53 protein-coding genes and 4 pseudogenes (2 of these 57 only partly in view) are annotated in these 55,182 nt (G+C 71.4%); 23 read left to right on the top strand and 34 right to left on the bottom strand.

Going from position 1 to position 55,182, the window contains the following annotated elements:
* From ACFXI4_RS05180 to ACFXI4_RS05170, 3 genes are all read left to right on the top strand, one after another.
* Nucleotides 1–284, top strand: partial view of an SDR family NAD(P)-dependent oxidoreductase gene (locus tag ACFXI4_RS05180; RefSeq protein ID WP_384988297.1) — the final stretch only. The gene continues 412 nt to the left of window position 1, outside the view; only the last 284 of its 696 coding nucleotides appear in the window; its start codon lies beyond the left edge, outside the window; the stop codon is at nucleotides 282–284.
* Nucleotides 281–1,363, top strand: coding sequence for an S-adenosylmethionine:tRNA ribosyltransferase-isomerase (locus ACFXI4_RS05175; RefSeq protein WP_384988296.1), 1,083 nt, complete (start codon nucleotides 281–283; stop codon nucleotides 1,361–1,363). Before ACFXI4_RS05180 ends, ACFXI4_RS05175 begins: the two co-directional genes overlap by 4 nt.
* A gap of 297 nt (nucleotides 1,364–1,660) precedes the next feature.
* Nucleotides 1,661–2,509 carry a transglycosylase SLT domain-containing protein gene (locus ACFXI4_RS05170; RefSeq protein WP_384988295.1) on the top strand — a complete coding sequence of 283 codons (849 nt, stop codon included), beginning with the start codon at nucleotides 1,661–1,663 and terminating at the stop codon, nucleotides 2,507–2,509.
* 80 nt (nucleotides 2,510–2,589) lie between these two features.
* Here ACFXI4_RS05170 and ACFXI4_RS05165 read toward each other — a convergent pair whose 3' ends face one another.
* Nucleotides 2,590–5,118: an FHA domain-containing protein gene (locus tag ACFXI4_RS05165; protein ID WP_384988294.1), complete on the bottom strand. Its 2,529-nt coding sequence runs from the start codon at nucleotides 5,116–5,118 to the stop codon at nucleotides 2,590–2,592.
* A 232-nt stretch (nucleotides 5,119–5,350) separates the two neighbouring features.
* On the opposite strand from ACFXI4_RS05165, the gene ACFXI4_RS05160 reads away from it, so the two are divergent.
* Nucleotides 5,351–7,519 (top strand): streptophobe family protein, encoded by a 2,169-nt coding sequence (locus ACFXI4_RS05160; protein WP_384988293.1) that lies wholly within the window; start codon nucleotides 5,351–5,353, stop codon nucleotides 7,517–7,519.
* Between the two features lie 285 nt (nucleotides 7,520–7,804).
* On the top strand, nucleotides 7,805–9,013 hold the full coding sequence (gene serB, locus ACFXI4_RS05155; RefSeq protein ID WP_384988292.1) for a phosphoserine phosphatase SerB: 1,209 nt from the start codon (nucleotides 7,805–7,807) through the stop codon (nucleotides 9,011–9,013).
* Nucleotides 9,014–9,113: 100 nt separating this feature from the next.
* On the opposite strand, the gene ACFXI4_RS05150 is transcribed toward serB, so the two are convergent.
* The 4 genes from ACFXI4_RS05150 to ACFXI4_RS05135 form a co-directional block, all read right to left on the bottom strand.
* Nucleotides 9,114–9,632 carry a SixA phosphatase family protein gene (locus tag ACFXI4_RS05150; protein WP_384988291.1) on the bottom strand — a complete coding sequence of 173 codons (519 nt, stop codon included), beginning with the start codon at nucleotides 9,630–9,632 and terminating at the stop codon, nucleotides 9,114–9,116.
* Between the two features lie 79 nt (nucleotides 9,633–9,711).
* Nucleotides 9,712–9,918: a hypothetical protein gene (locus ACFXI4_RS05145; RefSeq protein ID WP_384988290.1), complete on the bottom strand. Its 207-nt coding sequence runs from the start codon at nucleotides 9,916–9,918 to the stop codon at nucleotides 9,712–9,714.
* A 168-nt stretch (nucleotides 9,919–10,086) separates the two neighbouring features.
* On the bottom strand, nucleotides 10,087–10,203 hold the full coding sequence (locus ACFXI4_RS05140; RefSeq protein ID WP_089107830.1) for an SGM_5486 family transporter-associated protein: 117 nt from the start codon (nucleotides 10,201–10,203) through the stop codon (nucleotides 10,087–10,089).
* A 410-nt stretch (nucleotides 10,204–10,613) separates the two neighbouring features.
* Nucleotides 10,614–11,909 (bottom strand): CynX/NimT family MFS transporter, encoded by a 1,296-nt coding sequence (locus ACFXI4_RS05135; RefSeq protein WP_384988289.1) that lies wholly within the window; start codon nucleotides 11,907–11,909, stop codon nucleotides 10,614–10,616.
* Nucleotides 11,910–12,000: 91 nt separating this feature from the next.
* On the opposite strand from ACFXI4_RS05135, the gene ACFXI4_RS05130 reads away from it, so the two are divergent.
* Nucleotides 12,001–12,693 carry a FadR/GntR family transcriptional regulator gene (locus ACFXI4_RS05130; protein WP_362724407.1) on the top strand — a complete coding sequence of 231 codons (693 nt, stop codon included), beginning with the start codon at nucleotides 12,001–12,003 and terminating at the stop codon, nucleotides 12,691–12,693.
* On the opposite strand, the gene ACFXI4_RS05125 is transcribed toward ACFXI4_RS05130, so the two are convergent.
* From ACFXI4_RS05125 to fabG, 3 genes are all read right to left on the bottom strand, one after another.
* Entirely contained in the window at nucleotides 12,671–13,021 is a 351-nt protein-coding gene (locus tag ACFXI4_RS05125) for a hypothetical protein (RefSeq protein ID WP_384988288.1), read from the bottom strand. The two genes, ACFXI4_RS05130 and ACFXI4_RS05125, sit on opposite strands and share 23 nt — an antisense overlap.
* Before the next feature lie 178 nt (nucleotides 13,022–13,199).
* On the bottom strand, nucleotides 13,200–13,967 hold the full coding sequence (gene fabI / locus ACFXI4_RS05120; RefSeq protein ID WP_351326067.1) for an enoyl-ACP reductase FabI: 768 nt from the start codon (nucleotides 13,965–13,967) through the stop codon (nucleotides 13,200–13,202).
* 5 nt (nucleotides 13,968–13,972) lie between these two features.
* Complete coding sequence (gene fabG, locus ACFXI4_RS05115) at nucleotides 13,973–14,692, bottom strand: 3-oxoacyl-[acyl-carrier-protein] reductase (protein WP_384988286.1); 720 nt, start codon at nucleotides 14,690–14,692, stop codon at nucleotides 13,973–13,975.
* 236 nt (nucleotides 14,693–14,928) lie between these two features.
* Here fabG and ACFXI4_RS05110 point away from each other — a divergent pair, with 236 nt between their 5' ends.
* Entirely contained in the window at nucleotides 14,929–16,455 is a 1,527-nt protein-coding gene (locus ACFXI4_RS05110; RefSeq protein ID WP_384988285.1) for a TldD/PmbA family protein, read from the top strand.
* 60 nt (nucleotides 16,456–16,515) lie between these two features.
* Here the strand turns inward: ACFXI4_RS05110 and ACFXI4_RS05105 are convergent, their stop codons facing one another.
* From ACFXI4_RS05105 to ACFXI4_RS05080, 6 genes are all read right to left on the bottom strand, one after another.
* Nucleotides 16,516–17,643 carry a tyrosine-type recombinase/integrase gene (locus ACFXI4_RS05105; protein WP_384988284.1) on the bottom strand — a complete coding sequence of 376 codons (1,128 nt, stop codon included), beginning with the start codon at nucleotides 17,641–17,643 and terminating at the stop codon, nucleotides 16,516–16,518.
* Between the two features lie 167 nt (nucleotides 17,644–17,810).
* Nucleotides 17,811–17,972 carry a helix-turn-helix domain-containing protein gene (locus ACFXI4_RS05100; RefSeq protein WP_384988282.1) on the bottom strand — a complete coding sequence of 54 codons (162 nt, stop codon included), beginning with the start codon at nucleotides 17,970–17,972 and terminating at the stop codon, nucleotides 17,811–17,813.
* Nucleotides 17,973–17,992: 20 nt separating this feature from the next.
* Nucleotides 17,993–19,405: a replication initiator gene (locus ACFXI4_RS05095; RefSeq protein WP_384988280.1), complete on the bottom strand. Its 1,413-nt coding sequence runs from the start codon at nucleotides 19,403–19,405 to the stop codon at nucleotides 17,993–17,995.
* Nucleotides 19,406–20,641: 1,236 nt separating this feature from the next.
* Entirely contained in the window at nucleotides 20,642–20,803 is a 162-nt protein-coding gene (locus ACFXI4_RS05090) for a hypothetical protein (RefSeq protein WP_384988279.1), read from the bottom strand.
* A gap of 71 nt (nucleotides 20,804–20,874) precedes the next feature.
* Nucleotides 20,875–21,117, bottom strand: coding sequence for a hypothetical protein (locus tag ACFXI4_RS05085; RefSeq protein ID WP_384988277.1), 243 nt, complete (start codon nucleotides 21,115–21,117; stop codon nucleotides 20,875–20,877).
* A gap of 78 nt (nucleotides 21,118–21,195) precedes the next feature.
* Nucleotides 21,196–22,377: a helix-turn-helix domain-containing protein gene (locus tag ACFXI4_RS05080; RefSeq protein ID WP_384988276.1), complete on the bottom strand. Its 1,182-nt coding sequence runs from the start codon at nucleotides 22,375–22,377 to the stop codon at nucleotides 21,196–21,198.
* Between the two features lie 900 nt (nucleotides 22,378–23,277).
* Between ACFXI4_RS05080 and ACFXI4_RS05075 the strand changes: the two are divergent.
* The 3 genes and pseudogenes from ACFXI4_RS05075 to tyrS all read left to right on the top strand — a co-directional run.
* A pseudogene (locus ACFXI4_RS05075) lies at nucleotides 23,278–23,544 on the top strand (metallopeptidase TldD-related protein); the annotation flags it as partial.
* Nucleotides 23,541–24,935, top strand: a complete 1,395-nt coding sequence (locus ACFXI4_RS05070; RefSeq protein WP_384988275.1) for a metallopeptidase TldD-related protein — start codon at nucleotides 23,541–23,543, stop codon at nucleotides 24,933–24,935. The pseudogene ACFXI4_RS05075 and the gene ACFXI4_RS05070, both read left to right, overlap by 4 nt.
* An 80-nt stretch (nucleotides 24,936–25,015) precedes the next feature.
* Nucleotides 25,016–26,284, top strand: a complete 1,269-nt coding sequence (gene tyrS / locus ACFXI4_RS05065) for a tyrosine--tRNA ligase (RefSeq protein WP_384988274.1) — start codon at nucleotides 25,016–25,018, stop codon at nucleotides 26,282–26,284.
* Between the two features lie 77 nt (nucleotides 26,285–26,361).
* Here the strand turns inward: tyrS and ACFXI4_RS05060 are convergent, their stop codons facing one another.
* Nucleotides 26,362–26,640, bottom strand: coding sequence for a GlsB/YeaQ/YmgE family stress response membrane protein (locus ACFXI4_RS05060; RefSeq protein WP_362719552.1), 279 nt, complete (start codon nucleotides 26,638–26,640; stop codon nucleotides 26,362–26,364).
* 246 nt (nucleotides 26,641–26,886) lie between these two features.
* On the opposite strand from ACFXI4_RS05060, the gene ACFXI4_RS05055 reads away from it, so the two are divergent.
* On the top strand, nucleotides 26,887–27,285 hold the full coding sequence (locus tag ACFXI4_RS05055; protein ID WP_384988272.1) for a DUF3099 domain-containing protein: 399 nt from the start codon (nucleotides 26,887–26,889) through the stop codon (nucleotides 27,283–27,285).
* Nucleotides 27,286–27,501: 216 nt separating this feature from the next.
* Nucleotides 27,502–27,723, top strand: a complete 222-nt coding sequence (locus tag ACFXI4_RS05050; RefSeq protein WP_384988271.1) for a hypothetical protein — start codon at nucleotides 27,502–27,504, stop codon at nucleotides 27,721–27,723.
* On the opposite strand, the gene moaA is transcribed toward ACFXI4_RS05050, so the two are convergent.
* The 3 genes from moaA to ACFXI4_RS05035 form a co-directional block, all read right to left on the bottom strand.
* Entirely contained in the window at nucleotides 27,720–28,709 is a 990-nt protein-coding gene (gene moaA, locus ACFXI4_RS05045) for a GTP 3',8-cyclase MoaA (protein WP_384988270.1), read from the bottom strand. The two genes, ACFXI4_RS05050 and moaA, sit on opposite strands and share 4 nt — an antisense overlap.
* A 155-nt stretch (nucleotides 28,710–28,864) precedes the next feature.
* Entirely contained in the window at nucleotides 28,865–30,484 is a 1,620-nt protein-coding gene (locus ACFXI4_RS05040; RefSeq protein WP_362719562.1) for a cation acetate symporter, read from the bottom strand.
* A complete protein-coding gene (locus ACFXI4_RS05035; RefSeq protein ID WP_362719565.1) occupies nucleotides 30,481–30,837 on the bottom strand; it encodes a DUF485 domain-containing protein in 357 nt (118 codons plus the stop codon). The genes ACFXI4_RS05040 and ACFXI4_RS05035 overlap by 4 nt, the downstream gene beginning before the upstream one ends.
* Before the next feature lie 337 nt (nucleotides 30,838–31,174).
* Between ACFXI4_RS05035 and ACFXI4_RS05030 the strand changes: the two genes are divergently transcribed.
* The 4 genes from ACFXI4_RS05030 to ACFXI4_RS05015 all read left to right on the top strand — a co-directional run bounded on the left by ACFXI4_RS05030 (nucleotide 31,175) and on the right by ACFXI4_RS05015 (nucleotide 36,853).
* On the top strand, nucleotides 31,175–32,701 hold the full coding sequence (locus ACFXI4_RS05030; RefSeq protein WP_384988268.1) for a S8 family serine peptidase: 1,527 nt from the start codon (nucleotides 31,175–31,177) through the stop codon (nucleotides 32,699–32,701).
* Nucleotides 32,702–32,766: 65 nt separating this feature from the next.
* The gene (locus ACFXI4_RS05025; RefSeq protein ID WP_384988267.1) at nucleotides 32,767–34,323 is read left to right on the top strand and encodes a S8 family serine peptidase; all 1,557 of its coding nucleotides are present in this window, start codon (nucleotides 32,767–32,769) and stop codon (nucleotides 34,321–34,323) included.
* A gap of 37 nt (nucleotides 34,324–34,360) precedes the next feature.
* Nucleotides 34,361–35,737, top strand: coding sequence for a CoA transferase (locus ACFXI4_RS05020; RefSeq protein ID WP_384988266.1), 1,377 nt, complete (start codon nucleotides 34,361–34,363; stop codon nucleotides 35,735–35,737).
* A gap of 105 nt (nucleotides 35,738–35,842) precedes the next feature.
* Nucleotides 35,843–36,853, top strand: a complete 1,011-nt coding sequence (locus ACFXI4_RS05015; RefSeq protein ID WP_384988265.1) for a CopD family protein — start codon at nucleotides 35,843–35,845, stop codon at nucleotides 36,851–36,853.
* A 13-nt stretch (nucleotides 36,854–36,866) separates the two neighbouring features.
* Here ACFXI4_RS05015 and ACFXI4_RS05010 read toward each other — a convergent pair whose 3' ends face one another.
* From ACFXI4_RS05010 to ACFXI4_RS04980, 7 genes and pseudogenes are all read right to left on the bottom strand, one after another.
* The gene (locus tag ACFXI4_RS05010) at nucleotides 36,867–37,913 is read right to left on the bottom strand and encodes a zinc-dependent alcohol dehydrogenase family protein (protein WP_384988264.1); all 1,047 of its coding nucleotides are present in this window, start codon (nucleotides 37,911–37,913) and stop codon (nucleotides 36,867–36,869) included.
* A gap of 36 nt (nucleotides 37,914–37,949) precedes the next feature.
* Nucleotides 37,950–38,615 (bottom strand): lysoplasmalogenase, encoded by a 666-nt coding sequence (locus tag ACFXI4_RS05005; protein WP_384988262.1) that lies wholly within the window; start codon nucleotides 38,613–38,615, stop codon nucleotides 37,950–37,952.
* Entirely contained in the window at nucleotides 38,612–39,478 is an 867-nt protein-coding gene (locus ACFXI4_RS05000; protein WP_362730125.1) for a sterol desaturase family protein, read from the bottom strand. Before ACFXI4_RS05000 ends, ACFXI4_RS05005 begins: the two co-directional genes overlap by 4 nt.
* A gap of 126 nt (nucleotides 39,479–39,604) precedes the next feature.
* A complete protein-coding gene (locus ACFXI4_RS04995; protein WP_384988260.1) occupies nucleotides 39,605–40,318 on the bottom strand; it encodes a VIT family protein in 714 nt (237 codons plus the stop codon).
* Nucleotides 40,319–40,467: 149 nt separating this feature from the next.
* A pseudogene (locus ACFXI4_RS04990) lies at nucleotides 40,468–40,968 on the bottom strand (amidohydrolase); the annotation flags it as partial.
* 25 nt (nucleotides 40,969–40,993) lie between these two features.
* Nucleotides 40,994–41,821: pseudogene (locus ACFXI4_RS04985) on the bottom strand (SDR family NAD(P)-dependent oxidoreductase); the annotation flags it as partial.
* Nucleotides 41,811–42,518 (bottom strand): annotated as a pseudogene (locus ACFXI4_RS04980) (acetoacetate decarboxylase family protein); the annotation flags it as partial. The pseudogenes ACFXI4_RS04985 and ACFXI4_RS04980, both read right to left, overlap by 11 nt.
* A 213-nt stretch (nucleotides 42,519–42,731) precedes the next feature.
* Here ACFXI4_RS04980 and ACFXI4_RS04975 point away from each other — a divergent pair.
* The 5 genes from ACFXI4_RS04975 (at nucleotide 42,732) to ACFXI4_RS04955 (ending at nucleotide 47,516) form a co-directional block, all read left to right on the top strand.
* Complete coding sequence (locus tag ACFXI4_RS04975) at nucleotides 42,732–43,733, top strand: DEDDh family exonuclease (RefSeq protein WP_384988258.1); 1,002 nt, start codon at nucleotides 42,732–42,734, stop codon at nucleotides 43,731–43,733.
* Between the two features lie 92 nt (nucleotides 43,734–43,825).
* Entirely contained in the window at nucleotides 43,826–44,059 is a 234-nt protein-coding gene (locus ACFXI4_RS04970) for a hypothetical protein (RefSeq protein WP_384988256.1), read from the top strand.
* 48 nt (nucleotides 44,060–44,107) lie between these two features.
* Nucleotides 44,108–44,905, top strand: coding sequence for an SURF1 family protein (locus ACFXI4_RS04965; RefSeq protein WP_384988254.1), 798 nt, complete (start codon nucleotides 44,108–44,110; stop codon nucleotides 44,903–44,905).
* Between the two features lie 65 nt (nucleotides 44,906–44,970).
* Entirely contained in the window at nucleotides 44,971–46,755 is a 1,785-nt protein-coding gene (locus tag ACFXI4_RS04960) for a glycoside hydrolase family 15 protein (protein WP_384988252.1), read from the top strand.
* A 5-nt stretch (nucleotides 46,756–46,760) separates the two neighbouring features.
* The gene (locus ACFXI4_RS04955; RefSeq protein WP_384988250.1) at nucleotides 46,761–47,516 is read left to right on the top strand and encodes an SDR family oxidoreductase; all 756 of its coding nucleotides are present in this window, start codon (nucleotides 46,761–46,763) and stop codon (nucleotides 47,514–47,516) included.
* Nucleotides 47,517–47,561: 45 nt separating this feature from the next.
* Here the strand turns inward: ACFXI4_RS04955 and amaP are convergent, their stop codons facing one another.
* The 5 genes from amaP to ACFXI4_RS04930 are packed head-to-tail and all read right to left on the bottom strand — an operon-like array spanning nucleotide 47,562 to nucleotide 49,796.
* Entirely contained in the window at nucleotides 47,562–48,140 is a 579-nt protein-coding gene (gene amaP, locus ACFXI4_RS04950; RefSeq protein WP_384988248.1) for an alkaline shock response membrane anchor protein AmaP, read from the bottom strand.
* Nucleotides 48,141–48,144: 4 nt separating this feature from the next.
* Nucleotides 48,145–48,750 carry a DUF6286 domain-containing protein gene (locus tag ACFXI4_RS04945; RefSeq protein WP_384988246.1) on the bottom strand — a complete coding sequence of 202 codons (606 nt, stop codon included), beginning with the start codon at nucleotides 48,748–48,750 and terminating at the stop codon, nucleotides 48,145–48,147.
* Nucleotides 48,750–49,109: a hypothetical protein gene (locus ACFXI4_RS04940; RefSeq protein ID WP_384988244.1), complete on the bottom strand. Its 360-nt coding sequence runs from the start codon at nucleotides 49,107–49,109 to the stop codon at nucleotides 48,750–48,752. The genes ACFXI4_RS04945 and ACFXI4_RS04940 overlap by 1 nt, the downstream gene beginning before the upstream one ends.
* Nucleotides 49,106–49,300, bottom strand: a complete 195-nt coding sequence (locus tag ACFXI4_RS04935; protein ID WP_384988242.1) for a hypothetical protein — start codon at nucleotides 49,298–49,300, stop codon at nucleotides 49,106–49,108. Before ACFXI4_RS04935 ends, ACFXI4_RS04940 begins: the two co-directional genes overlap by 4 nt.
* A 19-nt stretch (nucleotides 49,301–49,319) precedes the next feature.
* Entirely contained in the window at nucleotides 49,320–49,796 is a 477-nt protein-coding gene (locus tag ACFXI4_RS04930; RefSeq protein ID WP_384988240.1) for an Asp23/Gls24 family envelope stress response protein, read from the bottom strand.
* 87 nt (nucleotides 49,797–49,883) lie between these two features.
* Here ACFXI4_RS04930 and ACFXI4_RS04925 point away from each other — a divergent pair, with 87 nt between their 5' ends.
* Nucleotides 49,884–50,582, top strand: coding sequence for a nucleopolyhedrovirus P10 family protein (locus ACFXI4_RS04925; protein ID WP_384988238.1), 699 nt, complete (start codon nucleotides 49,884–49,886; stop codon nucleotides 50,580–50,582).
* Between the two features lie 78 nt (nucleotides 50,583–50,660).
* On the opposite strand, the gene ACFXI4_RS04920 is transcribed toward ACFXI4_RS04925, so the two are convergent.
* The 4 genes from ACFXI4_RS04920 to ACFXI4_RS04905 form a co-directional block, all read right to left on the bottom strand.
* A complete protein-coding gene (locus ACFXI4_RS04920) occupies nucleotides 50,661–51,464 on the bottom strand; it encodes an enoyl-CoA hydratase/isomerase family protein (RefSeq protein WP_384988236.1) in 804 nt (267 codons plus the stop codon).
* A gap of 128 nt (nucleotides 51,465–51,592) precedes the next feature.
* Nucleotides 51,593–51,811 carry a helix-turn-helix domain-containing protein gene (locus tag ACFXI4_RS04915; RefSeq protein WP_046727957.1) on the bottom strand — a complete coding sequence of 73 codons (219 nt, stop codon included), beginning with the start codon at nucleotides 51,809–51,811 and terminating at the stop codon, nucleotides 51,593–51,595.
* A gap of 361 nt (nucleotides 51,812–52,172) precedes the next feature.
* Nucleotides 52,173–53,771 carry an ABC-F family ATP-binding cassette domain-containing protein gene (locus tag ACFXI4_RS04910; protein WP_362729574.1) on the bottom strand — a complete coding sequence of 533 codons (1,599 nt, stop codon included), beginning with the start codon at nucleotides 53,769–53,771 and terminating at the stop codon, nucleotides 52,173–52,175.
* Nucleotides 53,772–53,863: 92 nt separating this feature from the next.
* Nucleotides 53,864–54,754 (bottom strand): hypothetical protein, encoded by an 891-nt coding sequence (locus tag ACFXI4_RS04905; protein WP_384988233.1) that lies wholly within the window; start codon nucleotides 54,752–54,754, stop codon nucleotides 53,864–53,866.
* A 219-nt stretch (nucleotides 54,755–54,973) separates the two neighbouring features.
* Here ACFXI4_RS04905 and ACFXI4_RS04900 point away from each other — a divergent pair, with 219 nt between their 5' ends.
* On the top strand, nucleotides 54,974–55,182 hold the start of the coding sequence (locus tag ACFXI4_RS04900) for a neutral zinc metallopeptidase (protein WP_384988231.1). Its footprint extends 682 nt past the window's final position; only the first 209 of its 891 coding nucleotides appear in the window; it begins with the start codon at nucleotides 54,974–54,976; its stop codon lies off the right edge, out of view.

Here is a 55,182-nt window from a genome sequence, read left to right as displayed (position 1 = left end):
GCTCGGACGCGGGCGCGGAGGCCTACGAGACCTGGGGCGGGTACGGCGCCTCGAAGGCGGCTCTGGACCAGCTGGCCGCGGTGCTCGGTGCGGAGGAACCGGGGCTGCGGGTGTGGTCGGTGGATCCCGGGGACATGGCGACGGGCCTGTACGCGGCGGCCGTACCGGACGACGACGGTCCACGGCCGTCGCCGGAGAGCGTCGTACCGGCGTTCCTGCGCCTGCTCGACGAGCGGCCAGCCGGGGGACGGTACGGGGCGCCTGCGCTGGTGGAGGGGCGATGACGACGGCCCTGAGGGTGCCGGAGGAGCTGTCCGCGCGGGTGCCGGCCGAGCAGCGGGGGCCCGGTCTCGAGCGGGATGCCGTACGGCTGCTGGTGTCGCGCGGGACCGAGGTGTCGCACCATGCATTCGCCGAGCTGCCGGTGCTGCTGCGGGCCGGGGACCTGCTGGTGGTGAACACCTCGGCGACGCTGGCGGCCGCCGTGGACGGGCGGCTCGGGCACGCGCGCGTGGTGGTGCACTTCTCCACGCGCGGGGACGACGGCCGGTGGGCGGTCGAGCTGCGGGAGCCGGACGGCAGGGGGACGACACGCGCGCGGGCGGGCGCGTCCGCGGGGAGTGAGGTGCGGCTGCCGGGGGGCGGTCGGCTGGTCCTCGCGGAGCCGCTGAGTGCGCGGGGCGAGCGGCTGTGGTGGGCGCGGGCCTCGGGGGACGTGCCGGGGATGCTGCGGGAGCACGGGCGGCCCATCCGGTACTCCTATACGGAGCGGGACCAGCCGCTGTCCGTGTACCAGACGGTGTTCGCGCTGCCCTCGGTGGACGGTGCCGGGAGTGCGGAGATGCCGAGCGCGGCACGGCCCTTCACCGCGAGGCTGGTGACGGAGCTGGTGAGCCGGGGCGTGCAGTTCGCGCCGATCACGCTGCACACGGGGGTGTCGTCGGCGGAGGCGCACGAGCCGCCGTACGCGGAACGATTCGCCGTGCCGGCGGCGTCGGCGCGGCTGATCAACGCGGCCAGGGCGGGCGGCAGGCGGGTCGTGGCCGTCGGGACGACCGCGGTGCGGGCCGTGGAGTCGGCCGCGGACGACGACGGGGTGGTACGGGCGGCCGAGGGGTGGACGGAGCTCGTCGTGACGCCCGGGCGCGGGGTGCGGGTGGTGGACGGACTGCTGACCGGGCTGCACGAGCCGGAGGCGTCGCATCTGCTGATGCTGGAGGCGGTCGCGGGGCGGGCCGCCGTCGACCGCAGTTACGAGGAGGCGCTGGACGGCCTCTACCTGTGGCACGAGTTCGGGGACGTCCACCTCATCCTCCCGGCGGAGGGGACTCACACAGAGCATTGCGTCAGCAACTCCTGGTGAGATTCACATGGGGACGATGTGAGGACGCGCATAGGGCGCACATCACGTACGAACGGACATAGGAGATAAAGGGGCCCGCCGTGAACGGGGCAGACGACCCAGTCTGTCCCGTTTTGCCCTTCCGGGCTGTACTACCGAGGATCGTACGTCACACCTTTGCCAGGGCATTTTGCGGCCGCTAAGAATTGCTCACGTCGCTCGGCACCGCGGGTTCCCCCCGCGGTGTTCGTGCAGGAGGAGCCGGTCTCCCCCGCGGACAACGAGCGACCTCCGCGCTATCCGAAGAGGTCCACTGCTATGCCCAAGCACGCCCACAGTCCCACCCTGACCAAGCACCACAAGATCGCGCTCGCCGGTGTCGCCACGCTCGGCGCCGCCGCCCTCGCCTTCTCGGCCGTGCCCAGCAGCGCCGAGACCGCCGTGACCGGGTCCCCCCAGGCCGCCGCCCAGGTCGCCTACACCACGGACCAGGTCAAGGACGTCAAGGGCACGGTCACCGACCGGCTCGCGCTCCAGAACGTCAAGGTCGAGGCGATCGCCGCCAAGAAGAAGGCGCCCACGGCCCACGACCTGCACGTGGCCCACGTGAAGAAGGCCCACGCGGCGCACGTGTCCCACCTCAAGAAGGTCCACGCCGCCCACACGGCGCACGTGAAGCAGGTCCGCGCGGCCCACGCCGCCAAGGTCAAGGCGGCGCACACCGCCCACGTCAAGCACGTCGAGGCCGCCGCCAACAAGGCCGCCCACGCCGCCCACGTCAAGCACCTCGCCAAGCAGGCCGCGAGCCGCTCCGCGCAGCGCCCGCAGCTCCAGCAGGCCAGCTACGGCAACAACCTCGACGGCTGGATCCGCCAGTCCCTGGACATCATGCACTCCAAGGGCATCCCGGGCTCCTACAACGGCCTGTACCGCAACATCATGCGGGAGTCCTCCGGCAACCCCAACGCCATCAACAACTGGGACATCAACGCCATCAACGGCATCCCCTCCAAGGGTCTGCTCCAGGTCATCCCGCCGACCTTCGCCACTTACCACGTGGCCGGCACCTCGTGGAACATCTACGACCCGGTCGCCAACATCACGGCCGCCTGCAACTACGCCGCCCACCGGTACGGCTCGATGGACAACGTCAACAGCGCGTACTGAGGCCTGCGCGGACCTCTTCACGCACACACCGAAGGGCGGCACCCCACTGCGGGTGCCGCCCTTCGGCGTCGTACGGGCGACTACTTGCGCATGACCTCGGGCTCGTGGCGGCGCAGGAAGCGGGCCACCAGGAAGCCGCAGATCACACCGAGGACGATCAGCGCGGCCATGTCCATGCCCCAGGCACCGGCCGTGTGGTTCCACAGCGGGTCCGTGCTGGTCGGGTCGTCGGTGTTGGGCGCGATGTTGTTGAAGTCCAGCGTGGCGCCGTCGGCACCCACCGCCCAGCGGGACGGCATCAGGTACGAGAACTGGTTGACGCCGACCGCCCCGTTCAGGTTGAACAGGCAGCCGGTGAACACGACCTGGATGATCGCGAACATCACCAGCAGCGGCATGGTCTTCTCGGACGTCTTCACCAGCGAGGAGATGACCAGGCCGAACATCATCGAGGTGAAGCCGAGCCCCATGATCGGGATGCACAGCTCCAGGACGACGGAGTGTCCGAGGACCACGCCCTCGTCGGGGATCTCCCGGCTGGAGAAGCCGATCAGGCCGACCATCAGGCCCTGCAGCACGGTGATCACGCCCAGCACGACCACCTTGGACATCAGGTACGCCGACCGGGACAGGCCGACCGCCCGTTCCCGTTCGTAGATGACCCGTTCCTTGATCAGCTCACGCACGGAGTTCGCGGCGCCCGCGAAACAGGCGCCGACCGCGAGGATCAGCAGGACCGTGGTCGCCGTGCCGTTCGGGACCGGGACGCCGGTCTTGTGGTTGACCGGGTTGACCAGCAGACCCTTGTCGCTGTCGATCAGCAGGCTGACCGCGCCGAGCACCGCCGGCAGGACCACCGTCAGCAGCAGGAAGCCGCGGTCCGAGGCGATGACCGACACGTACCGGCGGATCAGGGTCAGCAGCTGCGACCCCCAGCTCTGCGGCTTCTTCGGCCGCATCGCCTGCATCGCGGGGATCTGTACGGACTGCGGGGCGATCGCGTCGATGTCCGCGGCGTACATCTGGTAGTGCTGCGAGCCCTTCCAGCGGCCCGCCCAGTCGTAGTCGCGGTAGTTCTCGAAGGCGGAGAAGACATCGGCCCAGGTGTCGTAGCCGAAGAAGTTCAGCGCCTCCTCGGGCGGGCCGAAGTAGGCGACCGAACCGCCCGGCGCCATCACCAGGAGCTTGTCGCACAGCGCCAGCTCGGCCACCGAGTGGGTCACGACGAGGACCGTACGGCCGTCGTCGGCGAGGCCGCGCAGCAGCTGCATGACGTCGCGGTCCATGCCCGGGTCGAGACCCGAGGTGGGCTCGTCGAGGAAGATCAGCGACGGCTTGGTGAGCAGCTCCAGGGCCACCGAGACCCGCTTGCGCTGGCCGCCCGACAGGGACGTGACCTTCTTGTCCTTGTGGACGTCGAGCTTCAGCTCGCGCAGCACCTCGTCGATGCGGTCGTCGCGCTCCTGCCCCGTGGTGTCGGCGGGGAAGCGCAGCTTGGCCGCGTACTTGAGGGCCTTCTTGACGGTCAGCTCCTTGTGCAGGATGTCGTCCTGCGGGACCAGACCGATGCGCTGGCGCAACTCGGCGAACTGCTTGTACAGGTTGCGGTTGTCGTACAGCACCTCGCCCTCGTTGGCGGGGCGGTAGCCGGTGAGCGCCTTGAGCAGGGTCGACTTGCCGGAGCCCGACGGGCCGATGACCGCGATCACCGACTTCTCCGGGACGCCGAAGGACACGTCCTTGAGGATCTGCTTGCCGCCGTCGACCGTGACCGTCAAGTGCCGTGCGGAGAAGGAGACTTCGCCGGTGTCGACGAACTCCTCAAGCCGGTCGCCGACGATCCGGAAGGTGGAGTGGCCGACACCGACGATGTCGTTCGCGTCGAGCAGCGCGGTGCCGCCCTTGGCGATCGCCACACCGTTGACGTACGTGCCGTTGTGCGAACCGAGGTCGCGGATCTCCATACGGCCGTCGGGCGTGGAGTGGAACTCGGCGTGGTGGCGCGAGACCTGCAGGTCGGACACGACCAGCTCGTTCTCCAGGGCACGGCCGATGCGCATCACGCGGCCGATGGAGAACTGGTGGAACGTGGTCGGGCTGCGGTCGCCGTACACCGGCGGCGCCCCCGCGCCACCACCGGAGGCCATGGCCGGGGCGCCCTGCTGCTGCGGGATCGCCGGCGGGGCCTGCTGCCAGTCCTGTCGCGGCGCCGCCGGCTGCGCGGCCGGCGGCTGCGACCAGCCCGCGCCGCCCGCGCCCTGCGCCGCGTACGGCTGCTGCCGGGGCTGCGCCGGGGCGGCGGCCGCGGTGCCGGACAGGCTCAGCCGCGGCCCGTCGTTCGCGTTGCCGAGATGGACGGCCGAGCCGGGGCCGATCTCGGTCCGCTGGACCCGCTGGCTCTGCACGAAGGTGCCGTTGGTACTGCCGTGGTCCTCGATGACCCAACTGCGGCCGTCGAAGCTGATCGTGGCGTGCCGCCAGGAGACCCTGGCGTCGTCGAACACGAGGTCCCCCTGCGGATCACGTCCGAGGTTGTATGACCTGGACGGATCGAGCGTCCAGGTACGTCCGTCTGATTCCAGTACGAGTTCCGGCACTCCAAGCCCCATGAGTAGTCCCCCGAGTTACCCCCATCACAGGGAGTCTAGGGATGTCGAACATCGTCGGGAACTATTTCAGGCTCGGCCCTCTGACCGAAAGTCGGGCCTTGTGCGAGCCTCGTACGAACGCGTCGACTCTTTCCGTTGACGGGGTTGAAACCGGGCCGGAGAGTGGTAATTCACGCGAGGGGGACAAGCGCGGCGGAGCGGTCCGGCGCGTCCGCGGATCGGGGGGTCGGCCATGGGTTCTGGCACGTCCGGCACGGGAGTCGAGAACACGAGGCACGGCGCGCGGCTGCCCTGGGGCGACGTCCTGCTGTCCGCGATCGCCGCGGTGAGCTGGGCGTTGATCGGCATGGCGGGTACCGCGGCGCTGGGTCTGCATCTGCTGCGGGCCGACGCGGCGGGCTCACTGGGCCCCATGACAGCGGCGGTTGTGGCCCTCGGGGCAGGCGGTTCGGTCACCCCGGACGGAGATCTGTCCGCATTCGGCCTGAAGGGGGCGGAAGCCACCACAGCCATCGAGATCACGCCATTGGGTGTGAGCCTGGTGGGAGCCGTGCTGCTGGCCTGGTTCTTCCTACGGTCCCTGCGCGCGGCCGGAGTTGTGATCGCACCGGCCGAACTGCTCGCCCGCGCGGGCTCGGTGGTGGTGCTGTTCGTGGCGATGCTGGGCGGACTGGCCTGGGCCGGACACTCGGTGGTGACCATCGACGGCGGCGCGCTGGGACTGGACAAGCTGCCGGGCACAGGCGGCGGGGGCGGTGGAGGTCTCACGATCCCCGGCATCGGGGATGTCGGCGGGCTGCTGCCGGACCGCCTCGGCGACCTCGTGCACGCGAACGCCGCGGTCGGCTTCAGCGTGGACACCGCGGCCACCCTGCTCGGTGGTCTCGGCTGGTCGGCGGGCATCCTGCTGATCGCGCTGCTGGCCTCGCGCCGCACACCGCTGCCGCGCGGCTGGGACGCGGTGCACCGGGTGGTACGGCCGGCGGTGTCGGCGCTGGTGACGGTCCTGCTGGTGGCGGTCGCGGCGGGCTGGGCGGCGGCGGCCTTCGCGGCGATCGGCGACCCGCACCCGGCCCGGATCATGGGCGCGGCGCTGCTCGGTGCCCCGAACGGCGTCTGGCTCGGCATCCCGGTCGGCCTCTTCGTCCCCTTCGACGGCAGGGCGACGGGCGTCCTCACCATGTTCCTGCCGCACCCCCTTGACGACCTCCTGAACTCCCCCTCCGACCGGTCGGTGACGCTGGGCCGGCTGGCCGACCTGGACGGACGGGTATGGCTGCTGGGTGTGGCGGCGGCGCTGCTGATGCTGCTGGCCGGGGTGTTCACGGCGGTACGGACGCCGGTGGCCGGCGGTGGGCCCGGAGGCGAGGGCGGCCCGGGCTTCCGTCCCGGGGCGCTCGGGTTCGCCGGGCGGTGTGCGGTACGGCTGGGCATCGCGACCGCGCTCGCACTGCCGTTGCTGGCCTGGCTGACGGACGTGTCCGTGGACGCCTCGCTGTCGGTGCTGGGCTTCGACGCCTTCGGCGCCGGCATCGAACTGCACGGGCAACTGGGCATGGGCCTGCTCCTCGGCGCGGTGTGGGGTGCGGCGGCGGGGGCGGCGGGGGCGCTGCTGGCCCTGGTGACCGGCGCCGCCGGCACCCGCGCGACGCGGCCGCCACTGGGTGACGCCGGCGGCGGGCCGGTGGGGTCCGGGGCGCCGGGAAGGCCCGGCGGCGGCGACCCCGATGGGCCCTACGCACCGGTGGCCCCCTACCGCCCGCCGAATCCGAACACCAACCCCTACCTCCGGATACCGGACGGGCTACCGGAGCCGGGGAGCGGCGACCTGCGGCCCCGGCCCGACGCGTCGCGGGGCTCCTGGACCGGAGGCGGACGGGGCGGTGGCCCTGCGGACGCCTGGGGACCACGGGATTTTGTGCCGGGAGACGGATGGGGCCGCCGGTCCGCAGGCCGGCCGCAGGAGCCGCGTGATGCGGCGGGGCCGCACAGTGGCCCGGGACCGTGGAGCGGCGGGCGGCCGGGGGCGGGGGCTGCCCCGGGACGCGGTCCGAGCGGCACCGGCGGGGCAGGTGCTCCTGTCGGTCCCGGCGGTCCCGGCGGTCCCGGCAGTCCCGGCCGGGGGTCGCCGTCCGGGACGCCGTCCCCGGCGGAGGGCCGGGGTGCCGATGCCGCGCGGTCGTCGGAGGAGTGGCCGCGCGCCGGCGGCGCCGACGCCTCGGACGTACCCCCCGGTGCCGGCGATGTGTACGGCGCTCCCACCATGGCCCGGCCGGTCGACCCGCCACCGCGCTCTCCACGGCGCGGACCCGGGGCGCGGCGGCCGGACGGGCCGGACCCGGGGCCGCCGCCTCCACCGCCCCCGCCTCCTCCGCCGCCACCCAGGCGGCCCCCTCGGTGAGGTCACGCGGCGAGGTCACGCGGTGAGGTCACGCGGTGAGGTCGCCTGCAGAGGCGAGGCGCGACGGTCTCGCCGGTCGTGTGCGGACCGTGCGTGGAGCGATGCTGAACCGTGCGTGAAGACGCGCACCCGGAGCGTCGCGTTCCCGGTGGCCGACATCGCACGCACGTTCGCCCGTAGCGTGGAAGCAAGGCATCCGCCATCGATCCGACACCTATTGTTCCGTGTCCGTCAGGCGGACCACCTGCGCCGCAGTCACTGCGTGCCGGTTACGGTGGTGACACCATGAGCGATCCGCAGACCTCCGAGGTCCCCACTCTCCTCGTCAAGATTTTCGGCAAGGACAGGCCGGGCATCACGGCCGGCCTCTTCGACACTCTTGCCGCGTACATGGTCGACGTGGTCGACATCGAGCAGGTCGTCACGCGCGGGCGGCTGGTGCTGTGCGCGCTCGTCACCCAGCCCTCGGCCGGACTCGAGGGCGACCTCCGGGCGACCGTGCACAGCTGGGCCGAGTCCGTGAAGATGCAGGCGGAGATCATCTCCGGCCACGGCGACAACCGCCCGCGCGGTCTTGGCCGTTCGCTGGTCACCGTCCTCGGCCACCCCCTCACCGCCGAGTCGACGGCCGCCATCGCCGCCCGGATCGCCAAGGCCGGCGGCAACATCGACCGTATCTTCCGGCTCGCCAAGTACCCGGTGACCGCGGTGGAGTTCGCGGTGTCCGGTGTGGGGACCGAGGCACTGCGCACCGCCCTGGTCTCCGACGCGGCGGAACTCGGCGTGGACATCGCGGTCGTAGCGGCCGGTCTGCACCGGCGGGCCCAGCGTCTGGTGGTCATGGACGTGGACTCGACGCTCATCCAGGACGAGGTGATCGAGCTCTTCGCCGCGCACGCCGACTGCGAGGACGAGGTCGCCGAGGTGACGGCTGCCGCGATGCGCGGTGAACTGGACTTCGAGCAGTCGCTGCACGCGCGCGTGGCGCTGCTGAAGGGGCTGGACGAGTCGGTCGTACAGAAGGTGCGCACCGAGGTGCGGCTGACGCCGGGCGCCCGGACGCTGATCCGCACGCTGAAGCGGCTCGGTTATCAAGTCGGGGTGGTCTCGGGCGGTTTCACCCAGGTCACCGACGATCTGCAGGAGCGGCTCGGGCTGGACTTCGCCCAGGCCAACACGCTGGAGATCGTCGACGGCAAGCTGACCGGCCGGGTGACCGGCGAGATCGTGGACCGTGCGGGCAAGGCACGGCTGCTGCGCCGGTTCGCCGCCGAGGCGGGCGTACCGCTGTCGCAGACGGTGGCCATCGGTGACGGCGCCAACGACCTGGACATGCTGAACGCGGCCGGTCTCGGTGTCGCCTTCAACGCGAAGCCGGTGGTCCGCAAGGCCGCGCACACGGCGGTGAACTTCCCCTTCCTGGACACGGTGCTGTATCTGCTGGGCGTGACCCGCGAAGAGGTCGAGGCGGCGGACACCCACGACGAGAGCTGAACCGCCCGGCGGTCCTGCCACGAGGGGCCCGGCACCGGGGGGCATCGATGCCGGGCCCCTCGCCGTCCCCCGTCCGGGCAACGGTGGTCGTACGCTCGTCTCAGTCGGAGGGAGCCCAGTAGTCCACGAGCGTGGTCACACCGGGTTCCAGGCTCTTCCAGGAGCCCTCGAAGGTCATGACGGCGAAGGCGGCGGCGGGAAAGCCCCGCCGGTTCATCCGGTCGCGGGCATCGCCCTCCGAGCCGCCGGTCAGGATCTCCGTCACGCCGTGCACGCCGGGGTTGTGGCCGATGAGGATAACGTCATGCGCGTCGTCGGGCACCTCGTTGAGCACGGCGATCAGCTCGCCCGGAGAGGCGTCGTACACCCGCTCCTCGTAGACGGTTTTCGGCCGGTGCGCCAGCTCATGGACGGCGAGCTTCCAGGTCTCCCGGGTGCGCACGGAGGTGGAGCACAGGGCCAGGTCCAAGGCGATGCCGCTGTCCGCGAGCTTGCGTCCGGCGACGGCGGCGTCCATTCGGCCCCGGTCAGCGAGCGGTCGCTCGTGGTCGGTCACCTGTGGCCAGTCGGCTTTCGCATGGCGGAAGAAGACGATCCTGCGGGATTCTGCGACGCTCATGTCACCCAGCTTCGCATGAAACAGGCCATCGGGCGCAGGGAGTTGACATGCGGATTCGCCCGCTCGGGAGGCGGTGGGGCTAACGGGCGACGATCTGCTGGACCCGCTCGACGAGATGGGTGACGGCGGGGTCACCGGTGGTCGCGTGGGCGTCCGCCGGGTTCAGTATCAGCACCAGCAGGGCGACGAAGGCGAGCGCGGGCAGGGCGAGGGCCCACCAGGGCAGCCGGACGTCGACACTGCCCGGGGTGGCGGGGCGGGGCAGGGTGTGCGTACGGGCCGGCATGGTCGCCTCCGCTGGTCTCCGGGCTTCGGTGACCGCCCCTCGCGGCCACAACTCGAAACTACGGAATCCGTGGCCGCGGCCCCATCCGGTGATCCACCCACTTCACCCTGACCCTCACCCCCTAGGGGATGGTGGTGCTAGCCCCACCATCGGCGGCGGGGGCCGTGGTCAGGGTGACGCGAGGGTCGCGATGACGGCGATGACGATGAAGATGGCGAAGAACGAGCCGAAGACGATCAGCATCTTCTTCTGACCGTTCTGGGGGTTCGGGTCGAGCACTGGCATGCGCCCAGTCTGGCACCCCTGGGAGAGGGCGCACCGGGCGGGGTGACCCGACACGCCGCGAGGGCGCCGAGACGACCGGCCCCGCGCAGGCACCCACCCGCACCGGGCCCCGGCGGCGTCGGCACGGACACCGCCCCGGCGCGTCCGCGCACGCCACGCCAGTGCCCGCACAGCGCCACACCTGTCCCCGCACGGGCCACGCCAGTGCCGCACAGGCCGCGTCGGCATCCGCACACGCGCCGCGCCCGCGCACGCCACGCCCAGCACCCGCACGCGGCGCGTCTCCCCCCGCCGGCCACGCCAGAGCCCGCACAGGGCGCCTCGGTGCCCGCACCCACCGCGTCGGTATCCGCGCACGGGCCGCCTCGGTGCGTCATCGCGCCACGCGTGCTCGCGCGGGCCGCTCGGCGTCAGGCGGTCGCGGTCGCCTCGTCCTCGACCGTGCGGTCGCGGCCCGCCAGGACGCCGACGGCCATCTGCGGGATCATCAGGCCGGTCATCAGGGCGATCGGCAGACCCCAGCCGCCGCTGTGCTGGTAGAGCACGCCCACCAGCAGCGGGCCCGGGATGGAGATGAGGTAGCCGACGCTCTGGGCGAAGGCGGAGAGCTGCACGACACCCGCCCCGGTCCGGGACCGCATCCCGACCATCGTGAGGGCCAGCGGGAACGCGCAGTTCGAGACGCCGAGCAGCAGGGCCCAGGCCCAGGCACCGCCGGCGGGTGCGGCCCACAGGCCGGCGTATCCGGCGAGGCCGCAGACGCCGAGCACGATCACGATCGGGCCCTGGTGCGGCAGCCGGGTGGCCACGCGCGGGATGACGAAGGCCAGCGGTACGCCCATCACCATGGTGACGGCCAGCAGCAGCCCCGCGGTGCCCGCGGGCACGCCCGCGTCCCGGAAGATCTGCGCCATCCAGCCCATCGTGATGTAGGCGGCGGTGGCCTGGAGGCCGAAGAAGACGGCGAGCGCCCAGGCGGTAGGGCTGCGGGTGATCCTGAGGGCGGGCGGCTGCCGGTCCGCACGCGCGCGTGCCTCGGCCGCCGGTGCCGGTCCCCGGTCCCGGACCAGCGGCAGCCACGGCAGCACCGCGGCTGCCGCCGGCCCCGCCCACACGGCGAGCCCGGACTGCCAGCGGCCGCCCAGCGCGTCGGTCATGGGTACGGTCACCGCGGCGGCGATCGCGGTACCGGCGGCGAGGGCCATCGAGTACAGGCCGGTCATGGAGCCGACCCGGTCCGGGAACCAGCGCTTGACGATGACCGGCATCAGCACGTTGCTGACGGCGATGCCCATGAGCGCGGCGGCGCTGCCGGCCAGGAACCCGGCCGTGCCGCCGACGTACGGGCGTATCAGCAGGCCGGCCGTGATGGCGACCATGCCCGCGCAGACCACGGCCGGCGCGCCGAAACGGCGGGCCAGACGGGGGGCCATGACACCGAAGACGGCGAAGCAGAGCGGCGGCACGGAGGTGAGCAGCCCGGCCACGCTGCCGCTCATGCCGAGCCCGTCGCGGACCTCCTCCAGGAGCGCGCCGAGGCTGGTGATGGCGGGCCGGAGGTTGACGGCGGCCAGCAGGATGCCGACGACGAACAGCCGTGTCGTCCACGCGCGCGTGCCGTTCGACGGACCCCCGCCGGGTTCCGTCGGACGGGCCGGCGTCTGTGTCGGCATGGTGGTTTCCTCGGCTTCCATGACGCCCATCATAGAATCATGGGATGATTGGTTGTCCAGTCTACGGGTGACGGACCACGGCGGCCCCCCGCCGCCGCCCGGCCCCCGCGTGCGAAGGTGTGTCATGCCTCTGAGCCATCCACGCCGCTCGGCGCTGTCCGAGCAGGTCATCGCCGAACTGCGGAACCAGATCGCCTCCGGCGAGTGGCCGGTCGGCTCCCGGATTCCCACCGAGCCGGAGCTGGTCGAGCAGCTCGGGGTGGCCCGCAACACCGTCCGGGAGGCCGTCCGCGCGCTCGCGCACAACGGCCTGCTGGACATCCGGCAGGGCTCCGGCACCTATGTCGTGGCGACCAGCGAGCTGGCCGGCGTGATGCACCGCCGGTTCGCCGGTGCCGACCCCCGGCACATCGCCGAGCTGCGCTCCACGCTGGAGTCCTCGGCGGCCCGGCTCGCGGCGGCCCGGCGCACGGAGAAGGACCTCAGGCAGCTCGACGCGCTGCTGGCACAGCGCGAGCGGGCGTGGGAGTCGGGCGAGGCGGAGCCCTTCGTGACGGCGGACGCGACCTTCCACCTGGCCGTGGTGGCCGCCTCGCACAACGACGTGATGACGGCGATGTACGCCGACCTGGGCGAGGTGCTGCGGGACTGGCTGCGCGCGGACGTCGGCGCCGTGCTGACACCGGAGTCGTACATGGACCACGCCCGCCTGGTCGACGCGATCCGCGCGGGCGACGCGGAGGCGGCCGCCAAGGAGGCGGGCAGCTACCCGTACCTGTGCCGTCCGGACAGGTTCAGTCCGCCTTCTGGTGACTGATCCACACCGAGCGGACATCCTGCCAGCAGCGGCCGGTGAGCCGTACGGTCATCGCGGGCCCGGTGTCGACCGGGGAGCCGTCGGTGTCGATGTCCCACCACTCGGCGCACTCGATGTGCAGCCGTACCCGGTCGGTGTCCACATAGGGGTTGTGGCAGTAGGCCACCACATGGGAGCCGCGGACGGTCGTCCGGCACGACGCGCCGAACAGCTCCGGGGCGGCCCGGTGACCGCCTACCGCGCGCGTGTGGGCCACGGCGTCGCAGGGCAGGGCCAGCACGAGGGCGAGGGCCACGGTCAGCGGGGCCAGGCTGTGGAACAGGCGCACAAGAGGACCTCCTCGGCCGGGCTGGGGAGGGACGTCGCGCGGTGATCGGGTGATCCGACGTGTACTGCCAGGGTGCGCCGCCCGGGCGGGGACGGCCCGGCCGGTGGGCCGAACGGGTGAGGCCCGCACCCCCTCGCGGGATGCGGGCCTCACGGTGTCCGGACGATGCCCGTGCGGGTCAGGCGCCGATGGCGTGCAGACCGCCGTCCACGTGGATGATCTCGCCGGTGGTCTTCGGGAACCAGTCGCTCAGCAGGGCGACGATGCCCTTGCCGGCCGGCTCCGGGTCCTTGAGGTCCCACTCCAGCGGGGAGCGGTGGTCCCAGACGGCGGCCAGGTCGCTGAAGCCCGGGATGGACTTGGCGGCCATGGAGCCGATCGGGCCGGCCGAGACGAGGTTGCAGCGGATGTTCTGCTTGCCCAGGTCGCGCGCCATGTAGCGGCTGGTGGCCTCCAGGGCCGCCTTGGCCGGGCCCATCCAGTCGTACTGCGGCCAGGCGTACTGGGCGTCGAAGGTGAGGCCGACGACCGAGCCGCCGTTCTGCATCAGCGGCAGGCAGGCCATGGTCAGCGACTTCAGCGAGTACGCGGAGACGTGCATGGCGGTCGCGACGGACTCGAAGGGCGTGTTGAGGAAGTTGCCGCCGAGCGCGTCCTGGGGGGCGAAGCCGATGGAGTGGACGACGCCGTCGAGGCCGCCGAGCTCCTCGCCGACGAGGTCGGCCAGCCGGCCGAGGTGCTCGTCGTTGGTGACGTCCAGCTCGATGACCTTGGTGGGCTTGGGCAGCTTCTTGGCGATGCGCTCGGTCAGCGTGGGCCGCGGGAACGCGGTGAGGATGATCTCGGCACCCTGCTCCTGCGCCAGCTTGGCCGCGTGGAAGGCGATGGAGGACTCCATCAGCACACCCGTGATCAGGACGCGCTTGCCCTCGAGGATTCCACTCATGGTGATCAGTGACCCATTCCCAGTCCGCCGTCAACGGGGATGACGGCTCCAGTGATGTACGAGGCGTCGTCCGAGGCGAGGAACCGCACCGTCGCGGCGACCTCCTCGGGCTGCGCGTACCGGGCGAGCGGCACCTGCGACACGATGGTCGCGCGCTGCTCGTCGGTGAGGACCTTGGTCATGTCGGTGTCGACGAAACCGGGCGCGACGACGTTGAAGGTGATGTTGCGCGAGCCCAGCTCACGGGCGAGGGAGCGCGCGAAGCCGACCAGGGCGGCCTTGGAGGCCGCGTAGTTGGCCTGGCCGGGACCACCGTAGAGGCCGACGACCGACGAGATGAGGACGACACGGCCCTTCTTGGCGCGCAGCATGCCGCGGTTGGCGCGCTTGACCACACGGAAGGTGCCGGTGAGGTTGGTGTCGACGACCGAGGTGAAGTCCTCCTCGGACATCCGCATCAAGAGCGTGTCCTTGGTGATGCCGGCGTTGGCGATCAGGACCTCGACCGGGCCGTGGGCCTCCTCGATCTCCTTGTAGGCCTGCTCCACCTGCTCGGTGTCGGTGATGTCGCACTTGACGGCGAGGCAGCCCAGTTCCTTGAGGTCGGACGGCGGCTCCCCCGAGCGGTAGGTGATGGCAACCTTGTCGCCGTTGTCGGCGAAAGCGCGGGCGATGGCGAGGCCGATGCCCCGGTTGCCTCCAGTGACGAGAACCGAGCGGCTCAACGGATCACCCTTTCTTTCGGTCTGACCACCGGCCGGAACAGCTGGCACGGCAGGTGGCTTCGTCGAAAACCTATCGGTCCCGTCGGCACGGCGGCCAAGCGGGCACCGACAGTGGCTCGGGGGCGTCGCTGTCGGGTCTCTACAGAAAGACCCGACGCCGGGCCGAAACCTGTGGTCCGTACACCCGCGGGCGCGACATGATCGGACGGACAGGCCACGACAGCAGGGAGACCTCCGTGCCCCATTCCATCGACGAAGCCTTCACGGCGCTTCCGCTACGGGCCCTGGCCGACGCCGCGCTCGCACGCGCGCGTGCGCTGGGCGCCCAGCACGCGGACTTCCGGTTCGAGCGGGTGCGCAGCGCGTCCTGGAGTCTCCGGGACGCCAGGCCCGCCGGATCGTCGGACACCACCGACCTCGGATACGCGGTCCGGGTCGTGCACGGCGGTACCTGGGGCTTCGCCTCCGGCGTGGACCTGACGCTGGACGCCGCGGCCAAGGTCGCCTCCCAGGCAGTGGCGATGGCCAAGCTCTCGGCGCAGGTGATCAAGGCCGCGGGGTCGGACGAGCGCGTGGAGCTGGCCGGCGAGCCGGTGCACGCGGAGCGGACGTGGGTCTCGTCGTACGAGATCGATCCGTTCACCGTGCCCGACGAGGAGAAGGCCGCACTGCTCGCGGAGTGGAGCGCCCGGCTGCTGGCGGCGAACGGCGTCAACCACGTCGACGCCTCGCTGCTCACCGTGCACGAGAACAAGTTCTACGCCGATACGGCCGGGACCGTGACCACCCAGCAGCGGGTACGGCTGCACCCGGAGCTGACCGCGGTGTCGGTGGACGAGTCGAGCGGCGAGTTCGACTCGATGCGGACCATCGCGCCGCCGGCCGGCCGCGGCTGGGAGTACCTCACCGGCACCGGCTGGGACTGGGAGGCCGAACTGGAGCAGCTCCCGGAGCTGCTGGCCGAGAAGATGCGGGCGCCCAGCGTGGAGGCGGGGCTGTACGACCTGGTGGTCGACCCGTCCAACCTGTGGCTGACCATCCACGAGTCCATCGGGCACGCCACCGAGCTGGACCGCGCGCTCGGCTACGAGGCCGCCTACGCCGGCACCTCCTTCGCCACCTTCGACCAGCTCGGCAAGCTCAGGTACGGCTCCGAGCTGATGAACGTCACCGGCGACCGCACCGCCGAGCACGGCCTGGCCACCGTCGGCTACGACGACGAGGGCGTCGAGGCCCAGTCCTGGGACCTGGTGAAGGACGGCACGCTCGTCGGCTACCAGCTGGACCGCAGGATCGCGAAGCTGACCGGCTTCGAGCGCTCCAACGGGTGCGCCTACGCCGACTCCCCCGGCCATGTGCCCGTGCAGCGGATGGCGAACGTGTCCCTCCAGCCGGACCCGGCCGGCCTCTCGACCGAGGACCTGATCGGCGGGGTGGACCGCGGGATCTATGTCGTCGGCGACCGTTCCTGGTCGATCGACATGCAGCGCTACAACTTCCAGTTTACGGGTCAGAGGGCATACATGATCCGGAACGGCCGCCTTGAAGGGCAGCTCCGGGACTTTGCATATCAGGGGGTCACCCCCCAGTTCTGGGGCTCCATGGACGCCGTCGGAGGACCCCAGACCTACGTGCTAGGAGGGGCTTTCAACTGCGGAAAGGCCCAGCCCGGCCAGGTCGCTGCTGTGTCTCATGGATGCCCGTCCGCACTGTTTCGGAGTGTGAATATCCTGAACACCTCGAACGAGTCAGGCCGCGCCTGAGAGATCGGCTGATCCGGCCCGAAGTCTGCACCGGGTCGACACGCGATCACAGCGAACCGCCTACGCCACGTCGTCCCAGTCCTCGACGTCGCCCTCAGAAGGCGTCAGCGAGGGCGGGACGATCAGGCCTTTGAAGGGCTCCAACTTGAGCCCCAGCCGGTTGTGCATCGTGCGGGCCCCACGGTCCATGGCCCGCCGGACAAGGTGGCCGTACACCAGCTCCGTGGTCCGAGTGGTGCGGTGCCCGACCCAGGCCGCCACCTCGAAGAGTGGAATCTGAGAGTGGATGGCTTCCGAGACGAAGAAGTGCCGGAAGCTCTTCGGGGTGTACTTCGGGGTCCCGGCCAGCTTGGCCGCCGCCTTGAACTGGTTCAGGAACCAGTCATACGACGGGTGCCGGTCGTTCAACCGAGGCGATTCGAAGAACCAGCCTCGATCACCCCAGGTCCCGAAGGCGTCGATGTGATCGTTGAAGATCTCGTTGATTGACTCGGGCACCGGAGTTTTTCGAGCCTGTTCGAAGGCACGGTGTTTCGTGCCCCTTTTCACGCCACGGCGATAACCGGAGATTTCCTGGCAGCCGTAGGCCGACACCTGGTGATCCACAGCGAGGATGCTGGGCTCCCAGTCCATTGACTCGTCCGACAGCGCCAAGGACTCACCTGGACGCAGCCCGCAGCCCGCCATGGCCCAGAAGCCGGCGCGGATCAGCTTCGGCGCCTCCGCGATGATCCCGAGCACCTCTTCCATGGTGGGGATGTCTTCATCCATGACCGGTGTGAGTTGCTGCCCCGAACGCCTACGCGGGTTCGCTTTCTTGCACGGATTACGGCCGATGATCTCGGCTGCTACCGCGTAGTTGAAGACGGATGAGAGGACGTTCTTACGTCCGTTGATTCCGGTTTCCTTGTAGCCGCGCTGTTTCTGGTCCGCCTCCCATTCCATGATGGTTGTCGGGCTGATGCTGCCGATGGGCTTGCTCCCGAAGAAAGGCCCATAGTGGTTGTCATAGACACTCTGGTAATTCCTCTTCGAGGACTCTTCCAGAGTTCCCGCCTCAACCCACTCGTGCCAGACCTGCTGAAACGTCCGCTGTCCCGCCTTGGGGTTGATGTACGTCCCCAAGTCCTTGTCCCGCTCGACCTTGACCGCGAACGCTTCCGCGTCTTCGAGCTTCTTGAACGACACCTGTCGAGGCTTGCCTGCCCTGCCCCCGGGCTCCCGGTAGGTCACCCGGTACGGCTTGTGAGGGCATGCGGGTTTCTTGCGCCGGGGGCAGGTACAGTCCTCTTTCTTGATGGTCGCCACGCTTGTTGACCCTCTACATGTTAATTGGTTAGTGACTGATCGTCAGCTTAGCCTTGGTTCATGCGCTCTTCAACCCAGTTGTGTAGATCGCGGGTTCGGAATCGGACATGCTTGCCGACTTTGAGGAACGGGATGCCCCATCGGCGGTACGAGTCCATGAGGACACGCTTCGTCACACCGAGTTCCACTGCCGCCTCATCCGGCGTCATGAGCAGGTTGCTGCCACCCCTCACAGCCACTCACCCCGCCGCTCAGCGTCCTGCCGCGCCTCACGGGCGAGTTGGAGACTGCGCGCGTGATCTTCGGCGATTCCGAGGGCAAGGCCAGCTGCGCCAGGGGTATGGCCGGAGCCGACGTAACGCCAGGCCGATTCCGTGACCCTGTCCGGACCGTCCACGGGGTTGGTGTCGCCCCTACGGTGGTCGGCCCGTTCCTCGCGTAGTGCGCCGTACGTGGTGGAGTAGCGGCGGGACTTGGTGAGGATGTGACCCCGGTAGCCGAGGCTGTGAGCCCAGGCAGGCAGCCGGAGGGGTTCCAGTCCGGCCAGACCGCCCAGGCGCCAGCAGGTACCCATGAGGGCGCGTACGTGGCTGTTGACGACGGCCGTACGGATGTCTTCCGCGCTGGTGACCCGGTAGTCGAGTCCGGCCGCCGTCTCGGCCGCACCCTTGGTGACGTACTTGGCCACATACCCGGCAACAGCCGCGTCTGACGGGATGTCACCATCAGGGAAAGGCCGGATCGGGTGGGCGTCGAACTGCGTGCCCCAGCCGAGCCGTTCCGTGCCGTACGCGTCGGAGTCCGGCACCGTGACGAAGGTGGACGCGGCGGCATGCTCGACCCCGTCCAAGAGCAGGTCCTCTGTCGCCCAGGCCGGAGCGGACGAGCCGGGACCGGCCGGACCGTCCAGTCGTACGACGGCATGGAAGTGGACGGCCGCGCGCCGCTGGAACTCGGCGACCTTGGCGAAGGACACCACCAGGTGGTCAGCGAGCTTCGAGCGCGGTATCCCACCGGCCGAGGCCAGATGGCGCCTCACGGCGGTGGTGAACCGGTCCCACAGCCGCCCGGCGTGCGCGTGCCACAGCACATGGCCTGTGTAGTCGTAGCAATCCGGGCACAGCGGCAGGCCGACCAGGGTGTCATCCTCGGTGTGCACGAGGGCGCAGCCGAGGCCCCGCCCGTGTTCGCAGCGCGGATCATCCCGGCGGGGACGGCACCGTTCCCCGTCGAGCACGCGATGCACCGGCCCGAACGACGGGGCGGTCAGCGTGACGAACAGCCGGGGCCGGTCCTTCACCCCCTCGGGCACGCCCTTGCCGCCGGACAGGCCCGCACGGACGAGTTGGAAGGTGTCCCCGGCATGCAGACGAGAGCACGGCTCACATACCGAGGCACGCCGGTTACGGCAGCGTACTGCCAGCCGCTCGCCAGGCTCCCCAGCGGTCGAGTAGGACGAGATCACCTCCCCCGTGACGGCATCGCGGGTGACCGTGGAGCCGGACAGGTAAATGGGGTTGGCGCAGCCGCCAATGGCTTTGATCTGCTCCTGCCAGCGCGCAAAGAGCGGATCGTTGATGAGCCGTATAAGGTCACGGTCCGCCTCTGAGAGGGCTTGCAGACGTTGTTCGCGCGCCAGCATGCCGGAACGCTCGACCGGAACGGACGACGCGACGGACGGGCGGGGTTTGCGTGTGGTGCTGTTGCCGGATTCGGCAGATATGGCGAGGCCTCCAGAGCCTGAAATCGGGAAGTAGGTAGCGGGTGTTCATGGCTTCTCTCCTTTGCGCTTACAGGGCGCTTATCCTGCGTACGCCCTGATCAGGCGCAGCCAACTTGCCTACGAATTGTATGAGTTGCCGCCGACAGAGGCCCGTGGTTTTCCTGGGCGAAGGCCCACCGCATCACCTGGAACTACGGAAATTCTGTACCGAAATCGGTCGCAGTAGGAATCACGTCAGCAGGTGCCCAACTCCGAGCGGGGCAGCCTGTCAACCGATTTACCGCCGGGGACGGGCTTCTGAGTACATGGCCGGGACGAGGGTTTCCCGGATCCGGATACGGTGCCCGAAAATGTCTGTTCGACCGGTTGCGCCTCACGCCAGGCGCCCAGCGGGAAGAGGAGCGGGCGGCGGTTCAGGGCGTGGCGGAATCTGGCTTTACTTCTTCCAGGCGCGCCTTCGGCGCGCCGCCGGGGCGGCTTGTCGCACCCCGGCCCGGCATGCGGCCTTCGGCCGGTCCGGTCCGGGGCGCCGCCGCCCCGGCGCACACCAGGCGACCCGGAGACATGCGCCATCTCCAGCACGGCCCACCCTGCCCGCCTCTGTCCCGTGGACTCTGGCTCATGGCTCACGGGCTCCAGCAGTTCGACCACCGATCCGGCTCGCGCACCCTCACCGGCCAGCACAAGAGCACGTCCCACATGGCATCAGACAGCCCGCCCCGCGCGAGGGGCTGAGCGGGGTTCACCCTCTTGGGCGGGGGCCGACGGCCTACGAGGCTTTTAGGCAGCCACCATGGGGCGAGCCTCGAAGAACAGGGGGCCGATCGGGCTATTGCGGGCAGGCTCCAAGAGACTGCCCGATCCGCCGGGCAGCGTAAGGCCCCCTGTTCACTCGCCCCATGGCAGCTCCCGCCCAAAAGCCTCTACGGCCGGCGGCGTGCCCACAGCGCGCCACTACCAGGGCAAAGGCCCGCCCCCGCTGGGGCTTCTCTGAGTCGGGGGAACCTCGATCAGCTACAACCGGCGGGGACGGGGTCTAGGGGCTCGCAGAGCCGGACGCGGCAGCGACGCCCAGCACGAAACCGCATGAGCCCGCAACGGTGATGATGAACAGCGGTCCGGCGAAGCGGCCCAACCAGCCCAGCACGCAGCGCATCACGCGTGCCGCCAGGTGCGCCACGGACGGGTGATGATCTCCCGGAAGGTGTGGTGGGACGGGTTCCGCCCGCAGTGCCTAAACACCCAGCTCTGCCCGTCCGCGAAGTCCTCACTGCTGCCCGAGGACTCACCGCACACCACACACTCCATCGCGTACACGGTCGGCTCCGCATCAGGCTCACGGTCCGGCGCGAGTGTCCACGTCTCGTGACGGATCACCGAACGCGCACTCACAAGCCCTGGACCGCCCGAATGTTGGCCACCTTCACACCCGCGCTCAACCGCTCCTCACGCGTGGCCGGACGGATACGAGCCGGATCCGCCTCCCACTCACGGCCACCGCCCACCGGGCGCAGCATGGCGTACGGCCCGGCCCTGTCCTGGTATTCACCCACCCTGCGCGTCGCCGGATCGTAGATCAGCTCTCCGCGCTCAGGGACGGCCGTCTCTGCCCTTCTACCTTGAGTCGCCATGCTGATAACGCTATGTAGCAGCGCGAACACAGCTCAATGGCACTTCGGCAAGGGGGCAGCTGGAAGTACCACACAGGGTCACACTGGCACTCCGATCGCATCGGCAAGGTCGCGCATCTCAGATGTGAGCGTCCGCCGACGTGCGATCACCCGGTTGAAGATGTCCCGCGCATACCGCTGATTCGGCAGCCACTGCGGAGCGTCCGCACGAATGCCCTGCAAGACCTCGACCGTCTTCGCGTAGTCACGCGACCGGGCATGTGCCTCCGCCACGTCGAGGAGATGACGGTTGCGGTTGTTGGAGGTGGGCCGCATGCCACCGGTCGGGATGCGCGCCGAGAGCTTGAGCACCAGGTCGGGCTTGTCGACGATCATGGCGTTCTCCGCCCGCTTCAACGCCACCGTGACCGGCCCGAACGCCTGCAAGAAGTCGTCACGGGGGGCGAACTCCCGGCCCATCGCGACCGCCGCCGAGTTCGCGTAGCGCAAGGCGTCTTCGGCCTCTCCTGGCCGGTTGTCGCGGATCGCAGCAGCGGAAGCCCTCAGCAGCAGCCAGCCCCACGCGCTCAGCTCCGCAGGCGTCGCACGCGAGATGCGCGGCTCCACCTCATCAGCCCACCGGATCGCCAGTTCCCGAGCCTCTGCCAGCCGACCACGCCGCAGCAACAGCCAGCACTGCGTGTTCACCGTCGCCGCCGCCTGAAGCCGATCCGAGGACTCCTCCAGCGACCGGGACAGCGCGATATCGGCCGCCTCGAACTGCCGAGTCTGGGTGAGCAGCCAGCCCGTCAGCTGCGAGAGCCGGACCCGGACTGCCCGCCCCTCCGGTCCACTCTCGGCGACAAGATCGGCATCCCGCAGCAAGGGCGGAAGGATCACTCTCAGCTCTGCGAAACGATCACCCGAAAAGAGCGGCAGGGCCGATTCCATGGCGTCCCGCACGCCGTCCACGGTCGGCTCTTCCGCCACTCCGTCCGCCCGTACCGGAGCTATGAGCGCGCGCCGGACAGCCTCCCAGCGATCATCGGCCCCAGGCGCCGCCTCCGGCTCATCCTCGTGTTCGGCCATGAGGTTCGTTGTCGGCACGCGCAGGGCCTGTGCCAGTTGGCGCGCAGTCTCCAACCGCGTGTCGGCCCGTTCTCCCTGCTCCAGCTTCCGGATCAAGGACAGCGACACGCCGGACTCACTCGCTAGCTGACGCTGCGTCATACCGTGCCGCTTGCGTACTTCCTGAAGCCGTTTGCCAATGTCGGCACTCATGATTCGAGCGTACGGCTCGGGCAACGTATCCACGCAAGGTTCACGGGCCCATCCCCCCTGCGGAACGCAGCCTTCCGCTCCAACCTCAAGAAAAGCTCAGATCAATCATGCTGTTCCGGTGCCGGACAGAGGGGTCCCCATCAAGGCCTCTTGTATTCTGGGTGAACTCACCGCGCTCCTCGCGGCAGGCCTGCTGACGACGGTCAGTGGGACTGCTGGAGGAGCAAGGAGGAGAAGTGATTGATCAACGCGACACAAACCCCCGCAGGCGCCAGACCGGCACTGACAGGTGGCGGACTCACCTAGCGATTGCGAGGTTGATCGTGACGATCATCGCCACCGTGGGGCGGTTCATGCAGTAGCGCCCCACGGACGAGACGGTCGCACCGGAGCTGCTCCAAGCAGCAAGCCCGGTCGAGTGATAGGCGACCGGGCTCGTGAACTGCATTGGAGGGTCTGATTCGGGGTGCCACCCGAGTCAGGCCCTTCGGTGTCTTCGAGGGTTTGATGCTGCCTAGCAGCCACCCCGTTCCGACAGGAACAACTTTACCGCATGTAGCTACACCCCGAGCTGAGGCCACTTCCAGCAGCAGACAGCCGTAATAGGCCACCGCCCATCACAAACCACCTGGCCAGAGGGGGGGCGCCTTGCCCACCCGAGGAAGGAATGACAGCCCTCACCCATGCGGTCAGTAGGTAATCTCTGCACTGATCCACAGCGCCACTTCCAGGGGCTACCTCGGGCCCACAAAATAGCCCCGAAGGTTGACACCAAGTCATCACCAGACCCCGTACAGTCCGGTTTCAACCAGTATGGACAGGGATTGAGGGCAGACCGTGAATAACCGCCTGACCTGCGCAAACGCCGATCAGAGAGGTATGCCCCCTGACCCTGCGGCGAACTTCCAGTTCACCGGCCAGCGGTTCTTCAGGATCGAGAACGGGCGGATCACAGGGCAGCTCCGGGACGTCGCCTACCAGGCGACGACCACCGACTTCTGGGGCTCCATGGCGGCGGTCGGCGGTCCGGGCACGTACGTCCTGGGCGGTGCCTTCAACTGCGGCAAGGCCCAGCCGGGACAGGTCGCCGCCGTGTCCCACGGCTGCCCCTCGGCCCTCTTCAAGGGAGTCAACATCCTCAACACCACGCAGGAGGCCGGTCGATGAGCGCCCGCAGCAGCAAGCCGCACGACATCGTCGAGCGGGCCCTGGAACTCTCCCGCGCCGACGGCTGTGTGGTCATCGCCGACGAGCACTCCACCGCCAACCTGCGCTGGGCGGGCAACGCGCTCACCACGAACGGCGTGACCCGGGGCCGTTCGCTCACCGTCGTCGCGACCGTCGACGGCAAGGAGGGCACGGCCTCCGGTGTGGTGTCCCGGTCGGCCGTGACCGCCGACGACCTGGAGCCGCTGGTGCGGGCCGCCGAGGCCGCCGCGCGCGGCGCCGGTCCCGCCGAGGACGCGCAGCCGCTGGTCACCGGCGTGCCGGAGGCTCCGGACTTCACCGACGCGCCCGCCGAGACCTCCTCGGCCGTGTTCACCGACTTCGCCCCCGCACTGGGCGAGGCCTTCGCACGCGCGCGTGCCGGCGGCCGCGAGCTGTACGGCTTCGCCAACCACGAGCTGGTCTCGACGTACGTGGGCACCTCGACCGGGCTGCGGCTGCGCCACGACCAGCCCACCGGAACACTGGAGCTGAACGCCAAGTCGCCGGACCGTAGCCGGTCGGCCTGGGCGGGGCGGTCCACCCGGGACTTCAAGGACGTCGATCCCGGCACGCTCGACGCCGAACTGGCCGTCCGGCTGGGCTGGGCGGAGCGCCGGGTGGAGCTGCCGGCGGGCCGGTACGAGACGCTGCTGCCGCCGACCGCCGTGGCGGACCTGCTGATCTACCAGCTGTGGTCGGCGTCCGGGCGGGACGCGACCGAGGGCCGGACGGTGTTCTCCAAGCCGGGCGGCGGCACCCGCGTCGGCGAGCGGCTGACCGAGCTGCCGCTGACCCTGCGCAGCGACCCGAACGAGCCGGGCCTGGAGTCCGCGCCGTTCGTCGTGGCGCACTCCTCCGGCGGTGACCGTTCGGTCTTCGACAACGGGATGCCGGTCGGCGCCACCGAGTGGGTCGCGGGCGGCGTGCTCAGGCACCTGACCACCACCCGGCACACGGCCGGTCTGACCGGGCTGCCGGTCGCCCCGGCGGGCGGGAACCTGATCCTGGACGGCGGTGAGGACCGCTCCCTGGAGGAGATGGTCGCCGCCACCGAGAGGGGTCTGCTGCTGACGTGCCTCTGGTACATCCGCGAGGTCGACCCGGCGACGCTGCTGCTCACCGGGCTGACCAGGGACGGTGTGTACCTGGTGGAGAACGGCCAGGTCACCGGGCAGGTGAACAACTTCCGGTTCAACGAGTCACCGGTCGACCTGCTGGGGCGGGCCACGGAGGCCGGGCGCACGGAAAAGACGCTGCCGAGGGAGTGGAGCGACTGGTTCACTAGGGCTGCGATGCCCGCGCTGCGCGTGCCCGACTTCAATATGAGCTCAGTCAGTCAGGGCGTATAACCTCGTAGCCGGGTGGTCGCTCGACCACCCGAAGATCATCTGATGATCAGCCGAAGATCGCCCAAGGAGATACGAGAACCGTGACGGACATCGTCGACGAGCTGAAGTGGCGGGGGCTCATCGCCCTCTCCACGGACGAGGACGCATTGCGCAAGGCGTTCGCGGACGGTCCTGTCACGTTCTATTGCGGCTTCGACCCGACCGCGCCCAGCCTGCACCTCGGCAACCTCGTGCAGATCCTGACGATGCGCCGGATCCAGCAGGCGGGCAACCGCCCGCTGGGCCTGGTCGGGGGTGCCACCGGCCTGATCGGCGACCCAAAGCCGAACGCCGAGCGCACGCTGAACGCGCCCGAGGTCGTCGCCCAGTGGGTCGAGCGGCTGCGCGCGCAGATCGCTCCGCTGCTGGACTTCGAGGGGCCGAACGCGGCGGTCATGGTCAACAACCTGGACTGGACCCAGGGCATGTCCGCCATCGAGTTCCTGCGGGATGTCGGCAAGCACTTCCGCGTGAACAAGATGGTCACCAAGGAGGCCGTCGCCCGGCGTCTGGAGTCCCAGGAGGGCATCAGCTACACCGAGTTCAGCTACCAGATCCTCCAGGGGATGGACTTCCTGGAGCTGTACCGGCGGCACGGCTGCACGCTGCAGACCGGCGGCAGCGACCAGTGGGGCAACCTCACCTCGGGCACCGACCTGATCCACAAGGTCGAGCCCGGCGCCGTGGTGCACGCTCTGGGCACGCCGCTGATCACCAAGGCCGACGGCACCAAGTTCGGCAAGACGGAGTCCGGCACGGTCTGGCTCGACCCGGAGATGACCACGCCGTACGCCTTCTACCAGTTCTGGCTGAACGCGGACGACCGGGACGTCTCCAAGTTCCTGCGGATCTTCAGCTTCAGGTCGCACGAGGAGATCGAGGACCTGGAGAAGCAGACCGAGGAGCGTCCGCAGGCTCGGGCGGCCCAGCGGGCGCTGGCCGAGGAGCTGACGACGCTGGTGCACGGCGCCGGCCAGACGGCCGCGGTGATCGCCGCCAGCCGTGCGCTCTTCGGGCAGGGCGAGCTGGCGGAACTGGACGAGCGGACCCTGGCCGCCTCGCTCTCCGAGGTGCCGCACATCCAGGTGGCCGGACTGGCGCCGGTGGTGGACCTGTTCGCCGAGGTCGGGCTGGTGGCCAGCAAGTCCGCCGCCCGGCGGACCGTGAAGGAGGGCGGGGCCTACGTGAACAACGTCAAGGTGACCGCCGAGGACGCGGTACCGGATCCCGCGGATCTGCTGCACGGCCGGTGGCTGGTGCTGCGCAGGGGCAAGAAGAACCTGGCGGCCGTGGAGGTCGTCGGGTCCTGAGCGCCGTGGGGGTGCGGGGGTGTCACGCGGCGCAGCCGCACCTGGACACCCCCGCACCCCTTCCCGGGCGTTCCGGCTCAGACCCGGTGCTTTCGCTTGCCCAGGGTCGCCATGTACAGCATGTCGCCGAGGAAGACGATGATGATCGCGGCGACCAGTTGGAAGAGGTGCCGGCTCCAGTCGATGCCTCGTGTCTCCGCCACGCCCAGCGCGCGGGCGATCGCGTTGCCGGCGATCGCACCCAGGATGCCGAAGATGGTCGTCAGCCACAGGGGGCTGTGCTGCTTGCCCGGGATGACCGCCTTCGCGATCAGGCCCAGCACGAAACCCACGATGATCGCCCACAACCAGCCCATGGCTGCCTCCTCGTACGGCTCGACGTGAGCATTAGCCCAAGTCTCGGCCTGTCCGCCGTACGGCGCATGTCGGTACACCCGTACGCGGTACGGCGCAGAACGTTCGCGCAGGCGGGAGGGCGACCCGGTCTCGAAGGCGGCGCAGACGCGGCGTAACGTGAGAAGCGTCCTGGCCCGGTTCCCCGTACGGGTGCGGGGAAGGGTCGGGGACGGGGAGAGTCCGATGCGGGCGGATGGTGGAATGTGATGCGGAAGCAGCGCGGCGGCGGCAGCGTCCAGGTGTTCCGGATCACCGGGGCGCGCACCGGCCTTGCGGAGGACGTGCGCGGCCGGCAGCGGCGGTACGTCGTCTCGATGGCGATCCGGACCGTGTCGGTGATCCTCGCGGCCACGTTGTGGAACGTCGAGCGCTATGTCGCCGTCGTGGCGCTGGTGTTCGGGGCGCTGCTCCCCTATGTCGCGGTCGTGATCGCGAACGCGGGCCGGGAGCGGCCGTCCTCGCTTCCGTCGACGTTCGGCGTGGCACCGACCCGGCTGATGATCGCACCGCCGCGCGCGGAGGAACCGCACCCGGAATCCGTCCCGGAGGACGTGCTGGCCGACCCGGCGGCGAGGATGCGCGATGAGCGGCCCGACCCGGTATGAGCACCGGGGGCACGGCGTGCGCGGACGACGGACGGACCCGAAGCTCAAGAAAAGCTCAGATCAATCGTGCAGTTCCGGTGCCGGGCGGCAGGTGACCCATGACATACTGCGTACGCGCTCCGCATCCCCCGTCGGAGCGACGGACCGACGTCGGGCAGCTCCCCCCGTGGCTGCTCGGCGTCGCCTTTTGTGCGGGGCTTTCTGTGGGACGAAGCAGTGAGTGACGTCATTTGTTCAGCGAAGGGGTGCCGGGCCGCCGCCGTGTGGGTGCTCGCCTGGAACAACCCGAAGATTCACGCGCCGGAGCGGCGGAAGACCTGGCTCGCCTGCGAGGAGCACCGGGAGCATCTTTCGCAGTTCCTGGGGGTGCGGGGGTTCCTGAAGGACGTCGTGCTGTTGAGCGAGTGGCCGCAGGAGACGGCCGAGCAGTCGCTCTAGCCCCCGATCGCGGACATCGGCCGGTCCGGCTGGATGAAAGAAGGATCGTCCAGGCCCGCTCCGGCCTTCTTCCCCCACATCGCCAGCCGCCAGATGCGGGCGATCTCCTCGTCCGACCCGCCTGAGCGGAGCGCGCCGCGCAGGTCGGTCTCCTCCCTGGCGAACAGGCAGTTGCGTATCTGGCCGTCGGCCGTGAGGCGGGTGCGGTCGCAGGCCGCGCAGAACGGGCGGGTGACCGAGGCGATGACGCCGACGCGGTACGGTCCGCCGTCCACCAGCCAGCGCTCCGCCGGTGCCGCACCGCGCTCGTCCGCGTCCTCGGGAGTGAGATCGAAGCGGGTGCGGAGCGAGGCGAGGATGTCCCCCGCCGTCACCATGCTGTCGCGCTTCCAGCCGTGCTGGGCGTCCAGCGGCATCTGCTCGATGAAGCGCAGTTCGTAGCCGTGCCGCACCGCCCAGGCCAGCAGGTCGGGGGCCTCGTCCCCGTTCAGCCCCGGCATCAGGACCGTGTTGACCTTGACGGGGGTGAGGCCGGCGTCGCGGGCGGCCTGGAGACCGTCGAGGACGTCCTGGTGGCGGTCGCGACGGGTGAGGGCCTTGAAGACATCGGGGCGGAGGGTGTCGAGGGAGACGTTGACCCGGTCCAGGCCGGCCGTCTTCAGGGCCGTGGCGGTGCGCCGCAGGCCGATTCCGTTGGTCGTCAGGGACATCCGGGGGCGGGGGGCCAGGGCCGCGACCCGCTCGACGACGGAGACCAGGCCGGGGCGGAGCAGGGGTTCGCCGCCGGTGAAGCGGACCTCCTCGACACCCAGCAGGCGTACGGCGATGTCGATCAGCCGGACGATCTCGTCGTCCGTGAGCAGGTCGGACTTGGTCAGCCACTGCAGGCCCTCCTCGGGCATGCAGTACGTACAGCGCAGATTGCACCGGTCGGTCAGCGAGACCCTCAGGTCGGTGGCCACCCGGCCGTAGGTGTCAATGAGCACGTGGGCCCCCTCCCTAGGTACGGATCGGTTCTCTTGCGCCACTTGCGAGCCTACGTGACAGCACGGACATCGCGAGGGGACCCGATGCCACGAGGTACGACGCGGCCGCGTCGTAGGACCCTACGATCCACTCGACGCGGCCAGTCGTACGAAGGTCAGTGCGCCCCGGTACCGGTCAGGGACCGCACCTCCAGCTCCGCGTACTTCGCGGCGTCCGGGGCCTCCTTGGACAGCAGGGTGCCCACGACGCCCAGGAGGAAGCCGACCGGGATCGAGATGATGCCCGGGTTCTCCAGCGGGAACCAGTGGAAGTCGACGTCCGGGAACATGGAGGTCTCCTTGCCGGACACCACCGGCGAGAACAGCACCAGGCCGACCGCGGTGACCAGACCGCCGTAGATCGACCAGAGGGCGCCCGCGGTGGTGAAGCGCTTCCAGAACAGGCTGTAGAGGATGGTCGGCAGGTTTGCCGAGGCGGCGACCGCGAAGGCGAGCGCGACCAGGCCGGCGACGTTGAGGTCGCGGGCCAGGGCGCCGAGCACGATCGACACCGCGCCGATGCCGACGGTGGCGTAACGGGCCGCGTTGAGCTCCTGCTTCTCGGAGGCCTGGCCCTTCTTGATCACATTGGCGTAGATGTCGTGCGCGAAGGACGAGGACGAGGCAAGGGTGAGGCCGGCGACCACGGCGAGGATCGTCGCGAAGGCCACCGCCGAGATGACGGCCAGCAGGATCGCGCCCCAGTTGGAGTCGACGCCGCCGAGGTGCAGGGCGAGCAGCGGGGCCGCGGTGTTGCCGGACTTGTTGGAGGCGATGATCTCGTCCGGTTTGATCAGCGCGGCGGCCCCGAAGCCGAGCGCGAGGGTCATCAGGTAGAAGGCGCCGATCAGGCCGATCGCCCAGAGCACGGACTTACGGGCGGCCTTGGCGGTGGGCACGGTGTAGAAGCGGATCAGGATGTGCGGCAGGCCGGCGGTGCCGAGGACCAGGGCGATGCCGAGGGAGAGGAAGTCCAGCTTGCTGGTGCCGGTGGCGCCGTACTTGAGGCCGGGCTCCAGGAAGGCGCTGCCCTTGCCGCTGTTGTCGGCGGCCTTGCCGAGGAGTTCGGAGATGTTGAAGTCGAACTTGGCCAGGACCATGAAGGTCAGCAGCAGGGCGCCCGCGATGAGCAGCACGGCCTTGACCATCTGCACCCAGGTGGTGCCCTTCATGCCGCCGATGGTGACGTAGACGATCATCAGGACACCGACCAGGGCCACGATGCCGATCTTGCCGCCGTCGCTGGTGATGCCGAGGAGCAGGGAGACGAGGACGCCCGCTCCCGCCATCTGGGCCAGCAGATAGAAGATCGACACCACGATCGTCGAGGTGCCCGCCGCGGTGCGGACCGGGCGCTGCCGCATGCGGTACGCCAGCACGTCGCCCATGGTGTACCGGCCGGAGTTGCGCAGCGGCTCGGCGACCAGGAGCAGGGCGACGAGCCAGGCGACCAGGAAGCCGATGGAGTAGAGGAAGCCGTCGTAGCCGAAGAGGGCGATGGCGCCGGCGATGCCGAGGAAGGACGCGGCGGACATGTAGTCGCCGGAGACGGCGAGGCCGTTCTGGAAGCCGGTGAACTGGCGGCCGCCCGCGTAGAAGTCGGCGGCGTCCTTGGTCTGGCGCCCGGCCCAGACGGTGATGACGAGGGTCGCGGCGACGAACACCGCGAACAGGGTGATGATCAGTGTCCGGTGCTCGCTCGCCTCGCCGGCCGCCATGGTGATCGCGGGGTTCATGCGCCGCCCTCCATCCGGGACTTGATGGCTTCGGCCTTGGGGTCGATCCTGGCCGCGGCGTGGTGCGCGTACCACCAGGCGATGAGGAACGTGGTGAGGAACTGGGCGAGGCCGAGGACCAGGGCCACGTTGATGTTGCCGACGACCTTGGTGCCCATGAAGTCGCCCGCGTAGTTGGAGAGCAGGACGTACAGCAGGTACCAGGCGATGAAGCCGACGGTCAGCGGAAAGGCGAAGGAGCGGTGGGAGTGCCGCAGTTCGGCGAACTCCGGGCTCTGCTGCACCTCGGCGAACTCCTCGCTGGAGGGAAGCCGGGTCTGCGCTTTCGAGGGTGGTGGTGTCTCGGTGGCCACGGAGTCTCCTCGCGATACGGACATGCGGATTCGGACCTCACAGACATGCGGATCAGCTACCCGGAGTAGTGGTTCGGCTCCTCGTAGTGATACCAGCGGGGGGCCTCGATCCTGCTGCGGCTCCCTCCTCAAGGTCACGGCGCCACGCGTGGACAGGTTCAACCCGCCCGAGTTCTTTCGGAAGTCGTTCGCACCGGTCGCCTCCGGTCATTGCTGGCCGGTGAGTGCGGGAGATAGCTTCGCCCTGCACCACCCGTCATGTACCTGCCCGGGCAGCTCACTCGCGGCCCGGGGCGGGCCCGTTCTCGGTTGATGTCCCGGATGATGTGGAGACCCCATGGCTCATCTGCGCTCCAGACGCGGGCTGGCGCTCGCCGTACCGGTCACCCTGTCGCTGACCGCCTCGCTCGGCCTGCTGCCGGCGGCGGCTTCGGCGGTACCGCTGACCGCCTCGGCGACGCCGGCGGCGGACGGCCCGAACCTGGCCTATGTCGTCAACACCACTACGGACCACCGCACCATCGAGTCGGTGCGGCGGGCGATCACCCGCAACGGCGGCACGATCGTCGCGTCGTACGACAGGATCGGCGTGATCGTCGCGCACGCGGCCACCCCCGGCTTCGGCGCCGCGATGCGCGCGGTGCGCGGGGTGCGGTCGGCGGGGGCGACGCGGACGGCTCCGCTGAGCGTGGCCGGGACCACGGACGAGGGGGCCGTGCAGGTCCTGTCGAAGGCCGAGGCCGCGCGGGCCGAGAAGCGGTCGACGGCGGGCCAGGAGCCCCTGGAAGCCGACCAGTGGGACCTGCGGACCATCGGCGCCGACAAGGCCGCCGCGATCGACCCGGGCAGCCGCTCGGTGACGGTCGGCGTCATCGACACCGGCGTCGACGACACCCACCCGGACATCGCGCCCAACTTCTCCGCCGCGCAGTCCGCCAACTGCGTGAGCGGCAAGGCCGACACGACGTACGGCGCCTGGCGGCCGGTGGACGCCGACCACTACCACGGCACGCACGTCGCCGGTGAGATAGCCGCCGCCCGCAACGGCATCGGCGTGGCGGGCGTGGCACCGGGGGTGAAGGTCGCGAGCATCACCGTGGCCCAGCCCGACTCGACGCAGCTGTTCTACCCGGAGAGTGTCGTCTGCGCCTTCGTGTTCGCCGCCGATCACGGCGTCGAGATCACCAACAACAGCTACTACGTTGATCCGTGGCTGTACAACTGCATGGACGACCCCGATCAGCGGGCCATCGTCGACGCGGTCAACAGGGCCCAGCTGTACGCCCGGAGCAAGGGCACGCTCAATGTGGCCTCGGCGGGCAACTCCAACGACGACCTCGACGCGAACGCCCTCACGGACACCTCCAGCCCCGACGACTCGACGGCCACGACCCGCACGGTCGACCCGCACGAGTGCTTCGACGTCCCGACCCAACTGCCCGGTGTGGTCACCGTGAGCGCGGTCGGCGTCAACGACACCAAGTCGTACTACTCCAGCTACGGCCGGGGCGTCGTCGACGTGGCGGGCCCGGGCGGCGACAAGTACCAGATCCCGGACACCCCGTCGAAGAACGGGCGCGTCCTGTCCACCCTGCCGAACGACCGGTACGGCTTCCTCCAGGGCACCTCGATGGCGTCCCCGCACGTGGCCGCGGTCGCCGCGCTGCTGAAGTCGGCCCACCCGCACGCCTCCCCGGCACGGCTCCTGGCCCTGCTGAAGGCCGAGGCGGACAACCCGGGCTGCCCGGCGGCCCCCTACGACGGGGACGGCGACGGTGTCGTGGACGCCACCTGTGTGGGCGCGAAACACCTCAACGGCTTCTACGGCTCGGGGGTCGTGAACGCGCTCCGCGCGGTCAGGTGACCATCCCCCGCCAGAACTTCCCGCACGGCAAACCCGATTCGCGAACCAACCGGAGGCTCACCCACATGACCGCGCCCCAGTCGCGCCACCGCCGCGCCCTCGCCATCCCGCTCGGCATGGCCATGGCCACGGCCCTCGCCTTCCTGCCCAATGTCTCGGCGTCCGCCGCCGACACCACGACCGCGGCCACGACCAGGGCCACGGGCGCGGGCGCATCGGACGCGAGTGACGCGACGTCGCTCAGCTATGTCGTCAACGTCCGCCCCGGGCACGGCACCTCGCAGCGTGTCCAGCGGGCGATCGACCGGGCCGGCGGCTCGGTGGTGATCGCGTACGACGAGATCGGCGTGATCGTCGTCCACTCGTCGAACCCCGACTTCGCCAAGACCCTGCGCAAGGTGCCGGGCGTCGACTCGGCGGGCGCCACCCGCAACGCCCCGCTGCCCGCCCAGTCGACCACCGACGTCGGCACGCCCCAGGCGCTCAGCTCCGAGCAGGTCGCGAAGGCGGACGCGCGGGCGGCCGCCGGACAGGACCCGCTCGAGCCGCTGCAGTGGGACCTGCCGGCCATCAAGGCCGACAAGGCGCACGCGAAGACCCTCGGCAGCCCGAAGGTCACCGTCGCCGTCATCGACACCGGCGTCGACGACACCCACCCGGACATCGCCCCCAACTTCTCCGCCGCGCAGTCCACCAACTGCGTCTCGGGCAAGCCGGACACGACGTACGGGGCCTGGCGGCCGAGCGCCGCCGAGAGCCCGCACGGCACCCATGTGGCGGGTGAGATCGCCGCCGCCAGGAACGGGGTCGGCGTCACCGGTGTGGCGCCGGGCGTCAAGGTGGCGGGCATCAAGGTCGCCACCACCGCCGGGTACTTCTACACGGAGGCCGTGGTCTGCGGTTTCGTGTGGGCGGCCGAGCACCACATCGACGTCACCAACAACAGCTATTACACCGACCCCTGGTACTTCAACTGCACCACCGACCCGGACCAGAAGGCGCTCGTCGACGCCATCACCCGCGCCTCCCGGTTCGCGGAGAGGAAGGGCACCGTCAACGTGGCGGCGGCCGGCAACGAGAGCTACGACCTGGCCTCCGACTCCATCACCGACCCGGTCTCGCCGAACGACGGCACGCCCGCCGACCGGGTGATCGACCCGCACAAGTGCTTCGACATACCGACCCAGCTGCCGGGCGTCGTCACGGTCTCCGCCACCGGCGCGAAGGGCCTCAAGTCGTCCTTCTCCAACTACGGCCTCGGGGTGATCGACGTCGCCGCGCCCGGCGGCGACTCGACCGCCTACCAGACCCCGGCGCCCCCGGCGACCAGCGGCCTGATCCTGGGCCCGCTGCCGGGCGGCACCTGGGGCTACATGGCCGGTACGTCGATGGCGACCCCGCACGTGGTCGGCGTCGCCGCATTGATCAAGTCGGCCCATCCGCACGCCTCCCCCGCCCTGGTGAAGGCGCTGCTGTACGCCGAGGCGACCGCCACGCCGTGCACCGACCCCTACGACATCAACGGCGACGGCAAGGTCGACGCGGTGTGCGAGGGCTCGAAGAACCACAACGGTTTCTACGGCTGGGGCACGGTGGACGCGCTGGCGGCGGTGACCCGCTAGCCACATATTGATTCAGTCAATACTGCATAGTGCAGTCATGACTGCAATCAACTATGCGTGGTCCGCGCTGGGCGGCGATCCGTCGCTGCCCGCGCGGATCACGACCGTGGCACGCGCGGACACGCTCCGCTCACGCCTTCCCGTACGACGGCTCGCGCGCGCGTGTGTCGGCGCGTGCGCGCTGGCCGCCGCCGAGCTCGGGGCGCGCCGGACCGGTTCCGCGCGGGTGCCGGGCGTCCGGGTGGACGACGGGGCGGTGGCGACGGCGTTCACCAGCGAGCGGCAGCTCCTGGTCGACGGTCGGGCCCCGGTGCAGTTCGCCCCGCTGTCGCGGTTCTGGCGCACGGCCGACGGGTGGGTGCGCACGCACGCCAACTACCCGCATCACCGGGCCCGGCTGCTCGCGGCACTGGGACTGCCGGAGGGGGCCTCGGCCGAGGACGTGGCGGCCCGGATCGCCGGGCGGCCCGCGACGGAGGTCGAGAACGAGGTCCACACCGCCGGCGGACTCGCGGTGGCGCTGCGCTCACCCGGGGAATGGGCCGCGCACCAGCAGGCGGCCGAGGTGGCCGCACGCCCTCTGGTCGAGCGGGGCCGCCTGGACGCGGCCCGCGCGCGGGTGCTCCCGCCGCTCGACGCAGGCGCGGCTCCCCTGCTGCCCGCGGCCGGGCTGCGCGTCCTGGACCTGACCCGGGTGCTGGCCGGCCCGGTGGCCACCCGCACGCTGGCGCTGCTGGGCGCGGACGTGCTGCGCCTGGACGCGCCCTGGCTGCCCGAACTGGCCGACCAGCACGCCGACACGGGCTTCGGGAAGCGCTCGGCCGCTCTCGACCTCACGACCGGCCGGGAAGCCTTCGAGGAGCTGCTGGCGGCGGCGGACGTCGTGGTCACCGGCTACCGGCCGGGCGCCCTGGACCGGTTCGGGCTCTCCCCCGAGGCACTGGCCGAACGGCGGCCGGGGCTGGTCGTGGGCCAGGTGTCCGCGTGGGGCGGGTACGGGCCGTGGGGCGGACGGCGCGGGTTCGACAGCCTGGTGCAGGCCGCCACCGGCATCGCGGAGACCGAGGGCTCGGCGGACCGGCCGGGCGCGCTGCCCGCGCAGGCGCTCGACCACGGTACGGGGTACCTGCTGGCTGCGGGGGTGCTGCGCGCGCTGACCGAGCAGTCCCACGACGGCGGGAGCAGGTTCGTACGACTGGCACTGGCACGCACCGCGCGGTGGCTGGCGGCGGAGCCTGCGCGGGGACCCGAGGACGGCGAGGCGTACGAGGGTCCGGACGCCTGGCTCGCCGAGACGGACAGCGCGCTGGGGCGGCTGCGCTACGCACGGCCCCCGGTGTCCTTCGCTGGCGGCCCGGGCGACTGGGCGCGGCCACCGGTGCCGTGGGGTTCGGATCCGGCCACGTGGTCCTGACCCGGCCGCCCGGACGGCCGTAGCCGCACGGATGCGCGGAATGACGCTTCGTCAGTTGTTTTCTGGCACTTGCCCGGTTCTGTCATGTCTGGCGAGGATCGTGGGGTGACCGCGACAGGACCGACCACCGAAGCGGCCGACGCGAGCGGCCCGGCGGGACGCCCCGGCAGCGGCCGGGCCGTAGCCGTCCTGCTCCTGGTGGCGCTGGCCGCGCTGGTGCCCCTGCTGGGACCGTCCGTCGCCTTGCACGACACCGGCGAGGCCGCGGCGCCGGGAGTCGGCGGTGTCGGGCTGCTGCGCGGGGTGCTGTTCGGCGCCCTGTGCATGCCGCCGGGCCGGCTGTTCGTGGACCGGCTGGTCCGCCGGCTGCCGGGCGCGCCGCCCGAACGCCCGACCGACTGGGCGGTGTTCGCGGCTGCCGCCGGTCTCACCGCCGCGCTCGGGCTCACGTCGGTCGTGGCCACGGGCAACCTGGTGCCGCGCTCGCCCGCCGACATCGACCTGGGCGGTCTGTACCTGTCGCGTGACGGCACGTTGGCGCTGATCGAGGTCAACGCCTTTCTGCTGGCCGGTCTGTGCGCCCGCGCGCGCCGTCCGGTCGTCCAGGCGTGGCCGCTCGCCGCGGTGGTCGCCGCCGAGGCCCTGCGTGCCCATCCCGCGCCCGAGCACGACCCGTTGCTCGGCTCGGCGCTGACCCTGGTGCACCTGACGTGCGCGACACTGTGGGTGGGCGGTCTGCTGCACGCGCTGCGCCTGCTGCGGCGGTGGCGCGGCGGAGCGGTTGGGGCGGCGCTGCTCGGCCGCTACGCGCGCTTGGCCGCCGTACTGCTCGCGGTCATCACCGCGACAGGTGTGTGGGGTTCGCTGCGGCGGATGCCCGCGGGCACGATTCTCGACCAGCTGACGACGACGGCGTACGGGCGCACCCTGCTGGCCAAGGTGCTCCTCGTCGCCGTCGTCGCCGCGCTCGCGCTGTGGGCACGGTTCAGGCTGCGCCGGGCGGCCGACCCGCTCACCGCGCACGTCCCCGCGCGGGCCGAGGTGGCCGTGCCGGCGGCGGTGGTCGCGGTCTCGGGCGTGCTGACGGCGCTGCCGGTGCCGATCAGACGGACCTGACCGGGACGCAGGCTCAGCCGTTGGTCACGAGCACCTTCAGAGCGGTGCGCTCGTCCATCGCCTTGTAGCCCTCGGGCACGCCCTCGATGCCTACGGTCAGGTCGAAGACCGGCGAGGGGTCGACGCTGCCGTCGAGGACGTCGGGCAGCAGGTCGGGGATGTAGGCACGGACCGGGGCGACACCGCCGCGCAGGGCGATGTTCCGGTCGAACATCACACCGAGGTCGAGGCCCGTGCCACTGCCGTGCGGGACGCCGACGAAGCCGATCGCGCCGCCGTCCCGGGTGATCTCGACGGCCGTCCGCATGGACTGCTCGGTGCCCACGGCCTCCACGACGGAGTGCGCGCCCTGGCCCCGGGTGAGCTCACGTACGGCGGCCACCGCCGCCTCTCCCCGCTCGGCGACGACGTCGGTGGCGCCGAAGCGGCGCGCGATGTCCGTGCGGACCTCGTGCCGGCCCAGTGCGATGATCCGCTCGGCGCCCAGCCGCTTGGCGGCCAGCACGGCGCACAGGCCGACCGCGCCGTCCCCGACGACGGCCACCGTGGCACCGGGACGGACGCCCGCGCCGAGGGCCGCGTGATGACCGGTGCCGAGGACGTCGGAGAGGGTCAGCAGGGCGGTCAGCAGGTGGTCGTCGGAGGCCGCTTCCCTGGGCAGCGGGACCAGGGTGCCGTCGGCGAACGGGACCCGCACGGCCTCGCCCTGGCCGCCGTCGTACCCCACCGAGCCCCAGAAGCCGCCGTGCTCGCAGGAGGTGGTCAGACCCTCCCGGCAGTAGTCGCAGACGCCGTCCGACCACATGAACGGGGCCACCACGAGGTCGCCGCGCCGGACGGTGCCCACCTCGGAGCCGGTCTCCTCGACGAAGCCGAGGAACTCGTGGCCGATGCGCTGCCCCGGCTGCCGGGCCGCCTCGCCCCGGTAGGCCCACAGATCGCTGCCGCAGATGCAGGCGCGCAGCACGCGTACGACGGCGTCGGTGGGCAGTTGCACCACCGGATCGGGCACGTCCTCCACACGCATGTCGTACGGGGCGTGAATGGTGGTGGCGCGCATGGCGAGGATCCCTCTCGTGCGGTGTCGTGAGTGCGCTCAGAGGGTGCTCTGGCGCCCTTCACGGTACGCCGTCGCCGGTGCGGGCCGCGCGTCGAGGGTGCCCCGGACCAGCAGGAACTGCCCGGCCGCGTAGGTGAGCATGATCCAGAAGTCGGGTCTCGGCAGCTGTGGCCAGTCGGCGACGCCGGTCGCGATGAGGGTGTCGGAGAGCATGAAGAGCGCGCCGCCGAGCCCGGCGACCGGGCCGAGCCGGGTGACCGCCGTGTACGCCATGGCGGTGAGCAGGGTGCTGTATCCGGCGACGGGCACCCGCAGACCAGGGGGCAGGTCCGGCCACAGCAGGGCGACCAGGGTGACGAGGGCGGCGGCGTAGCCGACGGCGAGCACGCCGGCCCGCGCGCGTGGCGGTCCGTGCCGGCGGAACAGGACCAGGTAGCAGACGTGCCCCGCGGCGAAGCAGGCCATCCCCGCCATGAAGGCGGGGTCGGCGTCGGAGAGCAGCAGCACGTCGCCGCCCCAGCCGCACAGCAGGGCGGCGACCAGCAGCCGCGGGCCGCCCGCGCGGGCGGCCCAGAGGGCGAGCAGCGGCATCAGGAGCACCTTGGCGACGACGTGCCCGGGGTGGAAGCCGCCGGCCAGGCAGCCGAGGTCGGCCGTGAGGGCCAGGGCGAAGGCGGCGGGCAGCACCCGGGACGCTCTCACGCGGCCACGGACTCCTCGGTCTGCTCCACCGCGGCCGGCGGCGCCCAGCCGGGTCCGCCGAACACCCGCCCGGCCCGCTCCCGCCAGCTGCGGGCGGCCTTCAGGTCCCTGCCGATGGCCAGGTACTCATGGGTGGCCACCTTGATCGGGTTGAACGTGTCGATGTTCTTGGTCAGCCCGTACACCGGCCGCTCGACCTCGGGCACCCACGACCCGAACAGCCGGTCCCAGACGATGAGGATCCCGCCGAAGTTGCGGTCCAGGTAGCCGCCCTGGGAGGCGTGGTGCACCCGGTGGTGGGACGGCGTGTTGAAGACGAACTCGAACCACCGGGGCATCTTGTCGATGCGTTCGGTGTGGATCCAGAACTGGTAGACGAGGTTCGCGGAGGAGAGGAAGGCGAGCGTGGCCGGGTGCACGCCGAGGGCGATGAGCGGGAGGTAGAACGGCCAGACGGTCAGCGACGTCCAGGGCTGGCGCAGTGCGGTGGTGAGGTTGAACTTCTTGCTGGAGTGGTGGACGACGTGGCAGGCCCACAGGACGCGGATGACGTGGTGGCCCCGGTGGGACCAGTAGTAGAAGAAGTCCTGGGCGAGCAGCAGCAGCGGGATCGTCCACCACAGGACCGGGATGCGCAGCGGGGTGAGGGCGTAGACCGCCGAGTAGATCCCGACGATCGGGATCTTCCAGAAGAAGTCGAAGACCAGCGACCCGAGTCCCATGCCGACGCTGGTGGCCGCGTCCTTGGTCTCGTACCCGTCGGCGTCGTCGTCGGGATGGATGCGGTAGCTGATCACCTCGATCACGGTGAGCAGCACGAAGGCGGGTATCGACCACAGCACGACATTGGGCAGGTTCGGCATGGGGGCACCGTAGAACCACCGGTCGCCTGCGGCTAGACGTTGTTACCCACAAGTATTGCTCACGGTACGCGCTTGTTTGTTGGCGATCTCCGCCAACGGCGCCGCCGAACGGGACACCGGCGGGGGCTAGACCCCCACCGCGCCCAGCAGTGCCCCCGCGGCGTACGTCACGCCCATGGCCAGTGCGCCGCCCGCCACGTTCCGTAGCATCGCCGGGCCCACCGCCGCCGCCCCCAGACGTGCACTGCTCCATCCCGTCAGGACCAGCGCGGCCAGCACCGACCCGACGGTCACCGGAAGCCGCCAGCCGGCGGGCGGCAGCACAATCGCCAGCAGCGGCAGCAGCGCCCCGACGGTGAACGCCAGGAAGCTGGCCAGCGCCGCGTTCCACGGCTTGGTCAGCTGGTCCGGGTCGATGCCCAGCTCCACGCTCGCGTGGGCCTTCAGAGCGTCCCGCTCCGTCAGCTGCACCGCCGCCTCCCGCGCCACCGCCCGGGACAGCCCGCGCCGCTCCAGCAGCTCGGTCAGCTCCTCCAGTTCCGCCTCGGGCTGCTCCTTGAGCTCCCGTTTCTCCAGCGCGAGGGCGGCCAGTTCCGAGTCGCGTTGGGTGGACACCGACACGTACTCCCCCGCCGCCATGGACATCGATCCGGCGAGCAGCCCCGCCAGACCGGCCGTCAGCAGGGCGCCGCGGTCGCCGGTGGCGCCCGCGACGCCGACGACGATGCCCGCCGTCGACACGATGCCGTCGTTGGCGCCCAGTACCGCCGCCCGCAGCCAGTTCAGCCGGGAGCCGAGCGCTCCCCCGTGGGCCTCGTTGTCGTGCGTCTGTTCCGTCACGACACGGAGGATCGCACTCCGGCCCCGGTGAGCGCAGTACCGACGTCACCGGACCCGGACCGGGGCCCACGCGCGAACACCGGGCTCGTGGCGTCCGGCGGCGGCTCCCGCAGCGGCTCGGCGATCCCCGCGAGGGCCGGTCCCGCCTTGCACTCGGCGGCGGCCGCCCGCACCGGGTCGTAACGGCGGTCGTGGTACGGCTCCTTGTCGACCCACATGGCGGGGATCATCAACGCGCCGAGGCCGGACTCCTTGGCGCGGTGCACCTCGGCGACGACGCGGTCCACCGGCGCTGTGACCGGCAACAGGGCGACCCCGCAGTGCCGTTCGGGGTGTGCGGAGACGAAGTCGGCGAGCCGGCGGTTGTGCGCCCGCGCGCCCGCCATGCCCAGCTCCGGGTCGTGGTCGCCGGACAGGCCCAGGCCCGTCCCGAAGGGCGCGGCCTTCCGGCTGCGGCCTCGGCCTCGGCCTCGTCCGCGTCCGCGTCCGCGTCCGGGAAGACCACCTCCGCGGCCACGCCGTCGCCGTCCAGTTCCTTGAGGCGCTGCGCGCTGTCCCAGCCGCCGCGCAGATAGGCGGTACTCCTCGGTGGGCAGCCCGGCGTGGCAGTCGGAGGAGATGGTCAGATACGGGTCGTCGAAGGACGTCACGACAGCTCCCTGCCAGTCCGCGTACTCAGTCCAGGACGAAGCTTTCGAGGTACGACGGGTTCGCCCGCTCCAGCATCGAGCGCGCCCGCGCCCGCGCCCGCGCCCGGATCTGGGCGTCGCCGTGCCCGCTCTGCGGCAGCAGCCGGAAGCGGTCCGCGCGGATGCCCGCCACGACGAGCTCGGCGACCTCCTCGACGGGCGTGAAGGCGGCCTCCCTGCCCGCCGCGCGCATCACCGCCTCCCACTGGCCGAGGCTGCGGTAGGGCGTCCCGCGCGGCCGGTGTTCGGCGGTAGCGCCCGGGCCGGTCGCGGTGCGACTCCCACAGGCCCGTGCGCGGCATGTACGGCCCCGGGAAGAGCACCGAGGCGCCCACGCGCGCGTGCGCCGCCCTGAGGAGGGCGTACAGCGACTCGGCGGGCGTGACGACGGCCGCCTTGGTGACCGCGTACACGGAGACCGTCGGCAGCGGCGCGATGCCGCCGTCGCCCGAGGACGTGTTGACGACGTGACCGGGCAGGCCCGACTCGGGCATCCTCGGCAGGAAGGCCTGGACGCCGTGGAAGACGCCCCACACGTCGACCTCGAACGCCCACCTCCAGTCGTTGGGTTCGTGCTCCCCCATGCGGCCCTCGGCGCCCGGGCCGACCCGGCGTCGTTGCGCAGGACGTGCACCGCGCCGTAGGTGTCGCAGGCCGACTCGGCCAGTTCCACGGCCTGTTCGCGGGCGCCGACGTCGACCACCCGCGGGTGCACGTCGGCGCCGGTCGCGCGCAGGTCCGCAGCGGCCTTCTCCTGGGCGGCCCGCTCCACGGCGGCGAGGACCACCTTCAGGCCCTCGGCGGCTTCCTTCCGGCGGCGCGTCGACGATCTGGCGCGGGTCGTCGTAGCGCTGGTGGACGTAGGGCAGCAGGGCCTGGGGGTCGACCCGTTCGGCGACCGGGTCGTACGCCGCCCCACGCGGGATCACCTCGCCGCTCACCCGCTCCAGCCGTCGGACCCGCTCCTCGCGGACGCAGTGCACCAGCACCGGGTCCCCGTCGAAGCCCGAACCGTCCACCGCCGGGAGGAACGTGACGTAGCGGTCGGTCCTGCGCGCGGGCCGGGGCAGCGGGCCGTCCGCCGTGCCCCGCACCCCCACGAAGGCGACGCCGTGCCGGGCCGGCGTCGCGCGGACGTGGTCGACCTCGCGGGCGACGGTCACCTCGCCGGGCTTCTTGGGCTCGCGGAAGACCTCACGGCCGCCGGAGAGGGCGCGCTCACGGGTCATCGGCGTCACCGGCGGATACCAGCCCTCGGTGGTGCCGTGCGCGGCGGCGACCGCGAACGAGCCCGCGCCCAGCGGGTGTCCGGGCAGCCGGACCTGGCTGACGCTGACGCGCACCAGCGGGCGGCCGGTGCGCTTGAGCGGGGGCGGCGGCACGGCCGCGACCGCGTCCGGGTCCCTCTCCCGGACGGCCACCACACCGGTGGACCAGACGTCCGGGAGCTTCGTGGTGCGCGTGGCCGCGATCTCCGCCCCGGTCCGAGCGCCGTACCGTACGCGTGCCATCCGCCGTACCGCCCGTCCGCCGGCCGAGTGCCGCGCCGTCGCGCGGTCGTCGCCGCGTCGGCGCCGGGCGGGATGCACGGTGGCACCGGGCGGCGGAAAGGTCCCCAGCCGGTCCCCAGCCGCGCGACGGGCCATCAGGACATGCGAACGGGCGGTGGCGGGGGGCGACCTGACGGACCGGGCTGTCGGTCGCGGCCCGTATCCTCAATGACCATGCTCGAAGACCGTACGACCGCAGTCTCCGCCGGTGCCCCGTGGCCTGCCGCGTATCCGCAGGGGTACGCGGTCGTCGACGTGGAGACCACCGGACTGGCCAGGGACGACCGGATCATCTCCGCTGCCGTCTACCGGCTCGACGGGCGCGGTGAGGTCGAGGACCACTGGTACACGCTGGTCAATCCGGAGCGTGACCCGGGCCCGGTGTGGATCCACGGCCTGACGAGCGAGGTCCTCGAAGGGGCGCCGCTCTTCACCGACATCGCCGAGGAGTTCGCGGCCCGGCTCGACGGCCGGGTGCTGGTCGCGCACAACGCGGTCTTCGACTGGCAGATGATCGCGCGCGAGTACGCGCGGGCGAAGAGCGAACCCCCGGTGAAGCAGCGGCTGTGCACCATCGCGCTCTCCAAGGAGCTGAGCCTGCCGCTGCCCAACCACAAGCTGGAGACCCTGGCCGCGCACTTCGGTGTCGTCCAGCGGCGGGCGCACCACGCGCTGGACGACGCGCGCGTGCTGGCGGAGGCGTTCCGGCCCAGTCTGCGGGCCGCGGCGGCGGGCAACGTACGGCTGCCGCTCCTGGAGTGCCGGCCGCTGACCGAGTGGACGGAGGCGCCGCGGATCGGCCGGCAGGCGAGCGGCGGGTACGGCGGTCACCGGCCCACCGGCTGGCGCCCGTCCCGCAAGCGGCCGGCCTGCCCGTACCCGAACCCGGGGCGGTACGAGGACGGCGGTCCGCTCCGGCAGGGTATGCGGGTGGCGTTCTCCGGGGACACCTCGACCGAGCGGGAACTCCTGGAGGACCGGGCCGTCGAGGCCGGTCTGCACGTGTCGACGAGCATCTCGCGGCTCACCAGCCTGCTCGTCACCAACGACCCGGACTCGGGTACCTCGAAAGTGGTAAAGGCGCGCCAGTTCGGCACACCGGTCGTCGACGAGGCGGCCTTCGGGCAGCTGCTGCGGGACGTGGTCCCGGCTTCGCCGCCGGCGGCGGGGAAGTGACCGGGCGGCGGGGCCGTACGGACGGGTGATTGCCGGGCGACTCGCCCGGCGCCCGCTCGCCCGCGCGGGGACGACCACCCACCCTGAGGCCCATGGCGAAATGTGAAGTCTGCGGCAATGACTACGGAATGACCTTCGAGGTGCACGCGCAGGGCGCGGTCCACGTCTTCGACTGCTTCTCCTGTGCGATCCACCGCATGGCCCCCGTCTGCGAGCACTGCAAGGTCTCGATCATCGGCCAGGGCGTCGAGGCCGGGAACCAGTGGTACTGCGGCGCCCACTGCGCCCGCGAGGCCGGGAAGGCGGGCATCGTCGACCGCGTGTGACCGGTACCCGCGCGTTCGCACCCCACGACCGAGTTGTACGGTCGTGGGGTGTACCGCTTCCTGTTGACCCGGCAGTGGGTGATCCTCACCCTGATCTCCCTGCTCCTCATCCCCACCATGATCCGGCTGGGGTTCTGGCAGAAGCACCGGTACGAGGAGCGCAGCGCCCGTAACGCGCTGGTGGCCCAGGCGCTGAACGCGAAGCCGGTACCCGTGGAGCGGGTGACCGGGCCGGGGCACGCGGTGACCCGCAAGGAGCGGTACCACACCGTCACCGCCACCGGCACCTTCGACACCGCCCACGAGGTCGTCGTCCGGCGTCGCACCAACGCCGACGACGAGGTCGGGTACCACGTCCTCACCCCCTTCGTGCTGGCCGACGGCAGGGTGCTGCTGGTCAACCGGGGCTGGATCTCCTCGGACGGCCCGAGCCAGACCGCGTTCCCCAAGGTCCCGGCCCCGCCGGCCGGGCGGGTCACCGTCCAGGGCCGCCTGATGCCCGACGAGACGACCGCGGCGAGCGGCATCAAGGACATCAAGGGCCTGCCCGACCGGCAGATCATGCTGATCAACAGCGCGGAGCAGGCGCGCCGGCTCGGCAAGCAGGTGCTGGGCGGCTACATCCAGCAGACCGCGCCCGAGCCCAGGGGCGACACCCCGGAGCAGATCTCCGACCCGGGCAAGGAGGACGCCCCGCTGAACTACGCCTACATGATCCAGTGGTGGCTGTTCGCCGCGGGCGTCCCCTACGGCTGGTTCGTGCTGGTGCGCCGGGAGGCCCGGACCCGCGAGGAGGCCGGGAAGGACGAGCCCGCGGCGGAAACGGAACCGGCCGCCGCCGTCTGAGCGCCTGGTCACTCCCCCGGCCCACCCCCTGATTGGCCCACCGGCCCGGGGGGAAACCGGAATCCGTGGACCGACGCATCGAGGACTACGCCCTCATCGGCGACGAGCAGACCGCTGCCCTGGTCGGCCGGGACGGCTCCGTCGACTGGCTGTGCGTGCCCCGGTTCGACTCCGCGGCCTGCTTCGCCCGGCTCCTGGGCGACGAGGACAACGGCCACTGGCGGATCGCCCCGAAGGACGCCACCACCTGCACGCGGCGCGGCTACCGGCCCGACACGCTGGTCCTGGACACCGAGTGGGAGACCCCCGAGGGCGCGGTCCGGGTCACCGACCTGATGCCCCAGCGCGACCGCGCGCCCGATGTCGTACGCATCGTCGAGGGCATCAGCGGCCGCGTCACCGTGCACAGCACGCTCCGCCTCCGCTTCGACTACGGCTCGGTCGTGCCCTGGATGCGCCGCTCGAGCGGCAGCCGGGTGGCCGTCGCCGGCCCCGACTCGGTGTGGCTGCGCAGCGAACCGCCCGTGCGGACCTGGGGCGAGGACTTCGGCACGCACTCGGAGTTCACCGTCGCGGAGGGCGAGCGGGTCGCCTTCGTGCTCACCTGGCACCCCTCGCACGAGAGGCGCCCGGCGCTGGTGGACCCCTACGAGGCGCTGCGCGCCACCGTCACCGACTGGCGGCGCTGGACCGCCCGCTGCACCTACCGGGGCCCCTACCGGGACGTGGTCGTGCGCTCGCTGATCACCCTCAAGGCGCTCACCTACGCGCCGACCGGCGGCATCGTGGCCGCCGCCACCAGCTCTCTGCCCGAGGAGCTGGGCGGGGTGCGCAACTGGGACTACCGCTTCTGCTGGCTGCGCGACTCCACGCTCACGCTCGGCGCGCTGCTGTCGGCCGGCTACCACAAGGAGGCCGAGGCCTGGCGCGACTGGCTGGTGCGCGCGGTCGCCGGCGACCCGGCGGACCTGCAGATCATGTACGGCCTGGCCGGCGAGCGCCGGCTGCCCGAGTTCGAACTGCCCTGGCTGTCCGGCTTCGCCGGCTCGGCGCCGGTACGCGTCGGCAACGGCGCCGTCGACCAGCTCCAGCTGGACGTGTACGGCGAGGTCATGGACTCGCTGTCGCTGTCCCGCACCGCCGGCCTGTCCACCAGGCCGCACATGTGGGCCATCCAGTGCTCGCTCATGAAGTTCCTGGAGAAGATCTGGCGCCGGCCGGACGAGGGGCTGTGGGAGGTACGCGGCGGCCGCCGGCACTTCGTGCACTCCAAGGTGCTGGTGTGGGTGGCCGCGGACCGCGCGGTGCGCACCCTGGAGGAGCACGCGGAGCTGGAGGGCGAGCTGGAGGGCTGGCGCGCGCTCCGCGACGAGGTGCACCGGGAGGTGTGCGAGAAGGGGTTCGACGCGCAGCGCAACACCTTCACCCAGTACTACGGCTCGCGCGAACTCGACGCCGCCCTGCTGCTGATCCCCCGCTTCGGGTTCCTGCCGCCGGACGACCCGCGGGTGATCGGCACGGTGGACGCGATCCGCGACGACCTGGGCCACGACGGTTTGGTACGCCGCTACGACACCGACGCGATCGGCGTCGACGGCATGCCGGGTGGCGAGGGCGCCTTCCTGGCCTGCTCGTTCTGGCTCGCCGACGCGCTGCACATGACGGGCCGTACCGACGAGGCGAAGGAACTGTTCGAACGGCTGGTGGGACTCGTCAACGACGTGGGGCTGCTCTCCGAGGAGTACGAACCCGAACTCGGACGCCAGCTGGGCAACTTCCCGCAGGCGTTCAGCCACATCGGACTGGTGAACACCGCCCTCACACTGTTCGGCGGCGACGAGGCAGGATAGGGGCCATGGATCTTGGACTGAAGGACCGGGTGTACGTAGTCACCGGAGCGACCCGCGGGCTGGGCAACGCGGCCGCGCGCGAGCTGGTCGCCGACGGGGCGAAGATCGTGGTGACCGGACGCGACGAGAAGCGGGTCGCCGAGGCGGTGGCCGAGCTGGGGCCGAACGCGGCGGGCCTGGCCGTCGACAACGCGGAGGCGGACGCACCGGAGCGGGTGATCGCGGCGGCGCGTGAGCGGTTCGGCCGCTTCGACGGCATCCTCGTGAGCGTGGGCGGGCCCCCGGCCGGGTTCGTCGCCGACAACACGGACGAACAGTGGCAGACCGCCTACGAGACGGTGTTCCTGGGGGCCGTACGGCTCGCCCGCGCGGCCGCGGCGGAGCTGACGGACGGCGGTGTCATCGGGTTCGTGCTGTCCGGGTCGGTGTACGAGCCGATTCCCGGGCTGACGATCTCGAACGCGCTGCGGCCGGGACTCGCCGGGTACGCCAAGTCGCTTGCGGACGAGCTGGGGCCGCGCGGGATCCGGGTGGTGGGGCTGCTGCCGTCACGGATCGACACCGACCGGGTACGGGAGCTGGACGGACTGTCGGCCGACCCCGAGGCCACCCGGATGGAGAACGAGTCCCGCATTCCGCTGCGGCGCTACGGGACACCCGAGGAGTTCGGGCGGGTGGGCGCGTTCCTGCTGTCGCCGGCGGCGTCCTATCTGACGGGCATCATGGTGCCCGTCGACGGCGGTATGCGGCACGGTTTCTGACGGCCCGGCTCCCGGCGGGGCGCGGCCGGTCCGCCGGACGGCGGCTCAGGTGACCCTCTCCGCGCGGTGTTTCACCGATGTCAGGCGCACCTCCGCCGGGAGCCTCTTCAGGGCGGCCGAGTCCCGGGCGTGGGCCAGTGCGTGCGAGGTGAGGTCGTCCAGGGCCGCACGCGGTGGCACGTCCGCGTCCAGCTGGAGCCACACCCGTACCTCCGGAGCCTTAGGCCTGCCCCGCAGTACCGCCTGGGCGTGGGCGACGCCCCGCTGGTGGGCCACGTCGTTGGCCAGGACCGTCTCCAGGGCCCTGCCGCGCAGCAGCGCGCCCTCGCCGTCACCGGTGTCCACCACGACCTCGGTCAGCCGGCGCCGGCGCAGTTGCGCGGTCAGCCACCACAGGGACAGCAGGAGCAGGACCGCCAGGGCGGCCAGCACCGTCGGCCACCACCAGCCCGCGCCACGCCAGTGGGTGCGTTCGGCGGTGCTGAGGAGGACGTCGTGACGGCCGTCGTGGATCCACCAGGAGGAGGACGGGGCGCCCAGGCCGACGGCCAGCACCGCACCGCCCAGGGCGAGGAGCGCCAGGCCCGTCAGACCGATCAGTACGCGGTTGATCGCCGTGCGCATCGGCTCATCCCTTCCGGCCGGGGCGGATGACGTTCAGGGTCAGCCTGGGCGGGTGCGCGAGGCCCAGGCCGTGGATCGCGCCGGTGAGTGCCGTGTCCAGGTCGGCCCGCACCTCGTCGAGTTCACGGAAGTGGGAGACGGCGAGGACATGGGCGCGGGAGCGGTTCAGCCGCACGCGCACCCGGCGTACGCCCGAGATCTCCATGGCCCGGTCGCGCAGCGCCATCGCGGCCGCGTCACGGCGCAGCCCGGCGCGCACGTCGGGGTGGCTGCGGAGCATCGGCAGCACGTCCCGCAGGCCCGGTGTGAGGGCCAGGGTCAGCAGCCATGCGCCGAGGGCGGCGGCGATGCCCGCGCCGACCAGCACCCAGGTGTCGTCGAGGGGCCGCGTCGCGAGTTGCCGGGCCAGTGCGCGGCGCCAGTGCATCGCCGGGTGGTGGGCGCGTACGGCCGCGATGTCGTACAGGAAGGCGGCCGACGTCACCAGGAACAGGGTGGCGACCAGCGCCGCAGGTGCACGGCGGGGCGACCAGAAGCGGGCCTCGTGACCGGCCGGCGGCGGCGCGGCCTCGGGGGGCCTCTCGACGGCCTGTGTCTGATCGGTGCTCATCACGCCCTCCCCGGGCTCTGGGCCGGGTGCAGCCGTTCGACGTGCACGACGACCTCCCGCACCTCCATGTCCACCAACGCGCCTACCCGCTCGACCACATGTCGACGCACAGCCGCGCAGCGGGCGCCGATGTCGGACGGATAGTCCAGTTCGAGGTGGACGCGGACCCGGGCGGTGCCGTGGTGGACCACCACCGTGGCGTGCGGGGGCACGGCGTCCTTCGGGAGCGGGCCGAGGACCTCGCGGGCCGCCTGCGCCGCGATCTTCGCCACCACCCGGTCGGCGATCCGGACGGCCCCCCGGTCGCCCGGCGGCACGACGGTTGCGGGCCCGCGCGTCTCGCTGCTCGCGGTGGTCATCGCCGCCGGTCGCGGCGGTCGTCGCGGCTGCGGAAGAAGTCGCCGGGTTCGAGGTCTCCCTCCGCGAACCTGCCGACGACGAACCCGACGGCGCCGAGCGCCGCCACCAGCAGGAAGGCGCCGAACCCGCCGAAGAACCCGGCGAAGCCCAGCGCCATGCCGGCGATCATGCCGACCACGGCCACGTTCATGGTGAGCTCCCCTCAGCCGTCACTGGAGCCGGGACTCCGGCTCCGCTTCCTCTTCTTCGGGCAGCTTCACGTCGCTGACCGCGATGTTGACCTCGACCACTTCGAGCCCGGTCATCCGTTCCACGGCCGCGATCACGTTCTCCCGCACCGCGCGGGCCACGTCGGCGATCGACACGCCGTAGTCCACGACGATCTCCAGGTCGAGCGCGGTCTGCACCTCGCCGACCTCCGCCTTCACACCCCGGGTGACCGACTTGGAGCCGCCCGGCACCCGGTCGCGCACCACACCGAAGGTACGGGCGAGTCCACTGCCCATCGCGTGCACGCCGACCACGTCCCGGGCCGCCAGTCCGGCGATCTTCTCCACCACGCCGTCGGCGATCGTGGTCCGCCCCCGGGTCGACGGGTCGCCGCCACCGCGTCTGACGGCCTTCCGGGTCTGCACCGCCGGATCCCTCGGGTCCTGCTCCGGCTCAGCCGTCGTCGTCTCCGTCATCGCCCTGCACCCCTTCTGATCGTGGTCCTGCGACCACGGTAAGTGCCGGTGCCCCGCCGCGCGCCGGTGATGCGGCAGGCTGGAGCAATGACTGCGGACCGGTGGACAGAGGCGGTACGGCACCCGCTGGGCCTCGGGAGGCTGCTCCCGCTGGGCGGGCCGCCCGACGGTGCGTGGGTGACGGAGGCGGTGGCCGACGCGGTGCTGCGCCGGGCGGCGGCCGAGGTCGTGGGGGTACGGCTGGGGGCTGTGCGGATCGCGCCGGCGGATCCCGAGGACGTGTCGGAACCCGCCGTACCGGCACCGCCCGGTGCCGTGCCGCCGGGGCCGCTGCGGCTGGCGGCGGAGTTCGCGGCGACGGCCGCCGAACCGCTGCCGGTGACGGCGGGCCGGTTGCGCCGGGCGCTGGCGGCCGCGGCGACGGCGGGGCTCGGGCTGGCGGTGACCGAGGTGGACCTGCGGGTGACCGACCTGCTGACACGCGACCGGGCGGAGCCGGCGGCCCTGCGACCGCCTCGGCCGCCGTCGGTCCGGGAGGGCACGGACCCGGACGGGGCGCGGGTGACGGCGGCGGCGCTGGCGGTGCCGGGGGTGGCGCGGGTGACCGGGGCGCTGAGCCGGGAGGTGCACGTCGAGGGGGCGTTGCCGCGCCGGCATGTGCGGGTGGAGGTGGCGCTGTCCGAGGGGCCCGGCGCCGTGCCGGTGGCGAGGAAGGTCCGTGCCGCGGTCGGAGCGGCACTGGGGGATCACCCCACGGTGGCGGTGCTGGTGACGGACGTCGGCTGAAGTGGGAAGGGGCGCGGGGCTGTGTCGGTGCGCGGCCGCCGCCGCGTGGGCGCGACCAGCCCCGGCCGCCCGCGTGGGCTACTCGCCCACGCCCGCCAGGTCCCGCAGGCGGCGGGCCTGGGCCTGCCGCTCGGCGGCCCGCTGCTCGTCGTACGTCCGGTCGCCCGCACCGCGCAGCAGCGCCTTGGTCTCCACCACCGCGTCCCGGGGCGCGGCCAGCAGCGCCGCGGCCAGGTCGCGCACGGCGGCGGCGAGTTCGGCGCCCGGCACCGCGAGGTTCGCGAGCCCGGAGGCCACCGCCTCCTCTGCCTGTACGAACCGTCCGGTCGCGCAGATCTCCAGCGCACGTGCGTAGCCGACGAGGGAGACCAGCGGGTGGGTACCCGTGAGATCGGGCACCAGGCCCAGGCTGGTCTCGCGCATGGCGAACTGCACGTCGTCCGCGACGACGCGCAGGTCACAGGCGAGGGCCAGCTGGAAGCCGGCCCCGATGGCATGGCCCTGCACGGCGGCGATCGACACGAGGTCGTTGCGCCGCCACCAGGTGAACGCCTGCTGGTATTCGGCGATGGTCGCGTCGAGCCCGGCGTCGTCACGGCGCGCGAGTTCGATGAACGTCGGCTCGCCCGGGATCCCCTCCGGCGAGAACATCTGCCGGTCGAGGCCCGCGGAGAAGGACTGGCCCTCACCGCGCAGCACGACGACGCGGACCGACCCCGGCAGCGACCGCCCGGCCTCGGCCAACGCCCGCCACAGTGCGGGACTCTGGGCGTTGCGCTTGGCCGGGTTGGTCAGCGTCACCGTGGCGAGTGCGTCGTCGACGGTGAGCCGTACGCCGTCCTTGTCGAGAACAGGAGCGAGGTCCTGGTCGGGCGAAGCCATGGGGCGCCTCCGATGTGTGCGGTCATCACGCATTGCCGTAGGGCATGCTAAGTGACTGCACAGTAACCACCCGGCCGATCAGTCGGCCGACCGGGTGGCCACCATCGAAGCCGATGGGCCGCCCGGGGTCAGGACGCGGCTTTCTTGCCCCGCGTCGCCCCGCCACGCCCACGCAGCGTGACACCCGACTCGCTGAGCATCCGGTGGACGAAGCCATACGAGCGGCCGGTTTCCTCGGCCAGTGCCCGAATGCTCGCGCCGGAGTCGTACTTCTTCTTCAGGTCTGCCGCGAGCTTGTCGCGCGCGGCGCCGGTTACCCGGCTGCCCTTCTTCAGAGTCTCGGCCACCCGTGCCTCCTCATGGGAAGTGCGCTCTGGTCCCCTCATGATCACCCCTCCGGGGCGCGATGGCCACCCATTCGGCAAGGTCCGTGAGACATCGTTGTGACGACAGGAGCGCGTCCCCACAAGCGGAATCTTCGATTCCTGCATGGACTGTCCATGAGGCTGAACGGGTTCTTCCACGAACTGCCAGGTCAGAGACAGAAAGCGGCCGACCCCTTATCGACAAAGGGGCCGGCCGCGAAATCGATGTAGGACACACCTCGATACGAGGAGATCTCACACAGATGATGGATCACCGATAGGCCGAATGATCCATAGCCAGTGGATCAGGCATTCGATCAACCGACGGCGACGCGATCGGTGCTCAGGCGAGCGCCACGAGGTCCGCGTAGTCGGCACCCCACAGGTCCTCGACACCGTCGGGGAGCAGGATGATCCGCTCGGGCTGGAGCGCCTCGACGGCGCCCTCGTCGTGGGTGACCAGGACGACCGCGCCCTTGTAGGTGTGCAGCGCGCCGAGGATCTCCTCACGGCTGGCGGGATCGAGGTTGTTGGTCGGCTCGTCGAGCAGCAGGACGTTCGCCGAGGAGACGACCAGGGTGGCGAGGGCGAGCCGGGTCTTCTCGCCGCCGGAGAGGACACCGGCGGGCTTGTCGACGTCGTCGCCGGAGAACAGGAACGAGCCCAGCACCTTGCGGACCTCTACGAGATCCATGTCGGGGGCGGCGGAGCGCATGTTCTCCAGCACCGACCGGTCCGGGTCCAGGGTCTCGTGCTCCTGGGCGTAGTAGCCGAGCTTGAGGCCGTGACCCTCGATCACCTCGCCGGTGTCCGGCTGCTCGACCCCGCCGAGCAGCCGCAGCAGGGTGGTCTTGCCGGCGCCGTTCAGGCCCAGGATGACGACCCTGGAGCCCTTGTCGATGGCCAGGTCGACATCGGTGAAGATCTCCAGCGAGCCGTACGACTTCGACAGGCCCTCGGCCGTCAGCGGGGTCTTGCCGCAGGGCGCCGGCTCCGGGAAGCGCAGCTTGGCGACCTTGTCGGAGACCCGGACGGCGTCCAGGCCGGCCAGCAGCTTGTCGGCGCGGCGGGCCATGTTCTGCGCGGCGACCGTCTTGGTGGCTTTCGCGCGCATCTTGTCGGCCTGCGAGTGCAGCGCGGCCGCCTTCTTCTCCGCGTTGGCACGCTCGCGCTTGCGGCGCTTCTCGTCGGCCTCGCGCTGCTGCTGGTACAGCTTCCAGCCCATGTTGTAGACGTCGATCTGGGAGCGGTTGGCGTCCAGGTAGAAGACCTTGTTGACGACCGTCTCGACCAGGTCGACGTCGTGGGAGATCACGATGAAGCCGCCGCGGTAGGTCTTCAGGTAGTCGCGCAGCCAGACGATCGAGTCGGCGTCGAGGTGGTTGGTCGGCTCGTCCAGCAGGAGCGTGTCCGCGTCCGAGAACAGGATCCGGGCCAGCTCGATACGGCGGCGCTGACCGCCGGAGAGCGTGTGCAAGGGCTGGCCGAGCACCCGGTCGGGCAGGTTGAGCGCGGCGGCGATGGTGGCGGCCTCGGCCTCGGCGGAGTACCCGCCCTTGGTGAGGAACTCGGTCTCCTGGCGCTCGTACTGCCGCAGCGCCTTCTCGCGGGTGGCGCCCTGGCCGTTGGCGATGCGCTGCTCGTTCTCGCGCATCTTGCGGATCAGCACGTCGAGGCCGCGGGCGGAGAGGACGCGGTCGCGGGCGAGCACGTCGAGGTCGCCGGTACGCGGGTCCTGCGGGAGGTAGCCCACCTCGCCGGAACGGGTGACGGTACCCGCGGCGGGGACACCGTCACCGGCCAGGACCTTGGTGAGGGTGGTCTTGCCGGCGCCGTTGCGGCCGACCAGACCGATGCGGTCACCCTTGGCGACGCGGAAGGTGGCGTTCTCGATGAGGATGCGCGCACCGGCGCGCAGCTCGATACCGGAGGCGGAGATCACGGACAGACTCCAGGGCGTACGGGGTTTGACGGGTGGGCGGCTGAGGACGTTCCCGCCGTCTAATGCGCGAGGAGAATGGCCATGGGCCAAGTCTAACGGGGCGGCGCAAGCGCTTTTTCGGTGCGCGGGTGTTCGGGGCGGATGCGAGGGCGTTCGTTGCCGAGGGGTGCGCGGTGCGGAACGATCCGGCCCAGGTCGTCCACGGCGATGAGCTGCGCGGTCCAGGCGCCGTCGGCGCAGGGCTGGGCGACGAGCAGGGCGGGGCCGTGACGTACGGCACGTTCGGGGCGGAACGCGCAGCCCGCGCGGGCGGGCAGTACCCAGCGCAGATCGCCGTCGGCGGTGCGGTACGCGGCGATGCGGGCCGGGGTGACGACCCCGAGGACGCCGCGGCCGAGGGGGCGCAGGACGCCGGTGCCGCCCTGTCGCCGGAGCCAGCCGGTGGCCGCGGGCAGGGCGCGGTGCCAGCGCACGGAACGGCCGTCCGTGTCGGTGACCAGCCCGTCGTCCCAGACGGCGATCGCGTGCCCGCGCGCGGGCAGCACGCTCAGCGGACGCCGTCCCGCGCGCGCGTACCGCCAGCGCAGGGTCCGTCCGTCGTACGCCTCGACCACCGCTCCGTGCGCGCGTGCGGTGCGCGCCGCAGGGCCGGGGGTGAGGTGGTCCCCGTAGGGGGCGGGACGAACCTGCTGGGTGCAGAGGGCGAGGCCGGCCAGCAGAAGGACGAGCGTGACGGGGAGGAGGCGGCGGGCCAGGGTGACGGGGCGGCAGATGCGAACGGGGCGGACGGGGCGGGTGGGGCGGGTGGGGCGTTGGCAGGAGGGGGGCGGGGCCGGGGAGCGGCGGCCCGCGGAGGACGCGAACGGCGCGACCGGGCGGGGGCGGCCGACCGTGGCGGCCCGGGGCGGGGAGCCGTCCGCGGGCCGGGGCGCGCCGCGGAAGCCGTCCGGAGCGGTGGGCGGCGAGGTCGTCCCGTGTGGCATGACGGGCACCGCTACCCCCTTAGGCGCCCGGCCGGGCGTCCTCGTCCCATGGATCAGGCGCAGAGCGTAGTCACGGCCGCGGGGCGGGGGCTGGCGTGACGCGGGGGCGGGGCGGGACGTCGCCCGATCGGGCGTTCGCCGGGCCATCGACGCGAAGTGGCGGCCCTGATGGCGCAAGGTGGATGCAGGGGACGGTGCGAGCAGAAGGCGGTGCGCCCCATGCAGTTCGACGACGACGCGAACCTGGACACCTCCGAGGTCCAGGACGTGCGCGGCAGCCGGGTGCCGGGCGGGAAGGCGACCATCGGCGGCGGCCTGGCCGGTCTGATCGCGCTGCTGCTCGCCCTGTTCTTCGGTGTCGGCCCGGACCAGCTGGGCCTCTCCTCCGGTGACAGCTCGCCCTCGCCCGCCTCCTCGTCGCTGGCGCA

The organism is Streptomyces sp. NPDC059224 (genome assembly GCF_042754285.1).
Lineage (GTDB): Bacteria > Actinomycetota > Actinomycetes > Streptomycetales > Streptomycetaceae > Streptomyces.
The sequence above is the reverse complement of the archived record's forward strand: the minus strand, read 5'-3'. Positions and strand labels throughout refer to the sequence as shown.

Bases quoted from the DNA above. Each gene is read 5' to 3' on its own strand.
- ACFXI4_RS05175 (WP_384988296.1), top strand. From the start codon at position 281: ATGACGACGGCCCTGAGGGTGCCGGAGGAGCTGTCCGCGCGGGTGCCG.
- ACFXI4_RS05170 (WP_384988295.1), top strand. From the start codon at position 1,661: ATGCCCAAGCACGCCCACAGTCCCACCCTGACCAAGCACCACAAGATC.
- ACFXI4_RS05165 (WP_384988294.1), bottom strand. From the start codon at position 5,118: ATGGGGCTTGGAGTGCCGGAACTCGTACTGGAATCAGACGGACGTACC.
- ACFXI4_RS05160 (WP_384988293.1), top strand. From the start codon at position 5,351: ATGGGTTCTGGCACGTCCGGCACGGGAGTCGAGAACACGAGGCACGGC.
- serB (WP_384988292.1), top strand. From the start codon at position 7,805: ATGAGCGATCCGCAGACCTCCGAGGTCCCCACTCTCCTCGTCAAGATT.
- ACFXI4_RS05150 (WP_384988291.1), bottom strand. From the start codon at position 9,632: ATGAGCGTCGCAGAATCCCGCAGGATCGTCTTCTTCCGCCATGCGAAA.
- ACFXI4_RS05145 (WP_384988290.1), bottom strand. From the start codon at position 9,918: ATGCCGGCCCGTACGCACACCCTGCCCCGCCCCGCCACCCCGGGCAGT.
- ACFXI4_RS05140 (WP_089107830.1), bottom strand. From the start codon at position 10,203: ATGCCAGTGCTCGACCCGAACCCCCAGAACGGTCAGAAGAAGATGCTG.
- ACFXI4_RS05135 (WP_384988289.1), bottom strand. From the start codon at position 11,909: ATGATGGGCGTCATGGAAGCCGAGGAAACCACCATGCCGACACAGACG.
- ACFXI4_RS05130 (WP_362724407.1), top strand. From the start codon at position 12,001: ATGCCTCTGAGCCATCCACGCCGCTCGGCGCTGTCCGAGCAGGTCATC.
- fabI (WP_351326067.1), bottom strand. From the start codon at position 13,967: ATGAGTGGAATCCTCGAGGGCAAGCGCGTCCTGATCACGGGTGTGCTG.
- ACFXI4_RS05100 (WP_384988282.1), bottom strand. From the start codon at position 17,972: ATGACGCCGGATGAGGCGGCAGTGGAACTCGGTGTGACGAAGCGTGTC.
- ACFXI4_RS05095 (WP_384988280.1), bottom strand. From the start codon at position 19,405: ATGCTGGCGCGCGAACAACGTCTGCAAGCCCTCTCAGAGGCGGACCGT.
- ACFXI4_RS05085 (WP_384988277.1), bottom strand. From the start codon at position 21,117: ATGGCGACTCAAGGTAGAAGGGCAGAGACGGCCGTCCCTGAGCGCGGA.
- ACFXI4_RS05080 (WP_384988276.1), bottom strand. From the start codon at position 22,377: ATGAGTGCCGACATTGGCAAACGGCTTCAGGAAGTACGCAAGCGGCAC.
- ACFXI4_RS05070 (WP_384988275.1), top strand. From the start codon at position 23,541: ATGAGCGCCCGCAGCAGCAAGCCGCACGACATCGTCGAGCGGGCCCTG.
- ACFXI4_RS05060 (WP_362719552.1), bottom strand. From the start codon at position 26,640: ATGGGCTGGTTGTGGGCGATCATCGTGGGTTTCGTGCTGGGCCTGATC.
- ACFXI4_RS05055 (WP_384988272.1), top strand. From the start codon at position 26,887: ATGCGGAAGCAGCGCGGCGGCGGCAGCGTCCAGGTGTTCCGGATCACC.
- ACFXI4_RS05040 (WP_362719562.1), bottom strand. From the start codon at position 30,484: ATGAACCCCGCGATCACCATGGCGGCCGGCGAGGCGAGCGAGCACCGG.
- ACFXI4_RS05030 (WP_384988268.1), top strand. From the start codon at position 31,175: ATGGCTCATCTGCGCTCCAGACGCGGGCTGGCGCTCGCCGTACCGGTC.
- ACFXI4_RS05025 (WP_384988267.1), top strand. From the start codon at position 32,767: ATGACCGCGCCCCAGTCGCGCCACCGCCGCGCCCTCGCCATCCCGCTC.
- ACFXI4_RS05020 (WP_384988266.1), top strand. From the start codon at position 34,361: ATGACTGCAATCAACTATGCGTGGTCCGCGCTGGGCGGCGATCCGTCG.
- ACFXI4_RS05010 (WP_384988264.1), bottom strand. From the start codon at position 37,913: ATGCGCGCCACCACCATTCACGCCCCGTACGACATGCGTGTGGAGGAC.
- ACFXI4_RS05000 (WP_362730125.1), bottom strand. From the start codon at position 39,478: ATGCCGAACCTGCCCAATGTCGTGCTGTGGTCGATACCCGCCTTCGTG.
- ACFXI4_RS04975 (WP_384988258.1), top strand. From the start codon at position 42,732: ATGCTCGAAGACCGTACGACCGCAGTCTCCGCCGGTGCCCCGTGGCCT.
- ACFXI4_RS04970 (WP_384988256.1), top strand. From the start codon at position 43,826: ATGGCGAAATGTGAAGTCTGCGGCAATGACTACGGAATGACCTTCGAG.
- ACFXI4_RS04955 (WP_384988250.1), top strand. From the start codon at position 46,761: ATGGATCTTGGACTGAAGGACCGGGTGTACGTAGTCACCGGAGCGACC.
- amaP (WP_384988248.1), bottom strand. From the start codon at position 48,140: ATGCGCACGGCGATCAACCGCGTACTGATCGGTCTGACGGGCCTGGCG.
- ACFXI4_RS04945 (WP_384988246.1), bottom strand. From the start codon at position 48,750: ATGAGCACCGATCAGACACAGGCCGTCGAGAGGCCCCCCGAGGCCGCG.
- ACFXI4_RS04940 (WP_384988244.1), bottom strand. From the start codon at position 49,109: ATGACCACCGCGAGCAGCGAGACGCGCGGGCCCGCAACCGTCGTGCCG.
- ACFXI4_RS04935 (WP_384988242.1), bottom strand. From the start codon at position 49,300: ATGAACGTGGCCGTGGTCGGCATGATCGCCGGCATGGCGCTGGGCTTC.
- ACFXI4_RS04930 (WP_384988240.1), bottom strand. From the start codon at position 49,796: ATGACGGAGACGACGACGGCTGAGCCGGAGCAGGACCCGAGGGATCCG.
- ACFXI4_RS04925 (WP_384988238.1), top strand. From the start codon at position 49,884: ATGACTGCGGACCGGTGGACAGAGGCGGTACGGCACCCGCTGGGCCTC.
- ACFXI4_RS04920 (WP_384988236.1), bottom strand. From the start codon at position 51,464: ATGGCTTCGCCCGACCAGGACCTCGCTCCTGTTCTCGACAAGGACGGC.
- ACFXI4_RS04905 (WP_384988233.1), bottom strand. From the start codon at position 54,754: ATGCCACACGGGACGACCTCGCCGCCCACCGCTCCGGACGGCTTCCGC.